51 protein-coding genes and 1 pseudogene are annotated in these 51,694 nt (G+C 70.9%); 40 read left to right on the forward strand and 12 right to left on the reverse strand.

Annotated elements, in window-relative coordinates; all coding sequences use genetic code 11:
- Positions 1-318: 318 nt before the first annotated feature.
- Positions 319-738, forward strand: coding sequence for a DoxX family protein (locus FB047_RS16210; protein WP_136588248.1), 420 nt, complete (start codon positions 319-321; stop codon positions 736-738).
- A gap of 165 nt (positions 739-903) precedes the next feature.
- On the opposite strand, the gene FB047_RS16215 is transcribed toward FB047_RS16210, so the two are convergent.
- Entirely contained in the window at positions 904-2,229 is a 1,326-nt protein-coding gene (locus FB047_RS16215) for an aspartate aminotransferase family protein (protein ID WP_136588249.1), read from the reverse strand.
- Between the two features lie 83 nt (positions 2,230-2,312).
- Between FB047_RS16215 and FB047_RS16220 the strand changes: the two genes are divergently transcribed.
- Positions 2,313-3,818, forward strand: a complete 1,506-nt coding sequence (locus FB047_RS16220) for a PucR family transcriptional regulator (protein ID WP_136588250.1) — start codon at positions 2,313-2,315, stop codon at positions 3,816-3,818.
- A gap of 44 nt (positions 3,819-3,862) precedes the next feature.
- Here the strand turns inward: FB047_RS16220 and FB047_RS16225 are convergent, their stop codons facing one another.
- Positions 3,863-5,377, reverse strand: a complete 1,515-nt coding sequence (locus FB047_RS16225) for a CoA-acylating methylmalonate-semialdehyde dehydrogenase (protein WP_136588251.1) — start codon at positions 5,375-5,377, stop codon at positions 3,863-3,865.
- 163 nt (positions 5,378-5,540) lie between these two features.
- On the opposite strand from FB047_RS16225, the gene FB047_RS16230 reads away from it, so the two are divergent.
- The 11 genes from FB047_RS16230 (at position 5,541) to rpsN (ending at position 13,632) form a co-directional block, all read left to right on the forward strand.
- Positions 5,541-6,542: a metal ABC transporter solute-binding protein, Zn/Mn family gene (locus tag FB047_RS16230; protein WP_136588252.1), complete on the forward strand. Its 1,002-nt coding sequence runs from the start codon at positions 5,541-5,543 to the stop codon at positions 6,540-6,542.
- Positions 6,539-7,354: a metal ABC transporter ATP-binding protein gene (locus tag FB047_RS16235; protein WP_136588253.1), complete on the forward strand. Its 816-nt coding sequence runs from the start codon at positions 6,539-6,541 to the stop codon at positions 7,352-7,354. Before FB047_RS16230 ends, FB047_RS16235 begins: the two co-directional genes overlap by 4 nt.
- Positions 7,351-8,211, forward strand: coding sequence for a metal ABC transporter permease (locus FB047_RS16240; protein WP_136588254.1), 861 nt, complete (start codon positions 7,351-7,353; stop codon positions 8,209-8,211). Before FB047_RS16235 ends, FB047_RS16240 begins: the two co-directional genes overlap by 4 nt.
- Positions 8,212-8,298: 87 nt before the next feature.
- Positions 8,299-8,712: a Fur family transcriptional regulator gene (locus tag FB047_RS16245; protein ID WP_136588255.1), complete on the forward strand. Its 414-nt coding sequence runs from the start codon at positions 8,299-8,301 to the stop codon at positions 8,710-8,712.
- Complete coding sequence (locus tag FB047_RS16250) at positions 8,699-9,757, forward strand: permease (RefSeq protein WP_420812662.1); 1,059 nt, start codon at positions 8,699-8,701, stop codon at positions 9,755-9,757. Before FB047_RS16245 ends, FB047_RS16250 begins: the two co-directional genes overlap by 14 nt.
- The gene (locus FB047_RS16255; RefSeq protein ID WP_136588256.1) at positions 9,750-10,607 is read left to right on the forward strand and encodes a TIGR03943 family putative permease subunit; all 858 of its coding nucleotides are present in this window, start codon (positions 9,750-9,752) and stop codon (positions 10,605-10,607) included. The genes FB047_RS16250 and FB047_RS16255 overlap by 8 nt, the downstream gene beginning before the upstream one ends.
- On the forward strand, positions 10,597-12,021 hold the full coding sequence (locus tag FB047_RS16260; RefSeq protein ID WP_136588257.1) for a hypothetical protein: 1,425 nt from the start codon (positions 10,597-10,599) through the stop codon (positions 12,019-12,021). The genes FB047_RS16255 and FB047_RS16260 overlap by 11 nt, the downstream gene beginning before the upstream one ends.
- The gene (locus tag FB047_RS16265) at positions 12,018-12,710 is read left to right on the forward strand and encodes a DNA-3-methyladenine glycosylase (RefSeq protein WP_136588258.1); all 693 of its coding nucleotides are present in this window, start codon (positions 12,018-12,020) and stop codon (positions 12,708-12,710) included. The genes FB047_RS16260 and FB047_RS16265 overlap by 4 nt, the downstream gene beginning before the upstream one ends.
- A gap of 205 nt (positions 12,711-12,915) precedes the next feature.
- On the forward strand, positions 12,916-13,152 hold the full coding sequence (gene rpmB, locus FB047_RS16270) for a 50S ribosomal protein L28 (RefSeq protein ID WP_055832508.1): 237 nt from the start codon (positions 12,916-12,918) through the stop codon (positions 13,150-13,152).
- Positions 13,152-13,322 (forward strand): 50S ribosomal protein L33, encoded by a 171-nt coding sequence (rpmG, locus tag FB047_RS16275; protein ID WP_013584775.1) that lies wholly within the window; start codon positions 13,152-13,154, stop codon positions 13,320-13,322. Before rpmB ends, rpmG begins: the two co-directional genes overlap by 1 nt.
- 4 nt (positions 13,323-13,326) lie before the next feature.
- The gene (rpsN, locus tag FB047_RS16280) at positions 13,327-13,632 is read left to right on the forward strand and encodes a 30S ribosomal protein S14 (RefSeq protein ID WP_022878196.1); all 306 of its coding nucleotides are present in this window, start codon (positions 13,327-13,329) and stop codon (positions 13,630-13,632) included.
- A 58-nt stretch (positions 13,633-13,690) separates the two neighbouring features.
- Here the strand turns inward: rpsN and FB047_RS16285 are convergent, their stop codons facing one another.
- Positions 13,691-15,223, reverse strand: coding sequence for a helix-turn-helix transcriptional regulator (locus tag FB047_RS16285; RefSeq protein ID WP_136588259.1), 1,533 nt, complete (start codon positions 15,221-15,223; stop codon positions 13,691-13,693).
- 356 nt (positions 15,224-15,579) lie between these two features.
- Here FB047_RS16285 and FB047_RS16290 point away from each other — a divergent pair, with 356 nt between their 5' ends.
- Complete coding sequence (locus tag FB047_RS16290; RefSeq protein WP_013584778.1) at positions 15,580-15,867, forward strand: HU family DNA-binding protein; 288 nt, start codon at positions 15,580-15,582, stop codon at positions 15,865-15,867.
- A gap of 78 nt (positions 15,868-15,945) precedes the next feature.
- Positions 15,946-17,931, forward strand: a complete 1,986-nt coding sequence (locus tag FB047_RS16295; RefSeq protein ID WP_136588260.1) for a bifunctional copper resistance protein CopD/cytochrome c oxidase assembly protein — start codon at positions 15,946-15,948, stop codon at positions 17,929-17,931.
- Positions 17,932-17,937: 6 nt separating this feature from the next.
- Here FB047_RS16295 and FB047_RS16300 read toward each other — a convergent pair whose 3' ends face one another.
- Positions 17,938-19,020 carry a hypothetical protein gene (locus tag FB047_RS16300; protein ID WP_136588261.1) on the reverse strand — a complete coding sequence of 361 codons (1,083 nt, stop codon included), beginning with the start codon at positions 19,018-19,020 and terminating at the stop codon, positions 17,938-17,940.
- A gap of 42 nt (positions 19,021-19,062) precedes the next feature.
- Positions 19,063-19,938, reverse strand: coding sequence for an NAD(P)/FAD-dependent oxidoreductase (locus FB047_RS16305; protein ID WP_240752876.1), 876 nt, complete (start codon positions 19,936-19,938; stop codon positions 19,063-19,065).
- A gap of 6 nt (positions 19,939-19,944) precedes the next feature.
- Between FB047_RS16305 and FB047_RS16310 the strand changes: the two genes are divergently transcribed.
- Positions 19,945-20,412, forward strand: a complete 468-nt coding sequence (locus FB047_RS16310; protein WP_136588262.1) for a MerR family transcriptional regulator — start codon at positions 19,945-19,947, stop codon at positions 20,410-20,412.
- A 75-nt stretch (positions 20,413-20,487) separates the two neighbouring features.
- Complete coding sequence (locus FB047_RS16315) at positions 20,488-21,861, forward strand: ATP-dependent DNA helicase (RefSeq protein WP_136588263.1); 1,374 nt, start codon at positions 20,488-20,490, stop codon at positions 21,859-21,861.
- A 3-nt stretch (positions 21,862-21,864) separates the two neighbouring features.
- On the opposite strand, the gene FB047_RS16320 is transcribed toward FB047_RS16315, so the two are convergent.
- A complete protein-coding gene (locus tag FB047_RS16320) occupies positions 21,865-22,518 on the reverse strand; it encodes a biliverdin-producing heme oxygenase (protein ID WP_136588264.1) in 654 nt (217 codons plus the stop codon).
- Between the two features lie 187 nt (positions 22,519-22,705).
- On the opposite strand from FB047_RS16320, the gene FB047_RS16325 reads away from it, so the two are divergent.
- From FB047_RS16325 to FB047_RS16345, 5 genes are all read left to right on the forward strand, one after another.
- Positions 22,706-23,977: a serine hydrolase domain-containing protein gene (locus tag FB047_RS16325; RefSeq protein ID WP_136588265.1), complete on the forward strand. Its 1,272-nt coding sequence runs from the start codon at positions 22,706-22,708 to the stop codon at positions 23,975-23,977.
- Between the two features lie 7 nt (positions 23,978-23,984).
- Entirely contained in the window at positions 23,985-24,896 is a 912-nt protein-coding gene (locus FB047_RS16330; RefSeq protein ID WP_136588266.1) for an EamA family transporter, read from the forward strand.
- A gap of 74 nt (positions 24,897-24,970) precedes the next feature.
- Positions 24,971-25,300 carry a DUF3140 domain-containing protein gene (locus FB047_RS16335; protein ID WP_136588267.1) on the forward strand — a complete coding sequence of 110 codons (330 nt, stop codon included), beginning with the start codon at positions 24,971-24,973 and terminating at the stop codon, positions 25,298-25,300.
- 68 nt (positions 25,301-25,368) lie between these two features.
- Complete coding sequence (corA, locus tag FB047_RS16340) at positions 25,369-26,367, forward strand: magnesium/cobalt transporter CorA (RefSeq protein WP_136588268.1); 999 nt, start codon at positions 25,369-25,371, stop codon at positions 26,365-26,367.
- A 127-nt stretch (positions 26,368-26,494) separates the two neighbouring features.
- Positions 26,495-27,961, forward strand: a complete 1,467-nt coding sequence (locus FB047_RS16345) for an amino acid permease (protein ID WP_240752880.1) — start codon at positions 26,495-26,497, stop codon at positions 27,959-27,961.
- 158 nt (positions 27,962-28,119) lie between these two features.
- Here the strand turns inward: FB047_RS16345 and FB047_RS16350 are convergent, their stop codons facing one another.
- The gene (locus tag FB047_RS16350; protein WP_136588270.1) at positions 28,120-29,301 is read right to left on the reverse strand and encodes a 4-hydroxybenzoate 3-monooxygenase; all 1,182 of its coding nucleotides are present in this window, start codon (positions 29,299-29,301) and stop codon (positions 28,120-28,122) included.
- 136 nt (positions 29,302-29,437) lie between these two features.
- Complete coding sequence (locus FB047_RS16355; RefSeq protein WP_240752877.1) at positions 29,438-30,205, reverse strand: IclR family transcriptional regulator; 768 nt, start codon at positions 30,203-30,205, stop codon at positions 29,438-29,440.
- Between the two features lie 74 nt (positions 30,206-30,279).
- Here FB047_RS16355 and pcaH point away from each other — a divergent pair, with 74 nt between their 5' ends.
- The 7 genes from pcaH to FB047_RS16390 all read left to right on the forward strand — a co-directional run bounded on the left by pcaH (position 30,280) and on the right by FB047_RS16390 (position 37,114).
- Entirely contained in the window at positions 30,280-31,092 is an 813-nt protein-coding gene (gene pcaH, locus FB047_RS16360) for a protocatechuate 3,4-dioxygenase subunit beta (protein ID WP_136588271.1), read from the forward strand.
- Entirely contained in the window at positions 31,089-31,646 is a 558-nt protein-coding gene (pcaG, locus tag FB047_RS16365) for a protocatechuate 3,4-dioxygenase subunit alpha (protein ID WP_136588272.1), read from the forward strand. The genes pcaH and pcaG overlap by 4 nt, the downstream gene beginning before the upstream one ends.
- Positions 31,636-33,015 (forward strand): lyase family protein, encoded by a 1,380-nt coding sequence (locus FB047_RS16370; protein ID WP_240752878.1) that lies wholly within the window; start codon positions 31,636-31,638, stop codon positions 33,013-33,015. The genes pcaG and FB047_RS16370 overlap by 11 nt, the downstream gene beginning before the upstream one ends.
- Positions 33,012-33,791: an alpha/beta fold hydrolase gene (locus FB047_RS16375; protein ID WP_136588273.1), complete on the forward strand. Its 780-nt coding sequence runs from the start codon at positions 33,012-33,014 to the stop codon at positions 33,789-33,791. The genes FB047_RS16370 and FB047_RS16375 overlap by 4 nt, the downstream gene beginning before the upstream one ends.
- Positions 33,791-34,171 carry a 4-carboxymuconolactone decarboxylase gene (gene pcaC, locus FB047_RS16380; protein WP_136588274.1) on the forward strand — a complete coding sequence of 127 codons (381 nt, stop codon included), beginning with the start codon at positions 33,791-33,793 and terminating at the stop codon, positions 34,169-34,171. The genes FB047_RS16375 and pcaC overlap by 1 nt, the downstream gene beginning before the upstream one ends.
- Positions 34,172-34,317: 146 nt before the next feature.
- On the forward strand, positions 34,318-35,628 hold the full coding sequence (locus FB047_RS16385) for a C-glycoside deglycosidase beta subunit domain-containing protein (protein WP_136588275.1): 1,311 nt from the start codon (positions 34,318-34,320) through the stop codon (positions 35,626-35,628).
- Positions 35,629-35,638: 10 nt separating this feature from the next.
- A complete protein-coding gene (locus FB047_RS16390; protein WP_136588276.1) occupies positions 35,639-37,114 on the forward strand; it encodes a C-glycoside deglycosidase beta subunit domain-containing protein in 1,476 nt (491 codons plus the stop codon).
- 47 nt (positions 37,115-37,161) lie between these two features.
- Here FB047_RS16390 and FB047_RS16395 read toward each other — a convergent pair whose 3' ends face one another.
- The 4 genes and pseudogenes from FB047_RS16395 to FB047_RS16410 form a co-directional block, all read right to left on the reverse strand.
- Positions 37,162-37,785 (reverse strand): TetR/AcrR family transcriptional regulator, encoded by a 624-nt coding sequence (locus FB047_RS16395; protein WP_167494275.1) that lies wholly within the window; start codon positions 37,783-37,785, stop codon positions 37,162-37,164.
- A gap of 47 nt (positions 37,786-37,832) precedes the next feature.
- A complete protein-coding gene (locus FB047_RS16400; protein WP_136588278.1) occupies positions 37,833-39,269 on the reverse strand; it encodes a GH39 family glycosyl hydrolase in 1,437 nt (478 codons plus the stop codon).
- 19 nt (positions 39,270-39,288) lie between these two features.
- A pseudogene (locus tag FB047_RS16405) lies at positions 39,289-40,458 on the reverse strand (FAD-dependent monooxygenase); the annotation flags it as partial.
- 167 nt (positions 40,459-40,625) lie between these two features.
- Positions 40,626-41,564: a LysR family transcriptional regulator gene (locus FB047_RS16410; protein WP_136588293.1), complete on the reverse strand. Its 939-nt coding sequence runs from the start codon at positions 41,562-41,564 to the stop codon at positions 40,626-40,628.
- A 227-nt stretch (positions 41,565-41,791) separates the two neighbouring features.
- On the opposite strand from FB047_RS16410, the gene FB047_RS16415 reads away from it, so the two are divergent.
- The 11 genes from FB047_RS16415 to FB047_RS16465 all read left to right on the forward strand — a co-directional run.
- Entirely contained in the window at positions 41,792-43,078 is a 1,287-nt protein-coding gene (locus FB047_RS16415; protein ID WP_136588280.1) for an extracellular solute-binding protein, read from the forward strand.
- A gap of 70 nt (positions 43,079-43,148) precedes the next feature.
- A complete protein-coding gene (locus FB047_RS16420) occupies positions 43,149-44,123 on the forward strand; it encodes a carbohydrate ABC transporter permease (protein WP_136588281.1) in 975 nt (324 codons plus the stop codon).
- A 1-nt stretch (position 44,124) separates the two neighbouring features.
- Positions 44,125-44,961, forward strand: coding sequence for a carbohydrate ABC transporter permease (locus FB047_RS16425; RefSeq protein WP_136588282.1), 837 nt, complete (start codon positions 44,125-44,127; stop codon positions 44,959-44,961).
- A 93-nt stretch (positions 44,962-45,054) separates the two neighbouring features.
- A complete protein-coding gene (locus FB047_RS16430; protein WP_136588283.1) occupies positions 45,055-45,849 on the forward strand; it encodes a TIM barrel protein in 795 nt (264 codons plus the stop codon).
- Entirely contained in the window at positions 45,846-47,393 is a 1,548-nt protein-coding gene (locus FB047_RS16435) for a GMC oxidoreductase (protein WP_136588284.1), read from the forward strand. Before FB047_RS16430 ends, FB047_RS16435 begins: the two co-directional genes overlap by 4 nt.
- A gap of 88 nt (positions 47,394-47,481) precedes the next feature.
- Complete coding sequence (locus FB047_RS16440; RefSeq protein ID WP_136588285.1) at positions 47,482-47,901, forward strand: C-glycoside deglycosidase beta subunit domain-containing protein; 420 nt, start codon at positions 47,482-47,484, stop codon at positions 47,899-47,901.
- Positions 47,898-49,007 carry a sugar phosphate isomerase/epimerase family protein gene (locus FB047_RS16445; RefSeq protein WP_136588286.1) on the forward strand — a complete coding sequence of 370 codons (1,110 nt, stop codon included), beginning with the start codon at positions 47,898-47,900 and terminating at the stop codon, positions 49,005-49,007. Before FB047_RS16440 ends, FB047_RS16445 begins: the two co-directional genes overlap by 4 nt.
- Positions 49,008-49,020: 13 nt before the next feature.
- Complete coding sequence (locus FB047_RS16450) at positions 49,021-50,055, forward strand: sugar phosphate isomerase/epimerase family protein (protein WP_136588287.1); 1,035 nt, start codon at positions 49,021-49,023, stop codon at positions 50,053-50,055.
- A 26-nt stretch (positions 50,056-50,081) separates the two neighbouring features.
- Positions 50,082-50,864: a nuclear transport factor 2 family protein gene (locus tag FB047_RS16455; protein WP_103208568.1), complete on the forward strand. Its 783-nt coding sequence runs from the start codon at positions 50,082-50,084 to the stop codon at positions 50,862-50,864.
- A gap of 12 nt (positions 50,865-50,876) precedes the next feature.
- Entirely contained in the window at positions 50,877-51,293 is a 417-nt protein-coding gene (locus FB047_RS16460; RefSeq protein WP_136588288.1) for a C-glycoside deglycosidase beta subunit domain-containing protein, read from the forward strand.
- Positions 51,290-51,694, forward strand: a 405-nt coding sequence (locus tag FB047_RS16465; RefSeq protein ID WP_420812664.1) for a Gfo/Idh/MocA family protein, incomplete at its 3' end; no start/stop codon positions are given. The genes FB047_RS16460 and FB047_RS16465, both read left to right, overlap by 4 nt.

The following is a 51,694-nucleotide window of genomic DNA, read 5'->3' on the forward strand; positions in this document are numbered from 1 at the left end:
ACTCGCCCGCCCGCCCGCGCCCGCGGCGCCGCCTGCGCGCCCCGTTGAGTGTCCGGAACACCCGGACGATCTTCGAACCCGTCCGGGTGTCGTGGACACTCAGCGGGCTGCGCAGCACGCACGGCGCAGGAGCCGCGACCGTGACGGGGCGGGGGCGAAGACCAGCCCGGCCACGAGCGCCGCCCGACGCGCAACAGCCCCGCCGCGCAACAGCCCCGCCGCGCAACAGCCCCGCCGCGCAACAGCCCCGCCGCGCAACAGCCCCGCCGCGCGACCGCGCGCCCCGCCTCCCCTCGAGAGTCCGCCTACCCTCGGAACATGACCCTTCCGCGCACCCTCGCCCGCTGGTTGCTCGGGGCCGCGCTCGTGTTCACCGGCGCCGCGCATCTCACGTTCGCGCGCGAGACTTTCGGCGCCCAGGTGCCGTCGTGGCTGCCGCTCCCGGTCGACGTCACGGTGGTGGCATCCGGGGTCGTCGAGATCGCGCTGGGCCTCGCCCTCCTTCTCCTCCGCCGGTGGCGCGTCGCCGTCGGCTGGATCGTCGCGGCCTTCTTCGTCGCGATCTTCCCGGGCAACGTCGAGCAGTTCGTCCGGGGCACCGACGCCTTCGGCCTCGACACCGACCTCGCCCGCGGCATCCGCCTGCTCTTCCAACCGCTCCTGGTGATCTGGGCGCTCTGGTCGACGGGGGCGTGGAGGGCGTGGCGCGCCCGGCGCCGCGCACCGGCCGGGAGCTGACCTCGGCGTCGCGCCCGACGGCGTGCGGCGCTGCCGCCTGCCACCTTGCCGGGGTCATCGCCGGGGGAATGTCCAAAAAACCCGGACCAGTTTCAAAACCGTCCGGGTTTGTTGGACGCTCGAGATTCTCTCGAGCGGAAGCGCGCGGATGCCGCGCCGTCGGCGTCAGCCCCGGCCCGCCTCCGCCGCCAGCACCTCGGCCAGCACGTCGAGGCCGCGGTGCGCATCGGCGTCGCCGATCACCGCGGGCGGGACGACGTGCACGCGGTTGTCGGCAAAGAAGCCGAGCACGCCCTTCTCGAGCATCGCGGCCTTGATCGCCCCGACGCGGGCGGCGGGGAGGGGCTCGCGCGTCTGCGGGTCGGCGACCAGCTCGACCGCCCAGAAGACGCCGCGCCCGCGCACCTCGCCCACGAGCGGCGCGTCCTCGGCCAGCTGCTTCAGGCGCGGACCGATCACGTCGGCGCCGATGCGGCGCGCGTTCTCGATCACGCCCTCCTCGGCCATCGCCTCCTGCGCGGCGACGATCGAGGCCGCCGCGAGCGGGTGACCCGAGTACGTCAGTCCGCCCGGGAAGACGCGGTCGTCGAACACCCGGGCCACGGCATCCGAGATCACGACCCCACCGACCGGCACGTACCCGGAGTTCACGCCCTTGGCGAAGGTGATGAGGTCGGGACGCACGTCGAACGCGTCGAAGGCGAACCATTCCCCGGCCCTCGCGAAGCCCGCCATGACCTCGTCCAGGATGAGCAGGATGCCGTAGCGATCGGCGATCTCGCGCACGCCGGCCAGGTAGCCGGGCGGCGGCACCAGGATGCCGGCCGTGCCGGGGATGGTCTCGAAGAGGAACGCCGCGATGGTGTCGGGCCCCTCCGCCTGCACGGTGCGCTCGAGGTGACGGAGGGCCCGCGCGGTCTCCTCCTCGGGCGTCTCGGCCCAGAACTCGGTGCGGTACAGGTACGGCCCGAAGACGTGGACGTGTCCGCGCGAGTACTCGTTCGGCATCCGGCGCCAGTCTCCGGTGGCGACGATGGCCGCCCCCGTGTTGCCGTGGTACGAGCGGTAGTGCGACACGATCTTGTCGCGGCCCGTGGCCAGGCGGGCCATGCGGATCGCGTTCTCGTTGGCATCCGCCCCGCCGTTGGTGAAGAAGACCTTCGAGAACCCCTCGGGCGCCCGCTTCAGCACGAGCTCGGCGGCGTGCGCGCGCATCTCGTTCGCGTGCGCGGGCGCGACGGTGGTGAGGGTCGCCGCCTGCTCCTGGATGGCCGCGACGACGCGGGGGTGCTGGTGGCCGATGTTGACGTTGACGAGCATGCTCGAGAAGTCGAGGTAGCGGCGGCCGTCGGCGTCCCACACCTCCACGCCCGATCCGCCCGCGAGGGGGAGGGGGGCGAGCGTGCGCTGCGCCGACCACGAGTGGAAGACGCTCCGGTGGTCGCGCTCGCGGATCTCGGCGTTGCGGGTGGTCGTGGCAGCGGTGGTCATGCCACCAGTGTGCGTCGCGCGTCCGCGGGCGGGGAGTGCCGATGTGTCGCTAATCTGGGCTCTCCATCGACAGTTTGGCCCGAATGCCCGCCACGCTCCACCTCCTGCTCGACGAGGGCTCGTTCCCTCTGCGCGTGCTCACGGTCCTCGACGACGAGGTGCTCGAGCGGCCGCTGTCGTGGGTGCACAGCTCCGACCTGCTCGATCCCACGCCCTGGCTCGAGCCCGGCACGCTGCTGCTGACCAACGGCGCCCAGTTCTCCGCGGATCCGGATGCCGCCGACGCCGTCGCCTACTGCCGGCGGTTGCGCGCGCACGGGGTGGCGGGGCTGGGCTTCGCGACCGAGATCATCCACGACCGCGTCCCGGAGGCGCTCGTGCGCGCGGGCGAGGAGACCGGGCTCCCGGTCGTCGAGATCGCCCGGCGGGCTCCCTTCATCGGGATCATCCGCTTCGTCGCCGACATCATCGCCACCGACCGCGCCGCGCGCTTCTCATGGCTGCTCGACGCCCAGCGGGCGGTGGCGCGGGCGGCCGTGCGTGACGACGGGCTGCGCGAGATCCTGCACACGCTGTCCCGGCTGCTGGGGGCCTGGGTCGACCTCTACGACGCGGTCGGCGGGCGCCTGTCGCTGCCCGGCCTGCGCGCCGCCCCCGACGACATCGAGGCCGAGGTCGGTCGCGAGGTGCGGCGCCTGCTCGAGCGCCGCACGGCCGCGAGCCTGGTCGTGCCCGCGGCCGGAGGCGCCCTCCTGCAGACCATCGGCCAGAGCTCGCGGCTGCGGGGAGTGCTCGCCGTCGGCGGTTCGCAGCCGCTCGATCCCGCGGGGAGGGACCTCGTCGCCACGGTCGTGGCCCTCGCGAGCATCGCCCTCGAACAGCAGCGCAACGTGCAGAGCTCGCTGCGGGCGGTTCGCGCGGGCGTGCTCGAGGTGCTGCTCGCGGGCAGCGACGACACCGCCCGCCGCACGGCCGACGCGGCTCTGGGCGGCCTTCCCGAGGCTCCGTACGTCGTCGGCGTGATCCGCGACGCGGCCGACTCGTCGGGCCTGCTCGACGAGCTCGACCTCGTCTCGAGCGACCCGCGCCGGATGTTCTCGGCGGAACGCGGTGCCGACGTCGTCGTGCTGCTCAGCGAGACGGCCGAGGGTCCCCTCGCGGCGCTCGCCGAGAGGCGGGGGCTGTCGGTCGGGACGGCGCGCCACGACGAGGGCGAGGCGGTGGCGGTGGCCCTCGACCGCGCGGCGCACGCGGCGCGGGAGGCGCCCCCCGGCACGGTGCGCGCCTACGCCGAGCTCGCCGGCCGCGGTCTCGTGGAGATGCTCCGCGACCGCGGGGGCGAGGTGCTCGCGCGCACGCTGCTGCAGCCCCTCGAGGCGCTGCCGCCCGCCGAGCGGCGCCGGCTGCGCGAGTCCGCGCGCGTGTGGCTCGAGGCCAACGGCGCCGGGGATCCCGCGGCGCGGGCCCTCGGCATCCATCGGCACACCCTGAAGGCGCGCCTGGCCCATCTCGAGCAGCTGCTCGGTCTCGACCTGTCGACCTTCGCCGCGCGCGCCGAGCTCTGGGCCGCGCTCGAACTCGAGCCCTGACCCCGCCGCCCCGCGCGGGCGGACGGCGGGTCAGGGGCGGAGAGTCAGGTGTTCTGGGGGAAGCCGAGGTTGATGCCGCCGTGGGTGGCGGGGTCGAGCCAGCGGCTGGTGACGGCCTTCTCGCGGGTGAAGAAGTCGAAGCCGTGCACGCCGTACGCCTTGGCGTCGCCGAAGAGGCTCTTCTTCCAGCCGCCGAAGGAGTGGTACGCGACGGGGACGGGGATGGGCACGTTGATGCCGATCATGCCGACCTGCACCTCGTTCTGGAAGCGTCGGGCGGCGCCGCCGTCGTTGGTGAAGATGGCGGTGCCGTTGCCGAACTCCCCGCTGTTGATGAGGGCGAGTCCCTCTTCGTAGGTCCTCACGCGCACGACGGAGAGCACGGGGCCGAAGATCTCCTCGGTGTAGGCGCGCGAGGTGGTGGGCACCTCATCCAGCAGGGTCGGCCCGAAGAAGAAGCCGTCCTCGTGCCCGTCGACCGTGAAGCCGCGACCGTCGACGACGATCTTCGCTCCGTCGGCTTCGGCGATGTCGACGTAGGACGAGACCTTGTCGCGGTGCGGGGCGGAGATGAGCGGACCCATGTCGGGCTCGGCGGCATCCGCTCCGTTGCCGATGCGCAGTTTCGCGATGCGCTCGGAGACCCTGGCGACGAGCTCGTCGGCGACGGGCTCGACGGCGAGCACGACGCTGACGGCCATGCAGCGCTCGCCCGCGGCGCCGAAGCCGGCGTTGACAGCGGAGTCGGCGACGAGGTCGAGATCGGCGTCGGGGAGCACGAGCATGTGGTTCTTCGCACCGCCCAGGGCCTGCACGCGCTTGCCGTTCTTCGACGCGGTCTCGTAGATGTACTGCGCGATGGGGGTGGAGCCGACGAAGCTGATCGACTGCACCGCGGGGGCGGTGAGCAGTCCGTCGACGGCGACCTTGTCGCCCTGCAGCACGGTGAACGCGCCGTCGGGGAGGCCGGCCTCCTTCCACAGCTGCGCGAGCCAGAGGGATGCCGAGGGGTCCTTCTCGCTGGGCTTGACGATGACGGCGTTGCCCGCGGCCAGGGCGACGGGGAAGAACCACATCGGCACCATCGCCGGGAAGTTGAACGGGCTGATGACGCCGACCACGCCGAGCGGCTGCTTGAGGGAGTACACGTCCACCCCGGTCGAGGCGTTCTCGCTGTAGGCGCCCTTGATCAGGTGCGGGAAGCCGGTCGCCAGTTCGACGACCTCCTGGCCGCGGAGGATCTCGCCCATGGCGTCGGAGAGCACCTTGCCGTGCTCGGCGGTGATGATCGCGGCCAGCTCGCCCTTGCGGGCGTTCAGCAGCTCGCGGAACGCGAACAGCACGCCCTGGCGCTTCGCGATCGAGTACCCGCTCCACTCCGCGAACCCGCGCTCGGCGGAGGCGACGGCCGCCTCGACGTCGGCGTCGTCGGCGAGGGCGACGTGCGCCTGCACGGCACCGGTCGCGGGGTTGTACACGGGAGCGGTGCGCCCGCTCGACGAGGCGGCGGCGGCGCCGTCGAACCAGTGCGCGATGACGGGGAGGTCGGTGTCGGTCATGGCTCCAGTAAACGACCCTCCCGGCGGCGACGCCGCTGACAGAACGTCGAGATCGCCGTCGCGGGCGGGACAGATCGGCAGTCCCCTCGGGCCGTGGCTGGGAGAGTCGTATGCGCGACCCGCTGAGTTTGAGAACGATTATCAGCAGCGATACGGTGTCCGTATGACCCGTCGCCTTCTCGCCCCCGTCGCCCTCGGGGCCGTCTCCGTCCTCGCCCTCGCCGGCTGCGCCGGTGCCACGACCTCGAGCGGATCCACCGCCGACTCCGCCGGCAAGGTCACGGTGGTGGCATCCACCGACGTCTACGGCTCGATCGCGGAGGCCGTCGGCGGCGACTTCGTCGACGTGCAGTCGATCATCACCTCGCCCTCCCAGGACCCGCACGAGTACGAGGCCAGCGCGCAAGACCAGCTGACGCTGAAGAACGCCGGTCTCGTGATCGAGAACGGCGCCGGCTACGACGCCTTCATGGAGTCGCTCATCGAGGCGAGCGGCACCACGGCCCCCGTGCTCACGGCCGTCGAGTACAACCACGACTACCCGGGCGCCGAGGGCCACGACGACGGCGCCTCGGCCGAGCCCAGCGCGAGCGCCGACGACCACGCGCACGACGAGGGCGACGGCCACTCCCACATCGAGGGCTTCAACGAGCACGTCTGGTACGACCCGCACACCGTCGAGGACCTCACCGCGGCGATCGCCGACGAACTGGGTCGCCTCGCCCCCGACCACGCCGCGGACTTCACGGCCAACGCCGACGCTTTCACGCAGCAGATCGCCGGGCTCGAGGACTCGCTGGCCCGGATCGAGTCCACGGATGCCGGGGCGAAGGTCTTCGTGACCGAGCCGGTGCCCGTGTACCTGACCACGGCCGCGGGCCTCGACAACGCCACCCCGAACGAGTTCAGCGAGGCCGTGGAGGAGGGGCAGGACGTGCCGCCGGCGACCCTGCTCGAATCCCTCCAGCTGCTGGACTCGGGACAGATCAGGGTCATGATCGTCAACCCGCAGACCGGCGGGGCCGAGGTCACGCAGGTCGAGGACGAGGCGAAGGCCAAGGACATCCCCGTGATCGAGTTCACGGAAACGCTCCCCGAGGGTCAGACTTACATCTCGTGGATGCAGAGCAACATCACCGCGCTGAGCGACGCGCTGGCGGCGTGAGCGCGGGAGCGCCGCTGCGCATCCGCGGCGCCGCCCTCGAACGCGGCGGCCGGGAGCTGTGGTCCGGGCTCGACCTCGAGGTCGAGCCCGGCGAGCTCGTCGCCGTCCTGGGCCCCAGCGGGTCGGGCAAGACCACCCTGTTGCGCGCGATCCTCGGTCTCGAGCGGCTCAGCGCCGGCTCGATCGAGGCGCTCGGCGCCCCGGTGCGTCGCGCGGGCAACCGCCGCATCGGCTACATCCCCCAGCAGCGGCCGCTCCCGCGCGAGACGCCGCTGCGCGGACGCGACATCGTCGGCCTCGGCGTCGACGGGCACCGGCTCGGCCTGCCCCTGTCGCGCAAGAAGGATCGCGCCCGCATCGACGACCTGCTCGAGGCGGTCGGGGCCACGGCGTTCGCCGACCGCCCCGTCGGGCTGCTCTCGGGCGGCGAGCAGCAGCGCCTGCGCGTCGGTCAGGCCCTGGCCGACGACCCGACCCTGCTGCTGTGCGACGAGCCGCTCACGAGCCTCGACCTCGCCAACCAGCAGGCCGTCGTGCGCCTCATCGACCGCCATCGGCGCGAGCGCGACGCCGCGGTGCTGCTGGTCACCCACGACATCAATCCGGTGCTGTCGAAGGTCGACCGCATCCTCTACATCGCGCACGGACGGTTCACCCTGGGCACGCCCGACGAGGTGCTCACGACCGAGACGCTGACCGCGCTCTATGGCGCCCCGGTCTACGTGGTGCGGGCGGGCGACCAGCTGATCGTCGTCGGAGCCCCGGATGCCGACGAGTCCCACCACCATCACCACGACGAGGACGACGCATGAACTGGTCCGACGTCGGCGACGCCCTGTTCGGCGGGGTGAGCCAGTACGGCGCCATCCTCGAGCTGGTGCAGAACTCCGTGTACGCGGGAGCGGTCCTCGGCCTGGTCGGCGGACTCATCGGCGTGTTCGTGATGCAGCGCGACATGGCCTTCGCCGTGCACGGCATCAGCGAGCTGTCGTTCGCGGGCGCCGCCGTGGCCCTGCTCATCGGCGTCGACGTCGTCTCGGGCTCGATCGTCGGCTCGCTCATCGCCGCCGCGCTCATCGGCCTGCTCGGTGCCCGCGCGCGCGACCGCAACTCGATCATCGGCGTGCTCATGCCGTTCGGTCTGGGTGTCGGCATCCTGTGCCTCTCGCTCTACAACGGGCGCAGCGCCACGCGCTTCAGCCTGCTGACCGGGCAGATCGTATCGGTGCAGAGCGCGCAGCTCGGCTGGCTGGTGGTCATCGGCGTCGCCGTGCTGGTCGCCCTCCTGCTCATCTGGCGACCGCTGCGCTTCGACTCGCTCGACCCGCAGTCCGCGGCCGCGCGCGGCGTGCCCACGACCGCGGTGTCGCTGGCGTTCATGCTGCTGCTGGGCCTCATCGTCGCGGTCGCCGTGCACATCATCGGCGCGCTGCTGGTGATGGCGCTGCTGGTCACCCCCGCCGCCGCGGCCATGCGGGTGGCATCCGGTCCCCTGTCGGTGCCCGTGCTCGCGGCGCTGTTCGGCTTCGTCTCGGCGGTGGGCGGCGTGCTGCTCGCGGTCGCCGGAACCCTGCCGGTGAGCCCCTACATCACGACCATCTCGTTCGCGATCTACCTCGTGTGCCGGGTGATCGGCGCGCGCCGCGACCGCACCACCCGGGCGCTCTGAGCCCGCGCGCCACGACGGACGCATCCGCGCGTCGGGGTGCGTCCCGCACCCAGCCGATTCACCGAACCCCTCGCTAGACTCGCCGCCATGGTCCAGCGCAACACGTGGCAGCGCGAACGCGTGCGCGAAGCCCTGTCGGGAGCCGGCGGGTTCGTCAGCGCGCAGTCGCTGCACGCGACCCTGCGCGACGAGAACACCGGCATCGGCCTGGCCACGGTGTACCGCACCCTCGCGGGTCTCGCGGCCCGCGGCGACGCGGATTCGCTGCAGAGCCCCGAGGGCGAGAACCTGTTCCGGGCGTGCGAGACCCGCGGTCACCACCACCACCTCATCTGCCGCTCGTGCGGCAAGGCGGTCGAGATCGCGGCCACCGACGTCGAGGAGTGGGCCCAGCGCACCGCCGCCCAGCACGGCTTCAGCGAGGCCGAGCACGTCGTCGACATCTTCGGCGTGTGCACCGACTGCGCCCGCGCCCGGGCTCGCGAGCGTGGCGACGAGTAGTCGCACCGCGCCGCCCACGGGCCGGCGTTCCGCACCCTCCCGTTCGGGCGCCCCCCGTTCGGGCGCGTCCCGCACCCTCGTCGCCCTCGGCGTGGGGGTCGTGGTCGTCACGGCGCTGTTCCTCGTCGACGCCTACGCGCCGACCTTCTTCGCGCAGCCCCTGCCCACGCGCGCGCAGGACGGGCTGACCCTCGCCCTCAGCGTCCTCATCGAGTCGCTGCCGTTCGTCATTCTCGGCGTGCTGCTGTCGATCATCGTGCAGGTGTGGGTGCCGCCGGGGGCGATCGAGAGATGGATGCCGCGCGCGCCGTGGGCGCGCCGGGCGGTGCTGTCGCTGCTGGGCATGTTCATCCCGGTCTGCGAGTGCGGCAACGTGCCGTTCGCGCGCGGACTGCTCATGCGCGGATTCGGGGTCAGCGACACCCTCACCTTCCTCGTGGCGGCGCCGATCGTGAACCCGATCGTCATCATCTCCACGCACGCCGCCTTCGGCTTCAGCGACGGCATCCTCGTGGCGCGCCTCATCGGCGGGTACCTCGTCGCCAACCTCATCGGGTGGCTCTACAGCCGGCATCCGGATCCCGACAAGCTGCTCACCGAGCGCTTCCTCGAGACGTGCGAGATCGTCGTGCAGGAGCGCGGCGACCGCGGCCGCCGCACGCTCGCGCAGTTCGTCGTCGAGCTGCGCTCGGTCATGCCCGCCCTCATCATCGGGTCGCTGCTCGCCGGGGCGGTGCAGGTGCTCGTGCCGCGCAGCGCGCTGCTGGCGATCGGGTCGGACCCGGCCCTGTCGATCGCGGCGATGATGGTGCTCGCGATCGTGGTCTCGCTGTGCTCGAACGTCGACGCGTTCTTCGCGCTGTCGTTCGCGTCGACCTTCACCCCCGGATCGATCGTGGCCTTCCTCGTCGTCGGCCCGATCATCGACCTGAAGATGATGGCGCTGCTGCGCACGACCTTCACCACCCGCGTGCTCGCGGGCATGACCGTGGTCGTGGTGCTGTTTGCCTTCGCCCTGGGAACGGTGGTGAACCTCCTTGTCTAGAACGGGCGCCCTCGCCACGCGCTGGCTCGGCGTGGGCCTGACCACGTGTCTGTCGATCACGACGATCACGCTGTGGATCACCGGCCGCATGTCGCTGTACATCAACCCCGACTCGGCCTGGTTCGCGGTCGGCATGTCGATCGTCGCGCTGATCGGCGCGGTCGCGTCCTTCGCGCTGCCGCTGGGCGCCGAGGCCGATCACGGACACGACCACGAGCACGGCCACGCGACCGCGGCCGCCGGGGCACGCCGCGAGGCCTTCGCCCACGCTGACCACGCGCACAGCGACCCGCTCGACGAGCACGACCACGCCGCGCACGATCATCTCGCCGCCCGCCCCCGCCTGACGCCCGGCGGCATCGCCGCGTTCACGGGCGGTGTCCTGGCCTCGGGGGCGGTCATCGCCGTGCTGCTGACGCCGGCGGCGTCGCTGTCGACCGAGCTGGCCGTCTCGCGCGACGTGGGCGCTCCGCCGCTGTTCGCCGGTTCCGACGTCGTGACGCTCGCCGCCTCGGGCGACACCTCGAAATTCGGCATCGGCGACTGGTCGGCCGTCTTCGCGCACGCGACGAACCCCGAGACGTTCGACGGCAAGCCCGTCACGCTCACGGGATTCATCACCCCGGGTGGCGACGGGGCCACGTTCGATCTGACGAGGCTGGTGATCACGCACTGCGTGATCGACGCCCAGACCGCACGCCTGCCGATCGCCGCCTCGGTCGACGCCCCCTCGACCGGCCAGTGGGTGACGGTCACCGGGACCGTCCGTTCCAGCGGCGACGGCAAGCTCGAGGTGCACGCCGATCAGGTGGCCTCGATCGACGAGCCGGCGGACCCCTATGAGTACTGACTCCCGTCGCGCGGGTGACTCCCGGCGTTCGCGCGCCCGCAAGCGCCGTGGTCGCGGGTTCGCGATCGCCTTCGCGGCGGTGCTCGTGGGTCTGATCGTCGTGGGCGGAGTGGGCGGTGTCGTCGCCGTCGCGCAGGGCCCCCGCGTCACCGACGTGCAGGTGGATCCCGCGGCGGCGGTCGCGGCATCCGGATCCCGCGTCATCCTCACCACGACCCAGTCGCTGCAGAGCGTCGACCCCTCGCAGGTCGAGGTCGAGCCGGCCACCCCGTTCACCGTCGACACCTCGGGGCGCAGCGTGGGCGTGCGGTTCACCCTTCCGCTGCGCGACGACACCGACTACCGCATCACCATCTCGGGCGTGAACGGCTTAGGGGCGGGACCCGCGTCGACCCTCACCGAGACCTTCCGGACGCCGCCGCTGCAGGCCTACCTGATGCAGCGCGGCACCCCCGACGGCGACACCATCTTCCGCACCGACCTCAAGGGCGAGGCGGGTCTGCCCGTCTTCGTGCACCCGCACATCGAGGACTTCCGCGCGACCGCGAACCACCTCGTCATCTCGGTGCGCGACGGAGACACCGCCCGCGTGATCGTGACCGATCCCGACGGCAAGAACGAGCGCGACATCGCGCTCCCGGGCCCGGGCTTCGTCACCAACCTGCAATCGGCCGACCGGGGCGAGCGCATCGGTTTCACCTTCTCGGATGCCGACCTGGGCGCCGCCGGAGGACGCGAGAGCCGCCTGTTCACGGCCTCAGCGGCCGACGACTCCCCGCCCACCGAGGTGGGCCTCAACGGCGGCGACGTGCGCATCGCCGATTACCGGTTCGTGCCCGACACCGACAGCATGCTCGTGCTCACCTTCGACTCCCGTCTGCTGCTCACCGATGCGCAGGGCGGCAACGCGGCCCCGCTCGGCAGCGCCGTGTCGATCGACGGCATCGCGCGGGGGTCGTCGATAGCGATCGTCGAGCGCCTCGAGGGGATCCGCGCGATCAACCTCACCGACGGCTCGGAGCAGGGGCTCGTCGAGCCGGTCGACCCGCCGGGGCTCGCCGGTCGCGCCACCCCGGTGCCCGGCGCCGGCGCGGGCACGATCCGCTCGTTCGCCGACATCAGCACCGACGGGGTCTCGCGGTCGACGATCGTGGCGCACGTCGACGACGCCGGCACCGTGCGGCAGCTGCTCGACGTGCCCGGATCCGACACCGTGCTGCAGACCTGCGTGTCGCCGAGCGGACGCTACGCCGCCGTCCTCGTCGCCCCGCGCGCGGTCGACAACCCCTTCGACCGCTATCAGCTGCCCCTCCCGCAGCGCCTGCTGACGCACCTCGTCGAGGTCGACACCGGCCAGGAGGTGGTCGCGCTGCAGGGGTTCGACCTGTCGTGGTGCCAGGTTCCGCCGCAGTGACGCGTCCCGCGACGCGCGCCGATCTCGCGGACCTCCCCGTCGAGGTCGCGCCGCGGCTGCTCGGCGCCCTGCTGCAGACCGTCGTGGGCGGCGAGCGGGTCGTGGTGCGGCTGACCGAGGTCGAGGCGTATCACGGTCTGGGCACCGGCGACCGGCCCGATCCCGGATCCCACGCGCGCAGCGGTCCCACGCCGCGCAACGCGACGATGTGGGGAGAGCCCGGTCACCTGTACGTCTATCTCAGCCATGGCATCCACTCGTGCGTGAACGTGGTGTGCGGGCCCGACGGGGTGGCCGGCGGTGTGCTCCTGCGCGGCGGCGAGATCGTCGCGGGCGAAGGGATCGCCGAGCGGCGCCGGCTCGAACGCCGCGGTGCCGTGCGGGCAGCCCGCGACCTCGCCCGCGGCCCCGGGCGCCTCGGCGATGCGGTGGGCCTGCGGCATCCGATCCACGACGGTATCGATGCGGTCACCGGGGAGGAACGGGCGGGAGCGCGGGCGCGACTGCTGCTGCCCGACGAACCGGCGGCGGCCGTGGCGACCGGTCCGCGCGTGGGCGTGGCGGGCATCGCCGGAACCGAGGCGTTCCCCTGGCGCTTCTGGATCGACGGGGATGCCACGGTCTCGGCCTTCCGCTGGGGGCGCGGGGCCGCGGAGACGGCGCGCGGGGCGGGGGAGGCGCCGCGGTGATCGCGGTCCCCTCGGCCGCGGTCGATCCACGGGCGCAGGGTCAAGCCGACACGCCGTGCTAGACTGACCCCTTGTCTGCGCGCACTCCAGCACGCAGTTCGCATCCCTCCTCCTGATCCCGACCTTCCGTCGTGTTCAGACGGGGTGCAGACAAGGGATCTTGGGTGACACCGTCCGGTGTCACGGTACAGAAGGAGACATCACCATGGCAGCAGTGTGCCAGGTGACTGGAGCGGTTCCCGGCTTCGGTCACAACATCTCGCACTCGCACCGCCGGACGAAGCGCCGCTTCGACCCGAACGTGCAGAAGAAGACCTACTTCGTTCCGTCGCTGGGTCGCAACATCAAGCTCAACGTTTCGGCGAAGGGCATCAAGGTCATCGACGCCCGCGGCATCGAGTCCGTCGTCCGTGACCTGCAGGCGAAGGGCGTGAAGCTGTAATGGCGAAGAAGGCTCAGGACGTTCGTCCGATCATCAAGCTGCGTTCGACCGCCGGCACGGGGTACACCTACGTGACGCGCAAGAACCGCCGCAACAACCCCGACCGCATCGTGCTCAAGAAGTACGACCCCGTGGTCCGCAAGCACGTCGACTTCCGAGAGGAGCGCTAAGCACATGGCTAAGAAGAGCAAGATCGCGCGCAACGAGCAGCGCAAGGTCGTCGTCGAGCGCTACGCCGCGAAGCGCGCCGAGCTGAAGAAGACCCTGGTCGACCCCAACGCGACCGACGAGGCCCGCGAGGCCGCCCGCGTGGGTCTGCAGAAGCTCCCCCGCAACGCGTCGCCCGCGCGCGTGCGCAGCCGCGACGTCATCGACGGTCGCCCCCGCGGTGTCCTCACGAAGTTCGGCGTCTCGCGCGTCCGCTTCCGTGACATGGCCCACCGTGGCGAGCTGCCCGGCGTGACCAAGTCGTCCTGGTAAGCACCGGATAGACAGACGAAGGGCGGGACTCCGAGAGGGGGCCCGCCCTTCGGCGTTCTCACGCCAGGATGCGCTGCAGCTCCACGACCGCTTCGGGGCGGGCGCTCACGCCGAGCTTGAGGTAGATCGACCGCACCTGGCTCTTCACGGTGTTCAAGGACACCCCACGGGTGCGGGCGATGTCGGCGAGGCTGAGGGAGGTGACCAGCAGATCGGCCAGCGCACGCTCGGTCGGGGTGAAGCCGTGGAGCTCGTCGGCCGTGCGCGGGGCTTCGACGGGAGCGGCGACCGACGCCAGTGCCGCGCGGATGTACGCGGCGGTCTCGGCGAGTTCGGGGTGCGTGCCCACGGCGGCGTCGACGAGCTCGGTGCACTCCTCCGGGGGGAGCATGATGAACGGGGTCATCGAGTTGCCGGTGTGCGCGATGAGCAGCAGGGCCGATTCCATGCTCTGCGCGGCGCGGCGGTCGTGGCCCAGGCGTCGGAACGCGATGGCACGCCGCAGCAGGAGCGGTGTGAGCGTGCGCAGGCAGTGATCGGCCTCGGATGCGACGCACGCCTCGGTCTCGGCGAGCATCTCCCGTTCGCGGCCGAGCAGAAGGAGGGCCCCGCCCCTCTGCATGGCGAAGCAGATGCCGTGGCCCTCGGGGCTCTCGGCGGCGGAGAGCGAGGCGAGCGACTCGGCGTACTGCCCTTGAGCGAGCAGGATGTCGGAGCGGATGCACAGCAGGAAGTCGCGGATGAAGCGGTGGCTCATGCTCCGCTCGCTGCCGTGCAGCAGTTGCTGGCAGGCGGCCAGGCCGGCGGCGTAATCGCCGTGGATGAGCTTGCCCATCGCGGCGATCGCCCGGGCGGAGTAGACGGAGTAGGGGTCGGAGGGATGCACGCGCGAGAGGTCCTGCGCCACGCGATGCAGGCCTCGGTGGTCCATGCGCGCCGCCGACACAAGGGAGTCGGCGAGCAGCAGGACGTACGACGTCTCGGCCTCGGGCCAGCCGCGGTCGTGAAAGAGGTCGTTCGCCGCTCGCATGGCCGGGTCGGCCGACGTGTACTCGCCGTTGAGGGCGAAGCCGAGTGCCGTCACGGTCAGGGCGTAGTACCGCAGGGCGTCGCAGTCGGCGAAGAGCTGCGCCTCGCGGCCGAAGCGGACGGCGACCTGCGGCAGCCCGACCGCGCAGAGGTACTCGCCCGCGCTGGCGAGGAGGAGGGCGCGGGAGTCGGTCGACAGCGTGGCCGGCCTCAGCAGACGCGTGCCCTCGAAGTAACGCCACACGAGAGAGGCTCCGTCGCTGAGCGCGTCGCGGCGGGCACGGGCGGCGAACAACGCCGCCAGCGCGCGGGCGCTGGAGTCCGTCCACACGGACGGGGGCTCGAGAGCCTCGACCTCCGAGAGCAGAGAGAGGTGGCGCGGGTCGGGGAGCCCGTGACCGGGTGGCAGGCGCAGCGCGATGGCGTTCACTGCCGCGCGGAGCGCCGAACGAGCGTCGATCGATGTCTGCGTGCCCGGCATCTTCGCCACCCCCCCCAATTCATCCCACCCGGTGTCCTCATCCGATCCGGTCATGTTCTTCACCGAATCTTCCGCGGTCATCGTACTTCCCCCCTTTCGTCGGCAGCGCGGGTGAGAGCAAGCACTGTCTTTCATCGCGAACTATTCACAATGCGATTCACCCGGACGCTGCCCGACGCTCGCTAAAGCGGGCGAGAGCGAGACCGGCGCCGCAATCGCTGATCGACGGCGGGCCACCCCTCGGGCGGCCTCCCTCGCCCAGCCGTGCACCGGCCGATGACGACACGCCGCCCGGAATGAGACGAAATCCGTCAGAATCCGCGTAATTCCGCGGTTCGGTTGATACTGTCGAGGCGGTCTCCCGACCAACGGGGAGGTGTTCCTCCCCGTCCGCGTAACGAGAGGCGACCCGCGTGGTCGTCTGGAGGACAAACCACATGGCCGACAAGTCCATCACCAAGACCGAGCTCGTCGCGAGCATCGCCAGCGCGACCGGGCAGAGCCAGTCCGCCGTGTCGGGCGTGCTCGACTCCCTCTTCTCCACCGTCTCCGAGGCGGTCGCCAAGGGCAGCAAGGTCTCGATCCCCGGCTGGATCGCCTTCGAGCAGGTCGCCACGTCGGCTCGCACGGGCCGCAACCCGCAGACGGGCGAGGAGATCTCCATCCCCGCCGGCAAGCGCGTCAAGGTCACCGCGGGCTCCAAGCTCAAGGCCGCCGTCAAGTAAGACGACGCCGAACGAACGAAGGGGGGATGCCCAGCGGCATCCCCCCTTCGTCGTTCCCCCGCGACGTAGGCTGGGAGGGTGAATCCCCGTCTGCTGCGCGTGGCGGGACCCGTCATCCTGATCGTGGTCTCGCTGATCGCCGTCGTCGTAGGTCTCGCCTACGGCGGGGGAGCCGCGGCGCCCCAGTTGGCCGATCCCGGCCCGGTCGTCCGGTGGGGCCTGCCGATCGCGACCGTGGTGGTCAACCTCTCGGCCGCCGCGATGGTCGGTTCGCTCGTGCTGGCCCTCTTCGCCCTGAAGGCGGGGGAGCGGCCGTTCGAGATCGCGCTCGACACGGCATCGATCGGTGCCGCGGTGTTCACGGTCGGCGCGGCCGCGACCGGATACCTGACGTTCCTCAACGTCCTCAACGCCAAACCCACCCTCGACGCGGTCTTCGGGCAGCAGCTCGGCCGCTTCCTCGTCGAGAGCTCGGTGGGGCAGGCCTGGCTGGTCACCACCATCGCCGGGGCCGTGCTGACGGTGCTGACGTTCGCCGTCCGCTCCTGGATCCCGACGATGCTCGTCGCGATCGGGGCCCTCGCCGCCCTCATCCCCATGGGAACCCAGGGGCACACCGGCGCCGAGACCAGCCATGACGCGGCCGTCACCTCACTGGTGCTGCACATCGTCGCCGCCGCCGTCTGGCTCGGCGGTCTGATCCTCGTCGTCGTGCTGCGGCCCGCGATGACGCGCCCGCAGGTGCAGACCCTGCTGCTGCGCTACTCGTCGCTCGCGCTCGTGGCGTTCATCGTCGTGGCGATCTCGGGGACCGTGCGCGCCTCGATCGGCCTGCAGGGCCTGCAGAACCTCTGGTCGGCCTACGGCGCCCTCGTGCTCGTGAAGGTGGGCGCCCTCGTCGCGATGGGCGTGCTCGGCGCGTGGTACCGCCGCCGCCTCATCGCGCGCATGGCGGACGAGCCCGGATCCCGTCGGTTCTGGGGCGTGGTCTCGCTCGAGCTGGTGTTCATGGGCATCGCCAGCGGCGTCGCTGCGGCCCTGGCCCGCACGCCCCCGCCCGGGGAGGCGTCGCTCGTGGGCACGTCGCCCGCCGAGGTGCTCACCGGCAGCCCCCTGCCCCCCGAGCTGACCCCGGAGCGCTGGTTCACCGCGTGGAACGTCGACCTGCTCTGGACCCTCATCGTGCTGGGGGGACTCTTCTTCTACCTCGCGGGCGTCTGGCGCCTGCTGCGCCGGGGCGACTCCTGGCCGATCGCGCGCACGGTGCTGTGGTGCCTCGGCATGCTGTCGGTGTTCTGGGTGACGTCCGGACCGCTGAACGTCTACCAGGACTACCTCTTCAGCATGCACATGATCGGGCACATGCTGCTGTCGATGGCGATCCCCCTCATGCTCGTCGCCGGCGCGCCGGTGTCGCTCGCCGCGCGCGCGATCCGCAAGCGCGACGACGGCACGCGCGGGGGGCGCGAGTGGATCCTTTGGGCCGTGCACAACCCGGTCGCGAAGGTCCTCACCAATCCGTACGTCGCGGCGGGGCTGTTCATCGGCTCGCTGTGGGCGTTCTACTACACCGACCTGTTCCGCTGGTCGCTCTACGACCACGTCGGCCACATCTGGATGGTGGCGCACTTCCTCGTCACGGGCTACCTGTTCGTGCTGAGCCTCATCGGCATCGATCCGGTGCCGTACCGCCTGCCGTACCCGATGCGCCTGCTCGTGCTCATCGCGATCATGGCCATGCACGCGTTCTTCGGCATCGCGATCATGATGAACTCGGGCCTCATGGTGGCCGAGTGGTTCGGGGCGATGGGGCGGACCTGGGGCGTCACCCCGCTGCAGGACCAGTACGCCGGCGGCGGCGTCGCGTGGTCGGTCGGCGAGATCCCCACGCTCATCCTCGCGATCGCGGTGGCGATCCAGTGGAGCCGCAGCGACGAGCGGCAGCAGCGCCGCCGCGACCGGCACGTCGACCGGGTGGGCGATCTCGAGCTCGACGCCTACAACGAGGAGCTCGCGCGACTGGCCGAGCGCGACGCCCGGGTGGCGGCGCGCGGCGGACGCTAACGCCCCTCAGTCGCCGGAGCCGCCGCCGACCAGGATCGACGCCGTGCCGTCGGGCAGGACGGCGATCTGCCCGTCGACGCGGAACGGGACGTCTTCTTCGACCGTGCGGACGCTGCCGTCGAAGATCGAGCGGATCTCGACGTCGATGTGCGCGACGGCCTTCGCCGAGGGGATGCGCCATCCGGACCCGTCGGGGACGACCGTCACGACCGGCTGCTCGACGATCGACCAGCTGGGCGCTCCGTCGATGCGGTTGCGCACGGTGTAGCCGAAGGGGCAGCCGGTAGGCTGCAGCACCTTCTGCTCGGCGCAGGAGGTGAGGAAGTCCTCCACCCGCGTCTGCACGACGCCGATGAACTCCTCGGTGGGTTCGGCCTGCACGTCGACCGGGATGCCGGCCAGGGGCGCGTCCGCGAGCACCGCGACCCCCGGGGTGGCGGAGATCGCGGTGTCGACGTCGACGGAGTACAACCCCGGCGAGAAGACGAGGAGGGGGACCGCCGCAGAGGGGTCGGCGTCGGCCCCGTCGACGGACACCTGTCGCTTGTCGACCTCGAAGCCGTTCACCGCGAAGCGCATCGACCCCATCACAGTGAGCTTCATGACCGAGAGGGGACTGCGCGCGAAGCGCCAGCGCGGCAGGAGCCCCTCACCGGGGTCGTGCTCGATCGCGAAGGTGGTCGAGCCGGAATACCCGCCCGCGATGTAGCTCACTGTGACGCGCGCCTGGTCGCCGTCGACGCTCTCGTCGGTCACGGTGGCGTCGGTCAAGGACGTGAGGGCGTCGGGGCGCAGCAGTGCCTCCGAGGCCGTTGCGGGCAGACCGACCGCCTCGAGCTCGGCGGAGTCGACGGCCACTCCCGGCACCGCGAGCGCCTCGGCCGTGCGGTGATCCTGGAGCAGTTCGAGGTAGTTCAGCACGAAAGCGCGAGGGCTGTAGACCTCGCGGTACAGCGATGCGGCCCCCGCGCCGAGGGCGGCGAGGAGGAGCACGCCGATCACGGCCATCGCGAGGATCTCGCGTCGCAGGCGCGTACGCGCACCGCTGACGCCCCGGAGCGTCGCGGGGCCCCCGCCTGCGTTGTCCACGCCTCCAGTGTAGGAAGTGCGCCTGGACGGGGGCCGCGCGCGTCACCGCGCGATGAGCGACTGCACCACCGCCACCGCCGCGAGCTGCCCGCCGGCGATCGCCGCGGCGAGCGAGAACATCGGTCCCGGGAGGTGGTCGGCCTGAGCGAGATCGCCGACCGCGTAGACGCCCTCGACGCTCGTACGCCCGAACGGGTCGGTGCGCACCGCCCCGGATTCCTGCCGCTGCACGCCGAGCCGGTCGAGAAGACCGCCGCGCGGACGCCAGCCGGGGGCGATGAAGGCCCCGGCGACGTCGAGCGGTCCCGAATCGAGGTGCAGACGCAGCCCGTCGTCGAGACCGTTCACCTCGCGCACGTCCGCGGGATCCACCACGTGGACCTCGGATGCCACCGGCTCGAGCATGCGCGCGACCATCTCGGCGTGCGTCCCCGCGTTGATGACGGCGACGGGTCGCCCCGCGAACTCGTGACCGTGGCAGAACGGACAGCTGGCCACGGTGTCGCCCCAGTGCGCGGCGAGGCCGGGGATCGGCGGCAGATCATCGACCACGCCCGTCGCCAGGATCACGGCGGTGGAGAGGTGCTCCCGCCCGTCGGCGACGACCCGCACGACGCCGTCGCTCGCGGAGATGTCGGAGACCGCGGCATCCGTCGTCTCCACGGTGTCGTAGGCGGCGATCTCGGCGCGGGCGATGCGGCGCAGCTCGGCGGGATCGCGTCCGTCGTTGGTGAGGAGATTGTGCGCGTGGCGCACGGTTCCGTTGCGGTACTCGCCCGAGTCCAGCAGGAGGGTGCGGCGGTGCATGCGCCCCAGGGTGAGGGCCGCCTGCAGGCCGGCGGGGCCGCCCCCGATGATGATCGCGTCGTACACGATGAGTTCCTTCCACTTGCGTTCGCGTCCATCGTGTGACTTCATGTCGACATGAAGTCAAGCGGCGAGTCCATCGGCGAGACCGCGGCACGGTTCGGCCTCGACACCCACGTGCTGCGGTACTGGGAGGACGAGGGGCTGCTCCGGCCCGCGCGCGACCGCGCCGGACGACGCCTCTTCGCGGAGGACGACGTCGTGCGCGTCGCGGTCATCCTGCGCAACAAGGCGGCGGGGATGTCGCTCGAGCAGATCCGCGTGCTGCTCGACGAGGGGGCGCCCGATCGGCACCGGGTACTCGAGGAGCACATCGCCGAGCTCGACCGGCGCGCCGCCGACATCGCCGAGGCGCGCGCGATGACCGAGCATGCGCTGCGCTGCCGGTCGCACGACATCACGCAGTGCCCCCGCTTCCGCAGTCACGTCGGCGACGTGCTGTCGGGCGAGGCGCGCTGGCTGCTCGACCGCACTGAGCCGAGGGGCGGCCCCGTCGGCGCGGCACCCGGACCCGCTCCCGCGTGACGGAAGGGGCGGTCGGCGAGGCTCGCGATCCACACGGGGCCGCCGCCCGCGAGCGCTGCGAACTAGCATGAACCGGTGACCACGCCGCCCCTCTCCGCCGAGCAGCAGGCGCTGTTCCGGCTGATCGAGGACACCCGTGAGCACGTCTTCGTCACGGGGCGCGCCGGCACCGGCAAGTCGACCCTGCTGCAGCACCTCGCCTGGAACACGAAGAAGCAGATCGCCGTGTGCGCACCCACGGGGGTCGCCGCGCTCAACGTCGAGGGCCAGACGATCCACTCCCTCTTCCGCCTGCCGATCGGGCTGATCGCGAACGGCGACATCGATCAGAACGACGCCACGCGCAAGATCCTCAACGCGATCGACACACTCGTGATCGACGAGATCTCGATGGTCAACGCCGACCTCATGGATGCCATCGACCGCTCGCTCCGCCAGGCCCGGGGTCGACGGTCGGAGCCGTTCGGGGGAACGCAGATCGTCATGTTCGGCGATCCGTACCAGCTGGCGCCGGTCCCGCCGCGGGGCGACGAGATGCGCTACATCCGCGACCACTACCGCTCGTTCTGGTTCTTCGACGCGAAGGTGTGGTCGGGGGAGGCGGCGACCGACGGGCTCATCGACATCGGCCGGCACGGGGCCGACCTGCACGTCAACGAGCTCGTCGAGATCCACCGGCAGTCCGACCCCGGGTTCAAGCAGCTGCTCAACGCGGTGCGCTACGGGCGCGTGACGGCCGAGATGGCCGGCATCCTGAACACCGCCGGCGCCCGCACGCCCCCGCACCCGGCCGACGGCGAGCACCCGATCATCACGCTCGCCACGCGCAACGACCGCGTCAACACCATCAACCGCAAGCACCTCGACGAGCTCATCGGGCGCACGCAGACCGCGAACGCCGAGATCTCGGGGGACTTCGGCCGCGGAGAGGCGAACTACCCGGCCGAGATGGAGCTCACACTCAAGGTCGGCGCCCAGGTGATGTTCCTGCGCAACGACGGGGCGCAGTTCGGCGAGGCGCCGCGCTGGGTGAACGGCACGATCGGCACCGTCACGCGCATCGCGGGCGACAGCGTGCGGGTCGAGGTCGACGGCGTCGAGCACGACGTCGAACCCGCCGTGTGGGAGAGGTACCGCTACGCCTACGACCCGGGCACCAAGAACCTCTCGCGCGAGATCGTCGCGGAGTTCACGCAGTTCCCGCTGCGCCTCGCCTGGGCCGTGACGATCCACAAGTCGCAGGGCAAGACCTACGATCGCGCGGTGGTCGACCTCGGTGCGGGAGCGTTCGCCCCCGGCCAGACGTACGTCGCGCTCAGCCGGCTCACCTCGCTCGACGGGCTCTATCTGTCGCGACCGCTGCGCCCGAGCGACATCCGGGTCGACGAAGACGTGCGCCGCTTCATGAAGCAGGCCTGGCTCGCGCGACAGGATGCCGCGCAGGCGTGAGCCTCAGGCGACGTGCGCGCCCTTGGCGCGGGTCAGGTCGGCGAACAGCTCGGTGGTGAAGCGGTAGGCCACCAGCACCTCGGCGATCACGCGCTCCTTCTCGGCGTCGTCCCAGGGGGCGGCGTCGAGCTGCTCGCGGTAGACGGTCTTGAACGCCCGCGGGTCGGCGATGTCGCCGAACAGCAGGAAGCCGATGCCGTTGGTCTCGAACCCGAACCGGCGCCGCATGAGGCGCCCGATCGAGGGCCCGCCCGAGAGGTCGCCGAGGAGGCGCACGTAGTGGTGGGCGACGAAGCCGCCCGGCCAGGTCGCCGCGACCCGGCGGATGCGCGAGACGTAGGCCTGCGTCGTCGGCAGGGGGTGGACGCTCTCGCGCCAGTCGGCGCCGATCAGGAAGGCCAGGTCGGATTCGAGCGCCGGCAGGCGGGAGTGGCGGTCGCGGAGGAACACGGATGCCACCGGGTCGAGCCGCATGCGCGCGGCGGCCTCCTCGAGGGCGGAGTAGATGAACCAGTGCTGGGCGACCAGGGCGATGTAGTCGTCGCGGGTGCCGGCGCCGGTGAGCAGGTCGGTCATGAACCCGTCGCACTCGGTGGAGGAGTGCGCGCTGCTCGCGCGTTCGCGCAGGGCGAGGGAGAACGGGACCGGGGCGTTCATGCGGCCATCATACGCACTGACTTAGGTCTGCCTAACCCCTGATTCGCTGTGCGTCGCGGGTCGCGTCCGCAGTCGTGATGCAGACGTGACGCCCGGGCGGTGCAAGGGGCGGTTGCGCTCAGGTGCCGTGTGTTTGAATCGACGGAGCGCGCGCGTGTCGGCGCGCGGAAATGCCTGGGGGTTACCAATGCGCAGATGGCGTCGTTCCGCGGCCATCGCGATCGCGAGTGCCGGTGTTCTGGCGATCGCGCTGAGCGGCTGCACGCCGCAGCAGTCGGTGTCGATCGACGTTCCGGCTCAGGTCGACGCCCCTCTTCCCGATGCCACCGTCGCCGAACTGCAGGATGCCGTGACCTCGGCCATGACCGCGACCGGGTCGACCGGTGCGATCGTCGGCGTGTGGGCGCCGTGGAGCGGCACGTGGGTGTCGGGCGTGGGCGCGCAGAGCCTCGCGGGCGGCGAGGTCACGAGCGACATGTCGTTCCGCGCGGCCGAGGTGACCGGGGCGATGACGTGCGACGTGCTGTACGAACTCGCCGCGGACGGCACCCTCTCGATGAGCGACCCGATCACCACGTGGGTCAGCAACCTCCCCGGGTACGACGACATCACCCTGCGCGAGCTGTGCGACGGCACGTCGGGTCTCGCCTCCTACACCGCGACCCTCGAAGGAGCGGTGCTCGGCAACCCCGAACGCGTGTGGAACCCGCGCGAGCTCATGGCCTACGGTATCGCGCGGCCCCGCCTGAACGCCCCGGGCGCCGCGTACGGCACCTCCGCCACCAACTACCTCATCGCGGGTCTCGCGGTCGAGCGGGCGACGAACGAGCCCCTCGCCACGGTGCTCGCCGAGCGCGTCGCGCAGCCGCTCGGGCTCTCGTCGACGTTCCTGCCGGCGCCCGCCCCCGCGACCCCCGGCCCCTCGTCGCTGAACGGCTACTGGTCGCAGCCGAACGCCGAGGGCGTCTGGAACTGCACCGAGCCGGCCGACTTCACCGAGATGTCGTCGAGCTACGGCGGTGCCGCAGCCGGTGCGGTCACCTCGATCACCGACCTCGGACGCTACGCCCAGGCCCTCGCGACGAAGGCATTGCTGCCCGCCGACAGCGACAGGTTCGCGAACCCCGTCCCCGTCGGTCCCGACCAGCCGTCGTGGTTCACGGCGGCCGGGGGGACCTTCCAGGCCGGCTCGCTCATCGGACAGTTCGGCTGGACGCCCGGGTACATGACCGCCGCCTTCGCCGATCCCGCGACCGGGATGTCGGTCGCGGTCGTGCTCAACAACTCGGGCGGCAACAAGCTGACCAGCGCCTGGCTCGCCTGGGAGCTCGCGGCCATCGCGTCGAAGGCCCCCGCGGCCGCGGGGCAGACGCTGCCCGAGGCCGGACTGCCCTGGACGGCCCAGCAGATGCGCGACAACATCGTCGGCAACGCCATCTGCGCCGCCCCCGCCTCGTGATCCGGTCGTGACCGCCCGCGGCGGACAGGGCTCGGCCGCCGCTCTCGTGCTCGTCGGCCTCGCCTGTCAGGAAGTGGGCGCCTCGTTCGCGGTGATGCTGTTCCCCGCGACCGGGCCGCTGGGCATCGTGATGCTGCGCCTGCTCTTCTCGGCGCTCCTGCTCCTGCTCATCGCCCGACCCCGCCTGCGCGGTCACACCGGGGTCGCGTGGCGTTCGGTCCTCGTGTTCGGTCTGGTGCTGGCATCCATGAACGGGCTCTTCTACCTCGCTCTGGAGCGCCTGCCCCTGGGGGTCACGGTGACCATCGAGGTGCTCGGGCCGCTGACCCTGTCGATCCTCACCGCGTCGGGGGCGGCGCGCTGGCTCTGGGCCGGTCTCGCCCTGGTCGGCGTCGTGGCGCTCGGCGCCGGCGGGTGGGACCGCCTCGACGCCCTCGGCGTGGTCTTCGCCCTGGGCGCGGCCGTCAGCTGGGCGTTCTACATCCTGTCGTCGGCGAAGGTGGGGCGGCAGTTCCCGCGGCTCGACGGCCTCGCGCTGGCGATGGCGTTCGGCGCCTGCCTGGCCCTCCCCTTCGGCCTGTGGCAGGCCGGCCCCGCCCTTCTGCGCGTCGACATCCTCGCACTCGGCGCGGCCGTGGCGCTGCTGTCGTCGACCATCCCGTACGCCCTGGAGCTCGTGGCCCTGCGGCGGCTGCCGGCCTCGGCGTTCGCGATCATGATGAGCCTCGGTCCCGCGACGGCGTCGATCGCCGGTTTCCTGCTGCTCGGTCAGCACCTGTCGTGGCTCGAGGTCGTCGGCATCGCCCTCGTCATCGCGGCCAGCATCGGCGCCGTGCTCGCCTCCGCCCGGCGCGGTGCGGCCGGGGCGCGGCATCCGGGACCCGACGCCGACGAACCGCTCAGCGAGCCCGTCGGCTGAGACGAGGGATGCCACGGTCCCGACCGGGACGCAAGGGGGCCATCGCACGCGCGGGTGCTGGCGAGGATGACGGCATGAGCGACGACGACGACCAGACCCGGAAAGACTTCGACGCGGCGGTCAACATGACCGCGAGCGAGCTGAAGAAGTGGCTCGACACCGACGACTCCAAAGCGGTGGGGCAGAAGAAGGACGGCGGGGAGTCGACCGGTCACGAGAGCGGGCGCCACATCGTGCGCATCCTCGAGAAGAAGAAGGCCGACCTCACCGACGACGACCTCGCCCACATGCGCAAGGTCGTCGGCTACGTCAAGCGGCACAGCGCGCAGAAGCCGGAGGGTGACATCACCGACACCGACTGGCGCTACTCGCTGATGAACTGGGGCCACGACCCGAAGAAGTGACCGGTCCCGCGTGAGGATGTCGTGAGGATCGCCCTCCGGCCATCACCCGGCACGGTACAACGGTAGACATGCCCATCATCGACAGCGCGGTCTACGTCGACGGTCGCCGGATCGAGAACCCCTCGAGCCTCGACCAGACCTTCGAGTACATGGAGGCCCACGGCGGGATGGCGTGGATCGGCCTGCTGCGGCCCTCGCCCGACGAACTCGAGCGGGTCGCCGCGGAGTTCTCGCTGCATCCGCTCGCCGTCGAAGACGCGCTCACCGGCCACCAGCGGGCGAAGCTCGAGCGGTACGGCGGCAACCTGTTCACGGTGCTCCGTCCCGCCCGCTACATCGACGAGACCGAGACCATCGAGTTCGGCGAGCTGCACGTCTTCATCGGCGCGGACTACGTCGTCACGGTCCGTCACGCCGAGGTGCCCGACCTGTCGCGGGTGCGGCGGCGACTCGAGAAGAACCCCGACCTGCTCGCTCGCGGTCCCGAGGCGGTGCTCTACGCCATCCTCGACGAGGTCGTCGACCAGTACGACCCCGTCGCGCGCGGACTGCAGAACGACGTCGACGAGATCGAGGACCAGCTCTTCAGCCCCGAGGGCGCCGAGCTCACGCAGCGCATCTACGAGCTCGCCCGCGAGGTCATCCACTTCCAGCGCGCGGCCGAGCCGCTGCGCGACATGCTCGAGGCGCTCCTGCGGGGCGCCGACAAGTACGGCGTCGACCTCGAGCTGCAGCGGTCGCTGCGCGACGTGCTCGACCACGTGCTGCGCCAGTGCGAGAAGCTCACCGCCCTGCGCGCCATCCTCGACAACGCCCTCACCGTCAACGCGACGCTGGTGACCCAGCGGCAGACCGAGACCTCGCTCGAACAGAACGACCAGGTCAAGAAGATCTCGGGCTGGGCGGCGATCCTCTTCGGCCCCTCTCTCGTGGGCGCGATCTACGGCATGAACTTCAAGAACATGCCCGAGCTCGACTGGACCCTGGGGTACCCGATGGCGCTGGCCCTCATGGCGGCGACGTCGTTCGGGCTCTGGCTGACGTTCAAGCGCAAGCACTGGCTCTGATCCCCGGGTCCGCGACGCGGGGGGAAATGCCGGGCTTCGCGGCGCGCTTCCTGGACAGCTGCTGCGCGAAACGCACGATGGGTACGTGAAAGACACCACCTCGGGCTCCGGCGACGCGGCCACGCCGATCCACACCTCGACCGTGCAGCTCGAGGACAGCGGCTACCACAAGCGGCTGACCTCGCGTCAGGTGCAGATGATCGCCATCGGCGGGGCGATCGGCACCGGCCTCTTCCTCGGCGCCGGAGGGCGACTCGCCCAGGCCGGACCCGCGATCGTGCTGTCGTACGCGGTGTGCGGCCTGTTCGCGTTCTTCATCCTCCGCGCGCTCGGCGAGCTGGTGCTGCACCGCCCGACCTCGGGATCGTTCGTGTCGTACGCCCGCGAGTTCTTCGGCGAGAAGGCCGCGTTCGTCTCCGGGTGGTTCTACTGGATCAACTGGGCCACCACGACGATGGTCGACATCACCGCGGCCGCGCTGTACATGAACTTCTTCGGCAAGTACGTGCCGTGGATCGCCGCGGTGCCGCAGTGGGTGTGGGCGCTCGCCGCCCTCGTCACGGTGCTCGCCGTGAACCTGGTGTCGGTGAAGGTGTTCGGGGAGCTGGAGTTCTGGTTCGCGCTCATCAAGGTGGCGGCGCTCGTGGCTTTCCTGCTGGTCGGCATCTACTTCGTCGTCTTCGGCACGCCCACGGGCGCCCCGACCGGGTTCTCGCTCATCGCCGACAACGGCGGGTTCTTCCCCAACGGCATCCTGCCCGCGATCATCCTCATGCAGGGCGTCGTGTTCGCGTACGCCTCGATCGAGCTCATCGGCACGGCCGCCGGCGAGACGAAGAACCCCGAGAAGGTCATGCCCCGTGCGATCAACTCGGTGATCATCCGCGTCGCGGTCTTCTACGTCGGGTCGGTGCTGCTGCTCTCGCTGCTTCTTCCCTTCACCGCGTACTCGAAGGACGAGAGCCCGTTCGTCACCTTCTTCGCGTCGATCGGCGTGCCCGGGGTCGACGTGATCATGAACCTCGTCGTGCTGACGGCGGCGCTGTCGTCGCTGAACGCCGGCCTGTACTCCACCGGCCGCATCCTGCGCTCGATGGCGGTCGCGGGGTCGGCGCCGAAGTTCGCCGCCCGCATGAACAAGGCGGGCGTGCCGTACGGCGGCATCGCGATCACGGCGTTCGTCGCCCTGTTCGGCGTGGTGATCAACTACGTCAATCCGAGCGACGCGTTCGAGACCGTGCTGAACGTCGCCGCGGTCGGCATCCTGGTCACCTGGGCGACGATCATCATCTGCCAGATGCGACTGAAGCAGCTCGCGGACCGGGGCGAGCTGGTGCGCCCGTCGTTCCGCCTGTTCTGGGCGCCGTACACGGGATACCTGACCCTGGTGTTCCTCGCGGTGGTGCTCGTGCTCGTCTTCATCGACTCCCCGGCGACGCTCGTGGTCGCCGTCGTGGCGAGCCTGCTGATCACGGCGGGCTGGTTCGCGTGCCGCAAGCGCATCGCCGAGCTCGCCGCCGAACGCGAGGGCTACACCGGCACGGTGCCGGTGGTGCCGAGCCCGTTCCCGCAGCCGCGCGACAAGAAGGACTGAGCCCGGGCTCACTCTCTCGGCGGCGCTCGGGCTTCGGCTCGGGCGCCGCTGTCGTGCGTGCGGCGGCGGCGGCGATCGAGCGTCCAGAACACCCGGACCGAGCTCGAGGCCGCCCGGGTGTTCTGGACCCTCGCGGGGGAATCGAGCGCGCCGCGCGGTCAGGAGGGGAAGGGCCAGCCCGTGTACGCCTCGGCGAGGGCGGCGCGGCCGTGGGCGGACTCCACGACGGAGCGCAGCTCGCCGACCTGCCGGCGACGGTCGAAGTCGGTGGCATCCGGGGTCACGTGCAGCAGGCTCGTCATCCACCACGAGAAGTGCTGGGCCTTCCAGATGCGGCGCGACGCCGCCTCGGGGTAGGCGTCGAGGGCGCGCTCGTCTCCCTCGAGCAGCGAACGGCGCAGCGCCTCGGCGAGCAGGCGCACATCGGCGATCGCGAGATTCATGCCCTTCGCGCCGGTCGGGGGCACGGTGTGCGCCGCGTCGCCGGCGAGGGCGACGCGTCCGCGCCGCAGCTCGTGCGCGACGAAGCTGCGGAAGCGCAGCACGTCGCGCTGGAAGATCGGCCCCTGCTTCAGCGTCGTGCCGGGCACGCGCTTCTGCAGTTCGTCCCACAGCTGCTCCTCGGTGAAGGCCGCGGTGTCGGTGTCGGGGTCGCACTGGAAGTACATGCGCTGCACGGTGTCGGAGCGCTGGCTCACCAGCGCGAAGCCGTCGGGGGAGTTGCTGTAGATGAGCTCGTCGGCGCTCGGCGGTGCTTCGCACAGGATGCCGAACCACGCGAAGGGGTATTCGCGGAAGTATCCGCCCTGGCTCGATCCGGTCACCGCGGCCCGGGCCACGCTGCGCGAGCCGTCGGAGCCCACGACGAAGTCGGCCTCGATCTGCAGGGGACGCCCCTCGGCATCGCGCGCGAGAACGCGGGGACGGTCGGTCTCGGCATCCGCGATCGCCTCGGCGGTCACGCCGAAGCGCAGATCCTGGCCCGCGGCGAGGCGCGCGGCGACGAGGTCTTTCAGCACCTCGTGCTGCGGGTAGAGCCACACCGCGCGACCGACGGTCTCGGCGAAGTCGATGCGGTGCCCCTCGCCCTCGAAGCGCAGCTCGATGCCGTCGTGGCGGTGGCCGACCGTGCGCGCGCGGGAGTGCGGGCCGAGGTCGTCGAGCAGTTCGACGGTGCCCTGTTCGAGGATGCCGGCGCGGATGGTGCTCTCGATCTCGTCGCGCGAGCGCTGGTCGATGACGACCGAGTCGATGCCGGCCCGGTCGAGCAGGTGCGAGAGCAGGAGCCCCGCGGGGCCGGCGCCGACGATGGCGACGCGGGTGCGGACGGTGGTGGTCATGGCGCTGTCTCCTTCGACGGTGGCTGAGTCGATGGTGCCCGTCGCGGTGCGATTCCCACGGCGCTGCTCTCATTGATCGGGATGCGGCGCGGCATCCTTCCGTCGAGACCTGACGGGTCGAGCGGGGCGCCGCGGGTCAGCCGCGGAAGCCGAGGGCGCGCTCGGTGTCGCGCGCCGCGCGGTGCAGCTCGACGAGCGCGAACTGCGTCTCGGCGTCGCGCGGCAGCACGGCCGACAGGGCCGCGATCACGGCTCCGGTCTCGTCGCGCACGGGCACGGCGACGCCCGTCGACACCTCGTCGACGTATCCGGGCGCGATGACCCGGCCGAGGGTGCGGATCTCGGCGAGCGTGCGGCGCAGCGCGGCGGGGTCGACGATGGTCGAGGGGGTCACGGCGCGCAGGGGGCCGGCGAGCACGCGCTCCTGCAGGTCGTGCGGGGCGAAGGCCAGCAGCACCAGCCCCGACGACGACGCGTGCAGCGGGAGGCGCCCGGCGACGCGCGTGACGTTCGCGCCCGAGTCGGGGGCGCTGAGGCGCTCGAGGAAGAGCGCCTCGTCGTGTTCGAGGATCGCCAGCTGCGTGTGCTCGCGCACGCGCTGTTGCACGCGCTCCATCGCGGGCAGGGCGGCCTGGCGCAAGCGCAGGGCGTGCGACGACCGCGTCGCGAGCTCCCACAGCCGCATCCCCACGCGCACGCGGCGCTCCTCGTCGCGCTCGAGCAGTCCGGCCTCGACGAGCTCGTTCACGATGCGGTGCGCCGACGAGCTCGGCAGGCCCGCGCGTCGGCCGATGTCCGCGGTGGTCTGCGCGGTGCGCGTGGGCGTGAAGGTCTCGAGGATGCGCACCAGGCGGTCGGTCACCGAGTCGCCCGAGGGGGAGTTGGCCACACTCCAGGATGCCACGATTCCCATTCACCGGGAACGTTCTGGCGCGCGCCGGGCCGGTGCCCGACGATGGGAAGGTCGAAGGAGACCCCATGACGAACGCCCCCGCGGCCGCACCCGAGACCTTGCTGGCGGCCCCCGACCAGGCCACGCAGGACGAGATCGTCCGCGAGATCCGCGCCCGCCACGCCGAACTCGACCGCGCCGAGGCCGCGGGAGAGCGGGTGCCGGCCACGGCGCACGACTTCCCCGCCTACCGCTCGAGCGTGCTGCGCCACCCCACCAAGAACCCGAAGCTCGTCGACCCCGAGACGATCGAGCTGTTCTCGCCCGCGTTCGGTCAGCGCGACGTCGCCGCGATCGAGTCCGACCTGACGCTGCAGCACGCCGGGGAGCCGCTGGGCGAGCGCATGAGCGTGCAGGGGCGTCTGCTGGACTCGTGGGGGCGCCCCGTGGCGAACCAGCTCATCGAGATCTGGCAGGCGAACGCGGCCGGTCGCTACATCCACCAGCGCGACCAGCACCCCGCCCCGCTCGACCCGAACTTCACCGGCGCCGGCCGGGCGATCACGGACGAGAACGGCGAGTACCGCTTCACCACGATCAAACCGGGGCCGTACCCGTGGAAGAACCATCGCAACGCCTGGCGCCCGGCCCACATACACTTCTCGGTCTTCGGCTCCTCGTTCACGCAGCGACTCGTGACGCAGATGTACTTCCCGGGCGACCCGCTCTTCGCACTCGACCCGATCTACAACAGCATCCCCCGGCAGAGGGACCGCGACGCCCTCGTCGGCGTCTACGACCACGACCTCACCTCGCCCGAGTGGGCGACGGGGTACCGCTTCGACATCGTGGTCGACGGTCCGGATGCCACCTACTTCGAGCCGGAGGACGAGGCATGACCCCCGCCAAGACCCACCGCGCCACCCCCGGGCAGACGGTCGGGCCGTTCTTCGCGTACGGCCTGGAGTACCCGCGCCAGCACGAGGTGGCCTTCCCTCACTCGCCCGGGGCGATCGTGCTCTCGGGCACCGTCTTCGACGGCGCCGGCGCGCCCATCCCCGACGCGCTGGTGGAGATCTTCGGGGCGGATGCCGACCGCTCGGTGCCCCGCGCGCGCGGGGCGTTCCGCCGCGACGGGCACACCTTCACCGGCTTCGGCCGCGCCTTCACCGACGACGAGGGGCATTACGAGTTCTGGACGCGCGAGCCCGGCGGCATCCACGGTCGCCCCGGCTTCTTCGCCGCGATCGTGTTCGCGCGCGGTCTCCCCGACAAGCTGCACACGCGCATCTACGTGCCGGGGGACGCCGACGCGCTCGCCGCGGATCCCCTGCTGTCGTCGCTCGACGAGGCCGAGCGCGCTAGCCTCGTCGCGACCCGGACGCCCGACGGGTACCTGTCGCACGACATCCGGTTGCAGGGCGAGAACGAGACGGTCTTCCTTGCCTTCTGACGCCCTCCCTTCGATCGACGTCGGTCTGCTCGCGCCGGTGAGCGTCGGGCACGACGCGCTGCTGTCGGACGGGGCCGTGCTGTCGACGATGATCCGCGCCGAGTGCGCACTGGTCGCGGCGTACGTCGAGGTGGGGGCGGCCCCGCGCGAGGCGCGGGTCGAGATCGACCACGTCTTCGGGATCGACGAGAAGTACGGCTCCCCCGAGCGGGGCATCGACGTCGACCGACTCGTGCGGGAGGGCGTGGCGGGGGGTAATCCCGTGATCCCGCTCGTGGGGATGCTGAAGGCGCAGGTTCCCGAGGAGCACCGCGCGTGGATCCACCGGGGCGCGACGAGCCAGGACATCCTCGACACCGCCCTCATGTTCGTCGCGCGCCGGGCCGTCGAGCAGACGCGCCGCTCGACCGCGAACGCCGCCGTCTGGGCCCGGCAGCTCGCCGTGCGGCACGCCGACGACGTCGCCGCCGCGCGCACCCTGACCCAGCACGCCGTGCCCACCACGGTCGGCGCCCGTGCCGCGACCTGGGCGCGCGGGCTGGAGCGCGCCGCGCAGCGCCTGGGGGAGCTGACCTTCCCCGCCCAGCTCGCCGGGGCGGGCGGAACGCTCGCCTCGTTCGTCGAGATCACCGGATCCCAGGATGCCGCGAACGCCCTGCCCGCGGCCCTCGCCCGCGCTCTGGAGCTCGACGCCCCCGAGGCCCCGTGGCACACCTCCCGCTGGCCCGTCACCGAGATCGGCGACGCCCTCGTGCAGGCGATCGACGCCCTCGGCAAGGTCGCCGCCGACATCGCGACCCTCAGCCGCACCGAGATCGGCGAGGTCTCGGAGGGCGTCGGCGGCGGGTCGTCGGCGATGCCGCAGAAGCAGAACCCGGCCGAGGCGGTGCTCATCCGTTCCGCCGCGCTGCGCGCACCCCACCTCGCCGCGACGTTGCACGTGGCATCCGCCCTCGCCGTCGACGAGCGCCCCGACGGCGCGTGGCACGCCGAGTGGCCGACCCTGCGCGAGCTGCTGCGCCTCGCGGTCGGGGCGTCGGCGCACGGCTCGTCACTGCTCGCACACCTGCGGGTCGACGTCGAAGCCGCGGCGAGCAACGCCGGGCGGACGGGCGGGCGCATCGTGAGCGAGAGGCTGCGCGGCGTGCTCGTTCCGCTCATCGGCGCGGAACGCTTCGCGGCCCTGCTGGCGGGCGACGACGACCTCGCGCCGCGGCTGCGGGCGATCCCCGAACTGCAGGGCACCGGTGTCGACATCGCCGCGCTCGTCGACCCCGCCGCCTACCTCGGCCTCGCCCCCCGACTCGCGCGCGGCGAGCACCACCCGGGAGGCGGCACCGCCCGCGAGCACCTCGGAGGCACCGCATGACGAACGCTCTCATCGCCCTCACGGCTCCCGTCGGACCGGAGGGCGCCCCTCTCCTCGTGCTCGGGCCGTCGCTCGGAACCTCGACGATCCTGTGGGACGACGTCGTGCCGCTCCTCGCCGACGACTACCGGATCGCCGAGTGGGATCTACCCGGTCACGGCGCAGGTCCCATCGCGCGCGAGGCGTTCACGGTCGCCGATCTGGCGGATGCCGTGGCCGCGGCCGTGCCCGACGAGACGTTCCTGTACGCGGGGGTGTCGCTCGGCGGGGCGACGGGACTCGAGCTCGCCCTGCGGCACGGTTCCCGGGTGCGGGGCGCCGCGATCGTGGCATCCGGAGCCGTCCTGGGCGATCCCGCGTCGTGGGCCGAGCGCGCCGCTCAGGCGCGCGCGCAGAGCACGTCGAGCCTCATCGTCGGCTCGGCCCAGCGGTGGTTCGCGCCCGAGTCGATGGCGCGCCGCCCCGAGATCAGCGGGCGGCTGCTGCACGTGCTGCAGGACGCCGACGACGACAGCTACGCGCGCTGCTGCGAGGCGCTCGCCGCGTACGACGTGCGCTCCCGGCTCGGGGAGGTCTCGGTGCCCGTGCTCGCCGCGTGGGGGGAGTTCGACCAGGTGGCGCCCGAGGCCAAGGCCGTCGAGATCGCCGAGGGGGTCGCGGACGGGCGCGTCGTGCGCATCGACGACGCCGGTCACCTGCCCCCCGCCGAGCAGCCCGAGGCCGTCGCCTCGCAGCTGCGCTCGTTCTTCGCATCCGTCTCGAGAGGGGACGCCTGATGGCCACCGACCAGGAACGCCACGACCAGGGGATGGCCGTGCGCCGCGCCGTCCTGTCCGACGCCCACGTCGACCGGGCGACGGCGGCGGCGACCGACCTCACCGCCGACTGGCAGGACTTCATCACGCGCGTGGCCTGGGGGGACGTGTGGTCCCGCCCGGGGCTGGACCGTCGTTCGCGCTCGATCGCCGTGCTGTCGTCGCTCATCGCGCACGGCCATCACGAGGAGTTGGCGATGCACCTGCGCGCGGCGATCCGCAACGGCCTGACGATCGACGAGATCCGCGAGGTGATCCTGCAGTCCGCGATCTACTCCGGCGTGCCGGCCGCGAACACGGCGTTCCGCATCGCTTCGGAGGTGTTCGCCGAAGGAGCGTGAGTCGCCAGAAATCGTCGCTTCGGGCTCTGTGAAAGCGACAGATATTGGCGACTCACGCGCGTGGATACCGCGCATCAGAACCCCTTATGTCGAAATAAGGCATAAGGGGGTAGCGTCGAAGCGAACCCCAGAGAGAGTGAGCGACGATGCTTCTCGAAAGAGACCTCATCCAGTCCGTCGGCTTCCGCAACGTCCGCGAGGGCGGCGACGGCGGCGAGATCACCGGCTTCCAATTCCGCGTCCGGATGCCGTCGTACCGCGGCATGGCGGCCTCGCTCATCGACGGGATCGGGGTCAGCATCCCCGGGCTCGTCGACGTCGCGCCCGACGTGCCGCTGTGGACGCTCCAGGGCACGCAGTACACGCTCGCCGAGCTGTGGGACGGCGACGGCGTGCGCTGGCCCCTCGAGGACGCCGCGATCGTCACGGTCCCGCTGCCCGGGGGTCTCCCCGACGGCGTGCACGAGCTGTCGATCGAGCTGCGGCTGCGGATGTCGTACATCCCCCAGGAGCACCAGCCGAGCACATACCGGGTCACCAAGCACGTCACGCTCGCCCCCGAGGCATCCGGTGCCCCCTTCCGCTACGGCGTCTCGCTCTACAGCTACATGACCGACTTCGGCACCGTCCTGGACCTCGAGACCGCGATGGCCTCGATCGCCGACCTCGGCGCGACGGGGATCGAGATCCTCGGCGAGGCGCACATCCCGAACTACCCGAACCCCTCCGACGAGTGGGTCGAGCAGTGGTTCGCGCTGCTGTCGAGGTACGGCCTCGAGCCGACGAACTACGGCTCGTGGATCGACACGCGCCTGCACTCGAGCGGCCCGAACGGCCGCGACATGACCGTCGACGAGGGGGCGGCGGCTCTGCAGCGCGACCTGCGTCTCGCGAAGCGTCTCGGCTTCCGCTTCGTGCGGCCCAAGATCGGCGTCGTCTCGAGCGATCTGATCCCGCACCCCATCTGGACCGAGGTCGTCGAGGCGTCCCTGCCGCTCGCCGAGGAGCTCGACGTCATCATCTGCCCCGAGATCCACTCGCCGACCCCGATCAAGCACGAGGTCGTCGACGACTACATCGCGCTGATCCGCCGCACCGGCACGAAGCACTTCGGGCTGCTGCTCGACACCGGCATCTTCCAGGACCGCCCCATCCCGCTGAAGCCGGGCGAGCTGCCGGGTCAGCGTCCGGCGTTCCTCGACGGCATCCACGTCGACCCGAACGACGTGTTCGACGTGATCGAGAACGTGGTCTTCATCCAGGCGAAGTTCCACGACATCGACGAGAACCTCGACGACAAGCAGATCCCGTGGGAGCCGGTGCTCCGGGCGCTCAAGGACGCCGGCTACACCGGATACCTCTCGAGCGAGTACGAGGGCGAGCGCGAACCGTGGCGCTCGATCGAGCAGGTGCGCCGCCAGCACACGCTGATCCGCCGGATCGCCGACGGGCTCTGAGGAGACCACCATGCCCAACGGACTCATCCACGACGACAGCCTGCGCGCACACCCCGACGGGCTCGCGCTTCGCCTCACGATACCCTGGTACCGCAGCCTCTGGCTGTCGTCGGTCACGACCCTCGCCCTCACCGTCGACGGGGAGCAGGTGGATGCCGCCGACCTCCGCGTCGCCTTCGACGACACCTCGTACGGTCTCGACGAGCTGCCCGCGCAGAGCGAGCGCCTGTGGTTCCTGCAGGAGCATCCGCTGCTCATCGCCCGCCGCGACGTCCCCGTCGCGCTGGGCGAGACCCACGACGTCGTGCTGCACGGCGAACTGCGTCTGCCCTACATGCAGATCGCGCCCGGGCAGGACGGCGGGCCGGGCATGTACGTGCCCAACGTCGTGCACGACGTCCGCACGCTCACGGTCGTCGACGCGGATGCCGGCATCCCGGCCCTGGTGTCGGACGTCACGCCCCCGCCGCCGGCGGCCGAGGACGACCCCTTCCAGCTCGGCCTGACGCTGTACTCGGCCAGCGCGGAGTTCCGCGCGGGGTACTTCGACTTCGACGGCTTGCTCGACCGCGTCGCGGAGCTCGGGATCGGTCCGGGCATCGAGATCGTGGCATCCCAGATGGTTCCGACCTATCCCGTCGTCGGCGACGACTTCGTGCGCACGTGGCGTGCGGCATTCGACCGGCACGGGTTCGTGGAGAGCTCGTTCGGGGCCAACCTCGACATGGGACGCCGCCGCGATCGCGACATGACGCCCGACGAGGAGTTCGCGTTCTCGAAGCTCATGTTCGAGGGGGCGAAGAAGCTCGGCTTCCCGCTCGTGCGCATCCAGAGCGCCAAGCCCGAGCTGCTGCGCCGCCTGCTGCCGATCGCCGAAGACCTCGAGCTGAAGCTCGCGTACGAGATCCACGCGCCCATGGGCCCGAACGCCGAACCGATCCTGCGCGTGCGCGAGACGTACGCCGAGCTCGACTCCCCGCTGCTCGGGTTCGTCGCCGACTTCTCCTCCACCATGCACGCGATGTCGCCGACCCTGCTGCGGGCTGTGCGCCGTGCGGGCCTCGACGACGAGGCGGTCGAGACGCTGCAGAGCATCTGGGCGACGGATGCCACGATGCAGGCGCGCCAGCAGGAGTTCATCGCGTACCTCCGCGGGCGGGACTTCGACCCGGGTCGGCTGGGCGCCTTCGCGCACCTGGCCTTCAACATGCACGGGCACGTCGACCCCCGGGAGTGGGCCGACATCATGCCGCAGATCCTGCACGTGCACGCGAAGTTCTACGACATCGACGACGCCGGTCAGGAGCCCGCGATCGACTACCCCGAGCTCGTGCGCGTGTTCGTCGAGGGCGGGTACCGCGGCTTCTGGTCGAGCGAGTGGGAGGGCCACGCGTTCGCCGAGCTCGGCGAGGTCGACCCGCTGCTGCTCGTGCGTCGTCAGCACGACCTCATCCGGTCGGCGATGCGGGCGGTGCCCGTGGGCTGACCCTCCGTTCGAGGGGATTCGCCCCCGGCCCGTGGGCCGGTCGAGCGTCAGGCGGCCGCCAGGGTCAGGAACACCGTGCGCGTCAGCCGCTCGAGCAGCTCCGACCAGCGGTAGGCGTCGTGCGGCGTCGCGGTCGCCGTCACACCGAGGCCGAGATACCGCACGCACAGGCTGTAGAAGACCTCGAACGCCCAGACGGCGTCGTCGTCCGACAGCGTGACGCCGTGCGCGGAGGCCGCGGTCAGGAGGGCGCGGACGAACACGGCCTGCCCGGCGTCGCCGGAGCGTCGGCCGCGCGCGAGGATCTCGGCATCGTCCACTCCCATCACGAAGAAGGGGGAGAGCAGGTCGCGGTTCTCGCGCAGGATACCGGCGTAGACCGCGACGATCTCGGCCGTCGCCGTCTCGAAGTCCGTCGCGCCGATGCCGGCGGCCGCGACGCGTTCGGCGGTCTCGACGTCGAGGCGGTCGAACTCCTGCGCCTGGATCACGCGCAGCAGTTCGGCCTTGCCCGAGACCCGGCCGTAGATCGAGCCGATCGACACCTCGGCGCGCGCACTGACCTCGGCGAGTGAGAACTGGCCGGTGCCGCGTTCGTGCAACAGCGCGAGGACGGCGGCGCGCACCTTCGCGAACGAGTCGCGACTGCGCTGCTGCTTGGGCTCGGACACCCCGCCCGCTCCCTCTCTCGTGACCATCGCTCTCCCCGGCTCCGCGCTCAGGCCGTCAGCTCCACGAGGAACACCGACTGCGGCTCCAGGGCGAGGTCCATCTGCAGGCTCCCCTCCGCGGACACCGCGACGGGGGAGGGTCCCTCGACCGCGCCCGACAGCGACGTGACGGTGGCGTGCACGGTGGCATCCGCCCAGGGAAGGTTGCGCAGGTCGAGGCGCACCCGTTCCACCCCCGCGGATGCCAGGTCGGGGCGCTGCGGCGGGAGGGTGAGCCCCAGTTCGATGCGCTGCTCGCCGATGGGGATGCGGAACGTGAAACGGTCCTCCGCGCGCGGGGCGAGGGCGCTGTCGGGGGCGACGTAGTTCGTCACGAGGACGCGGACGGTGTCGCCGTCGCGCCCGGCGGCGACCGCCAGCCCCGACTCGTCGCCCCCGGTGGCCTCCAGCCGCCGCCCGGTCAGCGCCCGACCCGCGAGGACGAGGGCGCGCGAGCGCTCGTCGGGCCGCCCGTCGACGTCGCCGACCCCGCCCGGGTCGACGAACCCGTAGTGCGGATCGCGGCCGGTGTCGGCGCGGAAGAAGAACGCGTGGTCGATGACCGTGTCCTGCAGGGCGATCGCCGTGGCCGCCATGAACGCGCCCTTCTCGGGCGCCGGTGCGGTGCTGCTGGGCACCGCGAGGTAGTTCCAGTAGCTGAGCGTCAGCTCGGTGTCGGTGAACCCGTGACCATCGAGCACCGCGCGCAGCTCGCGCGCGACGTAGCGGTAGTCCATGGGATCACGGCTGCCGTCGGTGAACCACAGGAACGAGAAGAAGTGCAGCGGCAGGTCGTTCTCGCGCACGAACCGCAGGAAGCCCTCGCGGTAGGGCGAGTCGGCCTCGAGCGAGAAAGCCACCGAGGGTCCCCCGACGGTGAGGGTCGCGTCGACGCGCTGCACCGCCTCGCAGAAGGCGCGGTACATCGCGTAGAACTCCTCCGGTCGCCCGGCGAAGTGCAGCGGCCCGAAGTCGGGCTGATCGCCGAACTCGAAACGACGCACGGGCGTCGCCGGCCCGCCCGCCCACCCCTGGGAGTAGTGCCGGACGATGTGCTCGACCACCCGGCCGTACACCTCGACGTCGTCGGCGGGCAGCTTGTTCTTCGGGATCGAGCTGGCCACGGTGAACAGCACCTCCGCGCCGATGGCGTGGACCGCGTCGACCCACGCGTCGGTCGCGGCGAAGTTGTAGCTGGCCGGGTCGTCGGGGTCGGCGCTCCAATCGGGGAACAGGCTCGTGGGGTTGTCCCGCGTGTCGAGGCGCGAGACCCAGTCGAAGGAGCGCACGAGGGTCACCCCCGCCGCGCGCCACAGCGGAGTCATGTCGGGGAAGTCGGGATAGGCCGCGACGGGGCCGGGGACGCCGCCGACGCCGTTCAGCGCGCGGAAGGCGCTCTCGCGGGCGGCGTCCACGACGAGGGTGCGGGTGGGGGTGTGCGACACGGGTGTCTCCTCGGGGGTCTCAGTAGGGCATCCGCAGGAGGCGGTTCGCGTACTCGTTCGCGATCGGCTCGTCGTGACGGAGGTGGTCGATGCGCGCGCGGTAGGTCTCGTCGGTGACCGAGTCGAACTCCTCGAGCATCGACTCGATCGAACGCTCGTGCACCGCGCGCACCCGGGGCAGGCGGCGCTTCATGAACTCGAGCTGGGCGTCGAGAAGCGACTGGTCCTTCGCGAGCTCCTGCGCGAGAACGACGCCGTCTTCGATGCTCATCGCCGCTCCCGATCCGAGATAGGGCGTCATCGTGTGGGCGGCGTCGCCGAGGATCATGATGCGTCCGCGGAACCACGGGTACGGCACCCACACCGTCGAGTAGGGGGTGTAGGCGACGTTCTCGGCGTGACGGACGTCGTCGAGGGCGTCGGCGAGGAAGGCCGACCCGCGCGTGAGGGACGCGGCGCGATCGTGCATGATCTCGGCCATCTTGCTCGCGTCGTAGCGCGGGCGCCCCTCTTCGGCCACGGTGAGCACCATGTACATGGTGTCTTCCGACAGGGGCGTGAGCATGATCTTGCCGCCGTAGCCCTGGCAGATGATCGGCTGCATGATCTTGCGGCGGTTGGGCAGCCCCGCGCGCCAGGCGACTCCGCCCACCGGGCGCGGAGCGTACTTCTCCCCGAAGTACTCGCGGCGGATCTGGGAGTTCAGCCCGTCGAAGCCGAGCACGAGGTCGTAGTCGGCGCTGTCGCCGGTGTTGAAGGTCACGGTCGCCCTGTCGGCATCCTGGGCGATGCCGGCGACGGTCGTGCTCATGTGGAACGTGGCGCCGTTGGCGAGGGCGTGGCGCGCGGCCATCTCGAGGAACGCCATGCGCGACATCGTCACGCACCCCGGCAGGCCCTCGTCGCGGGTGCCGTAGCTCATGGTGCTCAGCAGGGTGCCGTCGGCGTCGTAGTTGTCGATGCCCGGGGCGGGATGGCCGATCTCGAGGACGTCGTCGAGCAGTCCGATCTCGCGCACGGCGCGCAGGCCGTTGATGCGGAGGCCGAATCCGACGCCGGCGACGCTGATCTCGGGCTTGTCGTCGATGACGTCGACGTGCGCACCGATCCGGGCGAGGGCGGATGCCGCGGTGAGGCCGCCGATGCCGGCGCCGACGATCAGGATTCTCAACGGGGTCGACATGGGTGCTCCTCCTCGAGCGGACGGCCGGGCCCGCGGGGGTGCGCGCCGACCGAATCAGAACGTTGATTCTGATTTCAGGCTAGGGATGGGCCGGGCGCGCGCACAACGACCGCACCCCGACCGCCGTGGATGCCGTCCATCACGATCGGTGATGCGGGCGGCATCCGCCCGTCTCAGTGCGGGGCGTGGCCCGCGGCGATCACGCGGCCGGCCTCGGCGAAGAGGCCGCGCATCCACTCGTGCTCGGGATCGCGGTTGTGCGAGGGGTGCCACCACAGGGCGCTGACGATCGGCGTCGCCGCGAACGGCAGGGGCACCACGCGGATGCCGCCGATGCGCAGCAGGTGGGGGGCGAGGGCGGACTGCACGAGTCCCACGCGCCGCGTTCCGCTGACGAAGTGCCCCACCGAGAGGAAGCTCTCCAGCACCACCTCGATGCGCGGTTCGACGCCGAGCTGCTGGATCTGGCGAGCGGCCGAGGTGAAGGCCGAACGCGACTGGAAGGTGAGCACCCACGGCAGGTCGGCGAGGTTCTGCATCGTGAGCGACTCGCCCACCTCGTCGTTGTCGTCGGCCACGACCGCCAGCCAGTCGTCCTGCCAGAGGTCGAGGTAGGGCAGCTCCGACACGGGGCCGTGCGGGATGACCATGGCGTCGGCCGAGCGCAGGCGGTTCGCGGCGTCCTCCACGATTCCGGGGTTGTGCAGCATGTAGCGGAACCGCACGCCGGGCGCCTGCTCGGCCGCCAGCTGCGAGACGACCGTGCCGACGGTGACGAAACCGTAGTCGGAGCCGTAGATCGAGAATTCCCGCGTCGACTCGGCGGGCGACCACGACGCCTGGCTGTCGAACACGCGCCGGGCCGCTTCGAGGGCGGTGCTCGTGTGATCGGTCAGGCGGACGGCGAACGGCGTGAGTTCGTAGGTGTTGCCGCGACGCGCGAGGATCTGGTCGTTGAAGTGCGTGCGCAGGCGCGCGAGGGAGGCGCTGAGGGCGGGCTGGCTGAGGTGCAGACTCTCGGCGGCGCGCGTGACGCTGCGCTCGGTGAGCAGCGCGTCGAGCGCCACCAGGAGGTTGAGGTCGAGGCGCGAGAGCGCCGAATGATCGGTCACCACGGCGTGATCCTTCGCTCGGGAAAGCTGTGCAGTCATCGTATCAATGCGGTCTATGTCGGGGCTAGGGCGTATCTCCCGGGGCGATGCAGCCCCCTCCGCAACGCCTTATGCGCTACATCGCGAAGACTTATGTGCTTTTTCTACTGATCGCACGGATACTGAGTCACACAGCACAGGCGCTCCACCGAAGGGGCCGCCGACAACGTCGTCAGAAAGGCTGGCCCATGGCTCCGCAACGCGTCACGCGCATCGCAGGTCTTCTCGCTCTTCCCGTCACCGCCGCTCTCGTCCTCTCCGGCTGCTCCGGCTCGGGGTCGGGGGACTCCGGGGGCGACGCCGATTCGTTCACCTTCACGTTCGCCACCTCCAACAACCTCGAGAGCCCCTACGAGACGCTCGCCAAGGAGTACATGGCGGCGAACCCCGGCGTCACCATCACCTCGAACCCGACCCCCAACGACAAGTACGGGGAGACCATCCGCACGCAGCTGCAGGCCGGGAACGCCTCCGACGTGATCATCACCGCGCCCGGCGCGGGTGACGCACGCGGTCTCATCCCCCTCGCCCAGGCCGGGTTCTTCGAGCCGCTGGGCGACACGGCGACGTCGCTCGTGCCGACCGGCAGCGACACGCTCTTCGAGATCGACGGCAAGACCTACGGGCAGCCGCTGGACTTCACCATCGGCGCGGTCGTCGCCAGCATGGGCACCGCGGGCATGAACGGGATCACGAGCTGGCCCACCACCATGGACGACTTCTACGCCGAATGCGGCAAGCTCGCGGGCGACGGCAAGTCGATGCTCGCGCTCGCCGGCGCCGCCGCCCCGAACGCCGGTCTCACCGCGCAGGGCATCGCGGCGACCCGCGTCTACGCATCGGACCCGAACTTCAACACCGAGCGGGCCGAGGGCAAGACCACCTTCGCGCAGAGCAAGGGCTGGGCCGACACGCTGCAGACCATCATCGACCTCAAGGACAAGGGCTGCTTCCAGGCCGGCGCCGAGGGCGGCGGCTTCGACGCCATCACCAACGGACTCGCGCAGGGCACCTCGGTCGGCAGCTTCATCCCCTCGGGCTCGGCGGTCGAGATCGCCGCGGCGGCTCCCGCGGAGGCCGACTTCAAGGTGCAGCCCTTCCCGCCCGCGGCCGGCGGCAAGCCCTTCGTGCTCGCCAGCTCGAACTACGCCGCGTCGATCAACGCGAAGTCCCAGAAGAAGGATGCCGCGAAGAAGTTCCTGGACTGGCTCGCCACCCCCGACGCGCAGGAGAAGTTCTACGAGGCCTCGGGCCTGCTGCCCATCTCGGAGTACAAGAACCTCGACCTGAGCAACACGATCTACTCCGAGGTCGTCGACGACATCTCGAACGGCTCGTACACCACGCTGCCCTCGAACGTCTGGCCCAACCCGGCCGTGTACGACGCGCTCTCGACGGGCGTCCAGGGTCTGCTGACCGGCCAGAGCAGCATCGACCAGGTGCTCCAGAACATGGATGCGGCCTGGGGCAACTGAGTGAATCCGCCGCCCGGGCCCCTGGACCCGGGCGGCGGAGCCGCACCCCATCGAGGATGACGAGGACGCCATGAGCACCACCTTCCGAGCCGGCGAGGTCGCCGCCACCGAGACCGAGCGCGTGGTCCTGCCGCGCCGCGGCGGACGCCGCCGACAGGCTCCCGCCCCGCGGCGCAAGGGCCTGCTCAAGTTCGGCTACTGGTGGTGGGCGCTGCCCGGCATCCTCTTCGTCATCGGCATCCACTACGTCGCCACGAGCGTCGGCGGCTTCTTCGCCTTCACGAACTGGACCGGCATCGGGGCCTTCGAGCTGATCGGGCTCGACAACTTCACCCGCATCTTCCAGGACCCGACGAAGATCGGGGCCCTGTGGAACACGCTGTTCCTCGCCTTCGGATCGGTGATCCTCAGCAACATCCTGGGCCTGGGCATCGCCCTCGGGCTCAACCGGGGGCTGAAGAGCCGCTACATCCTGCGCACGCTCTTCTTCATGCCGGTCGTGCTGAGCCCGCTGGCGACGTCGTACATCTGGAAGTTCATCTTCGACTTCAACGGACCGCTCAACCTCGTGCTGCGCGGGATCGGCCTGGACTCGATGGCCCGTGCCTGGATCGCCGACCCCACGTGGGCGATCTGGACCATCCTCGTCGTGCTGGTCTGGCAGAACATCGGCTTCTCGATGGTGATCTACATGGCCGGCCTCGCCGCCGTCCCGGTCGAGATCGAGGAGGCCGCGGCCATCGACGGCGCCAACCTGTGGCAGCGCTTCTGGCACGTCACCCTCCCCTCCATCCGCCCGGCCGTCGCGATCGCGACCACCCTCGGGCTGGTGAACGGACTGCGCGTCTTCGACCAGATCATGGCGCTCACCGGCGGCGGCCCCGCCGCGGCGACCGAGACGCTCGCGACGCAGGTCTACAAGCAGTCCTTCGCGCTCGGCAACTTCGGCTACGGCGCCGCCCTCGCGCTGCTGCTGACCCTCATCATCCTCGTCTTCGCCGTCATCCAGCAGCGCGTCACCGCCGACCGTTCGGAGGAGAACTGACATGTTCCGCTACACCAAGCTCACGGGACTGCGCGAGTTCCTGTTCTGGATCGCCGCGCTCGTCTTCCTGCTGCCGTTCTACTTCCTGGTCACGACCTCGCTGAAGTCGGACCGCGAGGTCATCACCTCGTCGACGCTGGCACCGCCGACGGCGCCCGACTTCGGCAACTTCCTCAAGGTGCTCACCGCCACCGGCAACTCGAACGTCGTGATGGGGCTCGTCAACAGCATCATCATCACGGCCGGCAGCATCGTGCTGCTGGTGCTCCTGGGCTCGCTCACCGGCTACGTGATCGCCCGCAGCACGCGCCGGTGGAGCCGCGTCGTCTACTACCTGTTCCTCGTGGCGATCGTGCTCCCCACGCAGCTCGGCACCGTGCCGCTGTACATCGGGGCGCGCGCGCTCGGACTCACCGGCTCGGCCTGGGGCATGATCATCCTCTACACCGGGATGCTCCTGCCGCTCGCGATCTTCCTCTACGCGGGGTTCTTCCGCGGGCTCGGCACCGAGTACGAGGAGGCGGCGACCATCGACGGCGCCAGCCGCACGCAGATCTTCTTCCGCATCGTGCTCCCGCTGATGTCGCCCGCGACCGGGACCGTGGCGATCCTCGCCGGCCTCATCGTGTGGAACGACTTCTTCACGTCGCTGATCTTCCTCGGCGGCTCTGCGAACCAAACCCTCCCGGTCGCCATGTACTACTACATCGGCTCTCTGGTCTCGGCCTGGAACCAGATCTTCGCGATCGTCATCGTCTCGATGATCCCGATCCTCGCCTTCTACCTCTTCGCCCAGAAGCGCTTCATCCAGGGCTTCGCCGGCGGTTTGAAGGGCTGACCCCACTTCTCACGGGCTGAGCCTGCCCAGATGGATGCCGCGGAGCGTGGCATCCGTCGATCGTCGCGCCCCGCAGCCGAAAGGACACACCCCATGTACCGACTCGCCCCCAACATCGAACTCCTCTTCACCGAGGCCGGCGACTACCACGACCGCGTGCGCGCGGCGGCGGCGGCCGGGTTCGACGCCGTCGAGATGTGGGGTCCCACCGGGGTGGACGCCCCGGCGACGCCCAAGGACCTGCCGGCGCTGAAGGCCGCGCTCGAGGAGACCGGCGTGCAGCTCACCGCGCAGCTCAGCGAGCCCCGCACGCAGTTCATGATCCCGCCGTGGGATCACTCCGAGTTCTTCCGCAAGCTCGACGAGGGCGTCGCGATCGCGCAGGACCTCGGCTGCCCCCGCATCGTGGTGGGAAGCGGCACGGGCTTCGGCGGGTGGAAGCGCCAGGTGCAGCTCGACAAGCTGATCGAGATCTACCGCACGGCGATCGCCCAGATCGAGGGATCGGGCGTCGGTCTCGTGCTCGAGCCGGTCAACGTGCGCGTCGACCACCCCGGTTCGCTGCTGGACCGCACCGCGGAGGGGGTCTACGTCGCCCGCGGCGTCGACTCGCCGCACTTCGGGGTGCTGTACGACATCTACCACTCGGCGGTCGAGGGCGAGGACATGGAGACCGAGCTCGCGAACGCGGGCGACCTGATCCACTACGTGCAGCTCGCCGACGCTCCCGGTCGGGGGGAGCCCGGAACGGGCTCGCTCGACTGGGCCGAGCGCTTCCGTCTGCTCCGCGACAGCGGCTACGACGGGCCCGTGGGCCTGGAGTACTACCCCACCACCGCGTCGGAGGCCTCGGTCGCCCACGTCGTCGAGATCGCGCGCGCGGCATGAGCGCCCGGGAGTATCCGGCCTCGGTCGACGTCGTCATCGTCGGCAGCGGGCCCACGGGTTCGGCGTACGCGCGGATCCTCTCGGAGCGGGTGCCCGGGGCGAGCATCGCGATGTTCGAGGTGGGGCCGACGGTGTCGAACCCGCCCGGCGCGCACGTGAAGAACATCTCCGACACCGCCGCACGCGCTCGCGCGCAGGTGGCGTCGGAGGGCCCGGGGGAGCGCGGCGAGAAGGTCGCCAGCCCCGGGGCCGCCCGTGCCGGGGTGCGGGGGGCGCGCCCCGGCACCTTCCTCCTCGACGAGGGCTACGCCTTCGAGGGCGAGGACGGCATGCCCGTCGCGGCGATGTCGAGCAATGTCGGCGGCATGGCGGCGCACTGGACGGGTGCGTGCCCGCGACCTAACGACAGCGAGCGCATCGGCTTCCTCGACGACCTCGACGAGCTCCTCGACGAGGGCGACCGCCTGCTGGGGGTGACGCGGGACGCGTTCGACTCGGCGCCCTTCGGCGAGATCGTGCGCGAGCGCCTGTCGGCCGCCGTGGACGCGGGTCGCGTCGACGCCACGAAGGTGCAGCGGATGCCGCTCGCCGTGCACCGCCGCGACGACGGGCGGCTCGTATGGTCGGGCTCGGACATCGTCCTCGGCGACGTCACGCGCGAGAACCCCGGCTTCGCGCTGTTCGACGAGTCGCTCGTCGTGCGCGTGGTCGTCGAGGGTGGTCGCGCGGCCGGCGTCGTGGTCCGTGATCTGCGCTCCGGCGAGGAGCACCGCGTCGCGGCCCGCTTCGTCGTCGTCGCGGCCGACGCGCTGCGCACGCCGCAGCTGCTGTGGGCGTCGGGGGTGCGGCCCGAGGCCCTCGGGCGGTACCTGAACGATCAGGCGCAGGTCGTCTTCGCCTCACGCCTGCGCGACATGCCGCCGCTCGCCGAGGACGCCCCGACGACGGGTCTCGCGGAGTACAGCGGAGTGAGCTGGGTGCCCTTCACCGACGACATGCCCTTCCACGGGCAGATCATGCAGCTCGACGCGTCGCCCATCGCCCTGGCCGAGGACGACCCCGTCGTGCCGGGCTCGATCGTCGGGCTCGGCCTGTTCTGCGCCAAAGACCTGCGCGCCGACGACCGCGTGGTCTTCGACGACGAGCACGTCGACGGATACGGGATGCCGGCCCCTCGCATCCACTACCGCCTCACGGAGCACGACCACGAGGTCGTGGAGCGCGCGCGGCGGGAGATCGTGCGCCTGGCGGAGGCGATCGGCGACCCGGTCGGTGATCGACCGTTCACCCTGCCGCTCGGTTCGTCTCTGCACTATCAGGGCTCGACGCGGATGGGCACGACGGACGACGGCACGAGCGTGTGCGACGTCGACAGCGAGGTGTGGGGCGTTCCGGATCTGTTCGTCGCCGGCAACGGCGTCATCCCGACCGCGACGGCCTGCAACCCCACGGTGACCTCGGTCGCCCTGGCGGTGCGCGGGGCGCGCAAGATCGCGTCGGTGCTGTCGCAGGAGCGGGCCGTGGCCGTCTCGGCATCCGCCTGATCCTTGCTTATGCAGGAATCAGACATTAGAGTGTAGGAATCAAGACAAAGAGGTCTGCGGCTCCAGCCGCGTCGACGAGGAGGTCATCGTGATCCCGGATCGCATCATCGAGCAGGGCACGCTCACCGCCGCGGGTGGTCGGGCGTCGGTGGAGGTGCGCCTGCCCTGGTACCGGGCGCTGCCGGCATCCTGCATCTCGGGCGCGAAGCTGGCCGTCGACGGGGTCGAGGCGCCGGCCGCCTCGCTGCGGTGGCAGATGAACGGCAAGGAGTTCACCTTCGCCGAGATGAAGACCAACACCGCGCAGTGGTGGTTCCCCACCGACTCGGCCGTGCTCTCGGGAGACCTGGCGATCGATGCCGGGGAGCACGAGGTGCGCGTCGACCTCGAGCTCTACATCCCGTACATCATCATGTCCGACGAGAACTCCGCCGACACCGTGCTGCACATCGAGGAGCACGACACCAAGACGATGACCGCACGCCAGGTCGAGGAGGCCCGCGCATGACCGAGCCCGCCGCGAAGGGAACGCCCATCCAGGGCGTCACGCTCTACAGCTTCACCCGCGCGTTCCACGGGCGCGAGTACGACCTCGACCAGCTGATCCGCAAGACGGCTGCCGAGGGCTTCGGCCCGGGCCTGGAGATCATCGGGTTCTCGAGCTTCCGCGGCTTCCCCGAGATCGACGACCACTTCGCGGGTCGCTTCTCCGACCTCGTCGACGAGGTCGGTCTGGTGCGCACCTCGCTCGCCGTCAACGCCGACATCGGTCTGCGCCCCGACAGGCTCATGAACCAGGACGAACTCCTCGCCTACATGCGCACGCAGATCGCGGCGGCGGCGAAGCTCGGCTTTCCGATCGCCCGCGTGCAGATCTCCCTCACGCCCGACTCGATGGAGGCGCTCGCCCCCATCGCCGAGGAGTACGGCGTCACCCTCGCCCTCGAGGTGCACGCCGACCAGTACGCCTCGCACCCCCGCATCCTGGCCCTGCGCGACCGGTACGAGAAGGTCGGCTCGCCCTTCCTCGGCTTCACGATGGACTGGGGAGCCACCGTCACCGGCTTCGCGCCCTCGCTCGTCGAGGCGTACCGCCGTCGCGGTGCGTCGGAGGAGCTGCTCGCCGCGGTCGTCCAGCTTTGGGACGACTTCTACGAACAGGGTCCGCCCGCCGACCAGGCCGATCACGGCCAGCGCTTCGGTCGCTTCATCGGTCTCGCGCACCAGCACGGTCGCCCCGACCTCGGCATCGACTTCGGCATCAACGGCACCGGTCTGTTCGGTCCCGCGCGCGTCGACGACTGGCTCGAGATCATGCCGTGGGTGAAGCACGTGCACGGCAAGTTCTTCGGCATCGACGAGAACGGGGACGAGCCGTCGGTGCCGGTCGCCGACCTCATCACGCTGCTCGTGGACAACGGCTACAGCGGCGCCGTGTCGAGCGAGTACGAGGGCTGGCACTGGAACCACTGGCAGAGCCCCTTCGAGATCGTCCGCGGCGAGCAGGTCATCCAGCGCGCCGCCGCCGAGGCCGCCGGTTCCCGGATGATCACGGATGCCGCCGAGGCGCGCCGCGCCCTCGACGCCCACCTCGCGCACGCCGTGCGCGCCTGAAAGGACCCGCTTCATGAGCGACGGCATCGCCGGAACCGGCATCCGCCTCGGTACCACCCTCTACTCGATGACGAGCGAGTTCGCCGCGGGGCTCTACACCCCCGAGACGCTGATCCGCGAGGTGCACGACCAGGGCATCGGCCCGGGCGTCGAGTTCAACTTCGCGCAGCTCCTGCGCTCGTACCCCGACGTCGACGCGGAGTTCACGAAGCTCTGGTTCGACTCGCTCGAGAGGTACGGCCTCGAGGCGAGCGCCGTCGGCACCAACCTCGACATGGGGCGCCGCAAAGACCGCGACATGACCCCCGACGAGGAGCACGACTTCTTCGCCCGTCAGCTGAAGTCGGCGCACACCCTCGGCTTCACGACCGTCGTCATCCGCTCGGCCGGCAAGGAGCTGCTGCGTCGCCTGCTGCCCCTCGCCGAGAAGTACGACCAGCGACTCGCGTACGAGATCCACGCGCCCTCGGGACCGAACGATGCGAAGGTGCTCGAGATCCGGGAGGTCTACGACGAACTCGGCAGCGACCGTCTCGGCTTCACGGCTGATTTCTCGTCGACCATGCACTCCCTCTCGCCGACGCTGCTGCGCACCCTCGGCCAGATGGGGATGGATGAGAAGCACTTCCCGATCATGGACGAGATCTGGCACGAGCCCACGCCCATGCACGTGCGCAATCAGAAGTTCGAGGACTACCTCGCGGGCGAGGGCGTCGATCCCCTGCGCTTCGGGCCCTTCACGCGCCTGGCCTTCAACATGCACGGTCTCGTGCCGCCGGAGGAGTGGCTCGACATCATGCCGCAGATCTTCCACGTGCACGCGAAGTTCTACGACATCGGCGCCGACGGCGAAGAACCGGCCATGGACATCCCGCGCACCGTGAAGCAGTTCGTCGTCGGCGGGTACGAGGGCTACCTCTCCAGCGAGTGGGAGGGCCACGCCTTCAGCGACCTGGGCGAGAGCGACCCGATCGACCTCGTCAAGAAGCAGCACGCGCTCATGCGCACAGCCATCGAAGACACCGTCGCGGCGCGCCAGCCCGCGTGATCCACCACCACACCGAAGGAATGACCATGTCGAACACCACCACCGAGGCATCCGTCTCCGACCTCATCGCCGAGGTCACCCGCCTGCGGGAGCAGGTCGAGGCCGCCCACGCCCTCGCGCAGCGCGCCGAGGACCGCGGTCAGGTCGAGAACCTCTTCAACCGCTACATGTACCTGCACAATGCGTTCGAAGACGAGCAGATCATCCCGCTGTGGGTGAAGGAGGGCACCGAGGGGATCCGCGCGCGCTACACCAACGCCGGTCAGTACACGACCTGGCAGAGCGTCACCGACTACCACCGCGGGCGCCCTCACCCCGAGGGCAAGCTCATCCTGCACGCCACGAACACCCCGGTGATCGAGGTCGCCGGGGACGGCAAGACCGCCACGGGCGTGTGGATGATGGCGGGCACCGAGTCGGGTCTGACCGACCCGAAGGTCGCCGAGGAGTTCCCCGACATGTACTCGCCCGAGGAGGTGCTGGGCAAGAAGGTCTGGGCGCACTGGGTGTGGTGCAAGTACGCGATCGACTTCCTCAAGCAGGACGGCGAGTGGAAGTTCTGGAAGTTCCGCTGCTACGAGCTCGCCCGCGCTCCCTTCGAGGAGAACTGGGTCGCGTTCGGCCTGAAGAACCAGGGCGCGTTCGACCTCGACCTCATGTACTTCGGCGACGACGGCAAGCCCGTCTTCATGCCGAAGGCCGACGAGCCGGTCCCCTCCACGAACCACCCGTACAGCCCCGAGACCACGCAGAAGCTCGAGCCCGCGCCGCCGGTCGCGCACCAGACCTTCTCCGACAACTACGCCTGAGAGACAGCCCCCATGGCCACCCACAACTCGCTCTTCGCCGAGAAGGACGTCCGTCGCACCGACGACGGCCTCGCCGTCTCGGTGCAGTTGCCCTGGTACCGCAGCCTCTGGCTGTCGGCCGTCGATGACGTCGCCGCGACGGTGAACGGCGTCGCCGTGCCGAGGGACGACCTGCGCTTCTCTCTCGAGGGCCGCGAGTACCGCGTCGAGGAGCTGCCCGAGCAGTCCGAGACGCTGTGGTTCGTCGCCGACCGCCCCGACGTGCTGATCCACCTCGACACCCCGCCCGCGGCGGGCGAGGCGGTGACCGTCGAGGTCGTGCTGACGATGCGCCTGCTCTACATGCAGATCATGCCGGGAGTCGACGGCGGGCCCGGGCGGTACGTCACGAACCGGGTTCCGGTCGAGCGGGAGCTGGTGCTGTCATGACCCTTCGACGGGCTCAGGGTCCCGCGCTGCGCGTGGCGATGATCGGCTACGGGTTCATGGGGGCCGCGCACTCGGTGGGGTGGCGCCAGGCGCCGCGGATGTTCGATCTGCCGCGTGCGGTCGAGATGACCGTGGTGGTGGGGCGCAACGCGGATGCCGTGGCATCCGCCGCCGAGAAGTGGGGGTGGGCCGAGTCGGCCACCGACTGGCGCGAGGTCATTGCGCGTGACGACATCGACATCGTCGACATCGTCACTCCCGGCGACTCGCACGCCGAGATCGCGATCGCGGCCCTCGAGGCGGGAAAGCACGTGCTGTGCGAGAAGCCGTTGGCCAACACGGTGGCCGAGGCCGAGGCGATGGCCGAGGCGGCCGAGCGGGCTCGGGCCCGCGGCATCCGG

Source organism: Microbacterium hydrothermale (assembly GCF_004854025.1).
Lineage (GTDB): Bacteria > Actinomycetota > Actinomycetes > Actinomycetales > Microbacteriaceae > Microbacterium > Microbacterium hydrothermale.

Coding starts and splice junctions, on each gene's coding strand:
- FB047_RS16215 (WP_136588249.1), bottom strand. CDS start 2,229: ATGACCACCGCTGCCACGACCACCCGCAACGCCGAGATCCGCGAGCGC.
- FB047_RS16325 (WP_136588265.1), top strand. CDS start 22,706: ATGCGCAGATGGCGTCGTTCCGCGGCCATCGCGATCGCGAGTGCCGGT.
- rpmB (WP_055832508.1), top strand. CDS start 12,916: ATGGCAGCAGTGTGCCAGGTGACTGGAGCGGTTCCCGGCTTCGGTCAC.
- FB047_RS16390 (WP_136588276.1), top strand. CDS start 35,639: ATGCCCAACGGACTCATCCACGACGACAGCCTGCGCGCACACCCCGAC.
- FB047_RS16285 (WP_136588259.1), bottom strand. CDS start 15,223: ATGACCGCGGAAGATTCGGTGAAGAACATGACCGGATCGGATGAGGAC.
- FB047_RS16225 (WP_136588251.1), bottom strand. CDS start 5,377: ATGACCGACACCGACCTCCCCGTCATCGCGCACTGGTTCGACGGCGCC.
- FB047_RS16350 (WP_136588270.1), bottom strand. CDS start 29,301: ATGACCACCACCGTCCGCACCCGCGTCGCCATCGTCGGCGCCGGCCCC.
- FB047_RS16305 (WP_240752876.1), bottom strand. CDS start 19,938: ATGAAGTCACACGATGGACGCGAACGCAAGTGGAAGGAACTCATCGTG.
- rpsN (WP_022878196.1), top strand. CDS start 13,327: ATGGCTAAGAAGAGCAAGATCGCGCGCAACGAGCAGCGCAAGGTCGTC.
- FB047_RS16385 (WP_136588275.1), top strand. CDS start 34,318: ATGCTTCTCGAAAGAGACCTCATCCAGTCCGTCGGCTTCCGCAACGTC.
- FB047_RS16435 (WP_136588284.1), top strand. CDS start 45,846: ATGAGCGCCCGGGAGTATCCGGCCTCGGTCGACGTCGTCATCGTCGGC.
- FB047_RS16415 (WP_136588280.1), top strand. CDS start 41,792: ATGGCTCCGCAACGCGTCACGCGCATCGCAGGTCTTCTCGCTCTTCCC.
- pcaG (WP_136588272.1), top strand. CDS start 31,089: ATGACCCCCGCCAAGACCCACCGCGCCACCCCCGGGCAGACGGTCGGG.
- FB047_RS16260 (WP_136588257.1), top strand. CDS start 10,597: ATGAGTACTGACTCCCGTCGCGCGGGTGACTCCCGGCGTTCGCGCGCC.
- rpmG (WP_013584775.1), top strand. CDS start 13,152: ATGGCGAAGAAGGCTCAGGACGTTCGTCCGATCATCAAGCTGCGTTCG.
- FB047_RS16430 (WP_136588283.1), top strand. CDS start 45,055: ATGTACCGACTCGCCCCCAACATCGAACTCCTCTTCACCGAGGCCGGC.
- FB047_RS16445 (WP_136588286.1), top strand. CDS start 47,898: ATGACCGAGCCCGCCGCGAAGGGAACGCCCATCCAGGGCGTCACGCTC.
- pcaC (WP_136588274.1), top strand. CDS start 33,791: ATGGCCACCGACCAGGAACGCCACGACCAGGGGATGGCCGTGCGCCGC.
- FB047_RS16425 (WP_136588282.1), top strand. CDS start 44,125: ATGTTCCGCTACACCAAGCTCACGGGACTGCGCGAGTTCCTGTTCTGG.
- FB047_RS16335 (WP_136588267.1), top strand. CDS start 24,971: ATGAGCGACGACGACGACCAGACCCGGAAAGACTTCGACGCGGCGGTC.
- corA (WP_136588268.1), top strand. CDS start 25,369: ATGCCCATCATCGACAGCGCGGTCTACGTCGACGGTCGCCGGATCGAG.
- FB047_RS16460 (WP_136588288.1), top strand. CDS start 50,877: ATGGCCACCCACAACTCGCTCTTCGCCGAGAAGGACGTCCGTCGCACC.
- FB047_RS16240 (WP_136588254.1), top strand. CDS start 7,351: ATGAACTGGTCCGACGTCGGCGACGCCCTGTTCGGCGGGGTGAGCCAG.
- FB047_RS16210 (WP_136588248.1), top strand. CDS start 319: ATGACCCTTCCGCGCACCCTCGCCCGCTGGTTGCTCGGGGCCGCGCTC.
- FB047_RS16220 (WP_136588250.1), top strand. CDS start 2,313: ATGCCCGCCACGCTCCACCTCCTGCTCGACGAGGGCTCGTTCCCTCTG.
- FB047_RS16230 (WP_136588252.1), top strand. CDS start 5,541: ATGACCCGTCGCCTTCTCGCCCCCGTCGCCCTCGGGGCCGTCTCCGTC.
- FB047_RS16245 (WP_136588255.1), top strand. CDS start 8,299: ATGGTCCAGCGCAACACGTGGCAGCGCGAACGCGTGCGCGAAGCCCTG.
- FB047_RS16455 (WP_103208568.1), top strand. CDS start 50,082: ATGTCGAACACCACCACCGAGGCATCCGTCTCCGACCTCATCGCCGAG.
- FB047_RS16450 (WP_136588287.1), top strand. CDS start 49,021: ATGAGCGACGGCATCGCCGGAACCGGCATCCGCCTCGGTACCACCCTC.
- pcaH (WP_136588271.1), top strand. CDS start 30,280: ATGACGAACGCCCCCGCGGCCGCACCCGAGACCTTGCTGGCGGCCCCC.
- FB047_RS16310 (WP_136588262.1), top strand. CDS start 19,945: ATGAAGTCAAGCGGCGAGTCCATCGGCGAGACCGCGGCACGGTTCGGC.
- FB047_RS16320 (WP_136588264.1), bottom strand. CDS start 22,518: ATGAACGCCCCGGTCCCGTTCTCCCTCGCCCTGCGCGAACGCGCGAGC.
- FB047_RS16375 (WP_136588273.1), top strand. CDS start 33,012: ATGACGAACGCTCTCATCGCCCTCACGGCTCCCGTCGGACCGGAGGGC.
- FB047_RS16290 (WP_013584778.1), top strand. CDS start 15,580: ATGGCCGACAAGTCCATCACCAAGACCGAGCTCGTCGCGAGCATCGCC.
- FB047_RS16420 (WP_136588281.1), top strand. CDS start 43,149: ATGAGCACCACCTTCCGAGCCGGCGAGGTCGCCGCCACCGAGACCGAG.